Here is a 55,972-nt window from a genome sequence, read left to right on the forward strand (position 1 = left end):
TGCGACGTTGATTGACGTTGGAGGGGAGTCGACTCGCCCTGGTGCGCGCGTTGTTTCGCCAATCGAAGAGCTTGAGCGCGTTGCGCCTGTGGTTGAGGTGATTGCTCGCGAGCTCGACGTGATTATCTCCGTAGACACCTCGACACCTGCAGTTATTCGCGAGTCGGCGCGGCTCGGAGCCGGGTTGATCAATGACGTCCGTTCGCTGTCTCGCGATGGAGCGTTGGATGCGGCCGCAGACAGTGGGCTGCCGGTCTGCCTGATGCATATGCGGGGTGAACCTGGCGACATGCAGCGCGATCCTCACTACGAGGATGTCACCCGCGAAGTCGTGAGCTTCCTGCGAGAGCGCATGGAAATATGCGCTGCTGCGGGCATCACTGGTGATCGGATTGTCCTCGATCCGGGGTTTGGTTTCGCCAAGACCCTCTCTCATAACCTGACCCTGTTCAACAGGCTGGAACAGCTCCATGTGCTGGGGCGACCGCTGCTTGTTGGGGTTTCTCGCAAGAGTATGATCGGCCAAACTTTGCAGCGCGACGTGGCACACCGGCTATATGGCAGCCTCGCGCTTGCGGCGTTGGCGGTCGCCAAGGGTGCGTGCATTCTGCGTGTGCACGACGTCGCTGAAACGGTTGATGTGGTTCGAATGATTGCCGCAGTGCAGACGGCAGAATAGGGAATTTTTCATGGGTAGAAAGTATTTTGGAACCGACGGCATTCGTGGTCATGTCGGTCAATTTCCGATTACGCCGGACTTCATGCTCAAGCTTGGGTGGGCGGCTGGAATGGCGTTTCGCAAGCATGGCAAGTGCCGCATTCTGATCGGAAAGGACACTCGCATCTCTGGCTATATGTTTGAATCCGCTTTGCAGGCCGGGCTATCGGCCGCAGGCGCCGATGTGTTGCTGCTCGGCCCCATGCCAACGCCAGCCGTCGCTTACCTGACCCGTACCTTTCACGCGGATGCAGGCATCGTGATTAGCGCCTCGCACAATCCACATCATGACAACGGCATCAAGTTCTTCTCCGGGCGGGGCACGAAACTTCCGGATGAGGTAGAGCTGATGATCGAGGAGCTGCTCGATACCCCGATGACCGTCGTGGAATCGGCGCAACTCGGTAAGGCGTCGCGAATCAACGATGCGGCCGGCCGTTACATCGAGTTCTGTAAGAGCAGTGTGCCGACCAGTACCGATTTCTCCGGTATGAAGATCGTGCTCGATTGTGCTCATGGGGCCACTTACAAGGTGGCTCCCAGCGTTTTTCGCGAGCTTGGGGCGGAGGTGGTGGTGATCGCCGCTCAGCCTGACGGGCTGAATATCAATGCGGATGTCGGATCGACCCACGTGGGTCAGCTGCAGAGGGCGGTTGTCGAGAATGGCGCGGACCTCGGTATCGCCTTCGACGGTGACGGCGACCGTGTGATGATGGTCGACCACACTGGTGCTCAAGTCGACGGTGACGAGCTGCTCTACATCATCGCTACCGACCTGCAGGATCGTGATCGGCTGGCGGGAGGTGTGGTTGGTACACTGATGAGCAACCTCGGGCTCGAGCTGGCGCTGAAGGCGCGTGATATCCCCTTCGTTCGCGCTAAGGTGGGTGACCGCTACGTGATGGCGGAAATGCTCGATCGCGACTGGGTGCTCGGCGGAGAGAATTCGGGGCATATTGTCTGTGCGCAGCATGTCACGACGGGCGATGCAATCATTGCCGCGCTACAGGTCGTGCTCGCACTAAGGCGTCGCGGGCAGAACCTTGCGCAGGAGCGACTGGCCTGGAGCAAGTGCCCGCAGGTCCTGATCAATGTGCGTTTCGCTGGTGACCGAGATCCGATAGCTCACCCTCAGGTTCAGGCGGTCTGTGACAGCGTCACCGAGAGAATGGCGGGTCGCGGTCGGGTGCTGTTGCGCAAGTCGGGGACTGAGCCGTTGGTGCGTGTAATGGTTGAAGGCGACGATGAAACACAGGTTCGGCGTTACGCCGAGGAACTGGCAAATGCGGTTACCGAAGTTTGTGTGTGATTGCTGCTTGCCATGTGTGTTTTCGTTGAGTACCATCTGCGCCCACTTTGACCGACGAGGTAAAGCATGCGTCGCCCACTGGTAGCTGGTAACTGGAAGATGAACGGTACCCGCGCCAGCGTCGCAGAGCTGATCGAAGCGCTTCGGCAGCAGGAGATTCCGGCTGCTGTAGAGGTGGCGGTGTTTCCATCGAGCTTGCACCTGATGCAGGTGGTGAGCGGCCTTGACGGTAGTGTGATCGCCGTAGGTGCTCAGGACTGTGCTGTGGACGCCGGGTTCGGTGCCTTGACCGGTGAGGAGTCGGCTTCTCAGCTGGCTGATGCTGGGTCGAGTTGGGTGTTGGTTGGTCACTCGGAGCGGCGTCTGATTCTGGGCGAGAGCGACGAAGTGGTGAGTAAGAAATTTGTAGCGGCATTGGCGTGCGGAATGGCGCCTGTGCTGTGTCTGGGGGAGACGCTGGAACAGCGTCAAGCCGGCCAGACTCTTGAGATTGTTGAGCGTCAGCTGGCTTGTGTTTTGGCTGATGCCGGGGTTGAGGCTTTTGCTAGAGCGGTTGTGGCTTACGAGCCGGTCTGGGCGATAGGCACCGGGCTGACGGCGACGCCACAGCAGGCTCAAGAGGTGCATGCGGCTATTCGAGGGCAATTGTCTCGTCAGGATCAGCGTATCGCTGAAGGTGTGCGGATCTTGTACGGAGGCAGTGTAAAGGCGGAAAATTCTGCTGAGCTTTTTGGGATGCCGGATATCGATGGGGGGCTTATCGGTGGTGCCTCTCTGAAAGCGAATGATTTCGGTGCGATCTGTCGTGCCGCAGGGAACTGATCAGATGTTGCAAACTGTTGTGATTGTGGTGCATCTGCTGGTTGCTATTGGTGTGGTTGCGCTGGTTTTGTTGCAGCAAGGTAAAGGAGCTGATGCGGGTGCTTCCTTTGGTTCGGGTGCGTCGGCAACCGTGTTTGGAAGCCAAGGTTCTTCTACCTTTCTTAGTCGACTTACTGGTATACTCGCCGGCGTTTTTTTCGCGACAAGTCTCGGGTTGGCGTTCTTCGCTACCCGCCAGGCCGACCAGCTCTCTGGGGTGGGTCTGCCAGATCCGGCGGTGCTTGAAGTTCCAGTCAGCAAGCCCGTGGTAGATGATGTGCCTGTTCTGGAAAGTGCTCCATCCGCACCTGCTGCCGATGAAGTGCCTCAGATACAGGAGCAACAGTAAGGTTTTTGCCGAGGTGGTGGAATTGGTAGACACGCTACCTTGAGGTGGTAGTGGCCATAGGCTGTAGGGGTTCGAGTCCCCTCCTCGGTACCAAACAAGCAGGCCCGCAGATGCGGGCTTTCTTGTTTTCAGGGTTTAGGTTGACCTGTTTCTGGTGCGGTCGTATAATTCGTGCCCAGTTTGACGCGGGGTGGAGCAGTCTGGTAGCTCGTCGGGCTCATAACCCGAAGGTCGTTGGTTCAAATCCAGCCCCCGCAACCAGTTGATGAAAAGCCCCTGTCGAGGGGCTTTTTATTAGCTTCAAGCCAGGTCGCCGGCATTTACAGGCGATCATCAGGGATGGGCGTTTCGCCCATTTTTTATTTTTACGGCATGCACGAGGGACTTCGATGTCGAGCAAGCTAGAACAGTTGCAGGCCTTGTTGGCCCCGGTGGTCGAGGCGCTCGGCTATCAATGCTGGGGTATCGAATTCATTTCACAGGGTCGGCATTCCTTGTTGAGGGTCTATATCGATCATCCCAACGGGATTCTTGTCGATGACTGTGAAAAGGTCAGTCGTCAACTCAGCGGTATTCTCGACGTCGAAGATCCGATCAGCTCCGATTACACGCTTGAAGTGTCTTCGCCTGGTATGGATCGGCCGCTGTTCACGCTTGAACAGTACGCCGCGCACGTAGGTGAACAGGTCAAAATAAAGCTGCGCTCGCCCTTCGAGGGTCGGCGTAATTTTCAGGGTCTTCTCCGGGGGATCGAGGAGCAGGATGTAGTGGTGCTGGTTGATGATCACGAGTATCTGTTGCCGATCGATATGATCGACAAGACCAACATAATTCCCCGTTTTGAGTGAATCGCGGATCCCGCGGACCCCAATGGATTGCGAAAGGCGAGGCGTACGATGAGCAAAGAAGTACTGCTGGTTGTGGAGTCGGTATCCAACGAAAAAGGTGTACCGGCCGGTGTGATCTTTGAGGCATTGGAGCTGGCTCTGGCCACTGCTACCAAGAAACGCTTCGAAGACGAGGTGGACCTGCGGGTTGAGATCAATCGGCAGAACGGTAGCTACGAGACGTTCCGTCGCTGGACGGTAGTCGAGGAAGAAGACTTTGACGATCCGGCACACCAACTGACGGTCGACATGAAGCAGGCGAGCGAAGCTGACGCCAAGGTCGGTGACGTCTTGGAAGAAAAGATCGAGTCGATCGAGTTCGGCCGCATTGCCGCGCAAACCGCCAAGCAGGTCATCGTGCAGAAGGTCCGCGAGGCCGAGCGCGCGCAGGTCGTCGAGGCCTATCGCGATCGACTGGGAGAGATCATCTCCGGTACGGTCAAGAAGGTGACCCGGGACAGCGTCATCGTTGACTTAGGTAACAACGCCGAGGCACTGCTGGCTCGCGAAGACATCATCGCTCGTGAGACTTTCCGTGTCGGTGCGCGAGTACGTGCGCTGCTCAAGGAAATCCGTACCGAAAATCGCGGTCCGCAGCTGATTCTGTCGCGCACTGCGCCACAGATGCTGATCGAGCTGTTCCGCATCGAGGTGCCGGAGATCGCCGAAGGGCTGATCGAAGTAATGGGCGCTTCTCGTGATCCAGGCTCGCGCGCCAAGATCGCTGTTCGTTCTAAGGACAAGCGTATCGATCCGCAAGGTGCGTGCATCGGGATGCGTGGTTCTCGTGTCCAGGCCGTATCCGGTGAGATTGGCGGCGAGCGTGTCGATATCGTGCTTTGGGATGAAAACCCTGCGCAGTTCGTCATCAATGCAATGGCGCCGGCTGAAGTGGCCGCCATCATTGTCGATGAGGACGCCCATGCTATGGATATCGCGGTCGGCGAAGACAATCTGGCCCAGGCCATCGGCCGTGGCGGTCAGAATGTGAGGCTTGCCAGCCAGTTGAGCGGCTGGACGCTGAATGTAATGACTGAAGCGGATATCCAGAGCAAGCAGCAAGAAGAAACCGGCGACATCCTGCGTAGCTTCATCGAAGAGCTGGATGTTGATGAAGAGCTGGCACAGGTTCTGGTCGAGGAAGGTTTCACTTCACTCGAAGAGATCGCGTACGTCCCAATGGAGGAAATGCTCGGCATTGAAGGCTTCGACGAAGACATCGTCAATGAGCTGCGAACCCGCGCCAAGGATCGCCTGCTGACGAAAGCGATCGCAACGGAAGAGAAACTGGCAGACGCCCAGCCGGCCGAGGATTTGCTCGAGCTGGAAGGCATGAACAAGGAACTGGCGGTCGAGTTGGCAATGCGGGGAGTTATTACCCGCGAAGACCTGGCCGAGCAGTCGATTGACGACCTGCTCGACATAGACGGCATAGATCAAGAACGTGCCGGCAAGCTGATCATGGCCGCCCGAGCCCATTGGTTCGAGTAAGTAATTAGCGGCCTGAGGAGAGAGATGCATGACGCAAGTCACGGTGAAAGAACTGGCCCAGGTGGTCGACACACCGGTCGAGCGACTGCTGCAGCAGATGCGTGAGGCAGGACTGTCGCACACCAGCGCCGAGCAAGTAGTGACCGATAACGAGAAACAGGCCCTGTTGGCGCACCTCAAGAGCACTCACGGTGCCAAGGCGGACGAGCCGCGCAAGATTACCTTGCAGCGCAAGACCACAACGAAGCTGAAGGTCGGTGGCAGCAAGACCATCAGCGTGGAAGTGCGCAAGAAGAAGACGTTCGTCAAGCGTAGCCCTGACGAAATCGAGGCCGAGAAGCAGCGTGAGCTCGAAGAGCAGCGCGCGGCGGAAGAAGCTGCTCGGCAGAAAGCGGCCGAAGAAGCCCGGCTGCAAGCCGAGGAAGAGGCACGCCGTCAGGCTGAAGCAGCAAAGGCCGAAACGCCTGCGGCCGCTTCCCCTGAACCGGTTGCTGCTGTGGCTGCCGAACCCGTTCCGGCCACTGTTCCCGTTGCTCCTCCGGTCGATGAACGCAAGAAAGATGAGCCGCGTCGTCCCGATAAGGCGCGTAGCGATGATGATGAGCGTCGTGATCGCAAGCAGGCTCAGCATCGCCCGTCCTTGAAGGCGAAAGCTCCGCTGTCTCGCACTGCACGCAGCGGCGAAGACGACGCCGATGGATTCCGTCGTGGCGGGCGGGGCAAATCGAAGCTGAAAAAGCGCAACGCGCATGGCTTCCAGAGCCCAACCGGTCCGATCGTTCGTGAAGTTGCCATCGGTGAAACCATCACCGTGGGCGATCTTGCGCAGCAGATGTCGGTCAAGGCGGCGGAAGTCATCAAGTTCATGTTCAAGATGGGCACTCCGGTGACCATCAACCAGGTCCTGGATCAGGAAACTGCCCAGCTGATCGCTGAAGAGCTGGGCCACAAGGTCAAGCTGGTCAGCGACAATGCCTTGGAAGAGCAATTGGCCGAGCTGTTGAAGTTCGAAGGTGAAGCGATTACGCGTGCGCCGGTGGTGACCGTCATGGGTCACGTCGACCACGGTAAGACGTCGCTGCTCGACTATATCCGTCGCGCGAAAGTGGCTGCTGGCGAAGCGGGCGGTATCACCCAGCACATCGGCGCCTATCACGTCGAAACTGACCGCGGGATGGTTACCTTCCTCGACACGCCGGGCCACGCTGCGTTTACCGCCATGCGTGCCCGTGGTGCCCAGGCGACCGATATCGTCATCCTGGTGGTAGCGGCCGATGACGGCGTGATGCCGCAGACCGTCGAGGCGATCCAGCATGCCAAGGCTGCCGGTGTTCCGCTGGTGGTTGCGGTGAACAAGATCGACAAGCCTGGCGCTGATCTGGATCGGATTCGCAGCGAGTTGTCCGTTCACGAAGTGACATCGGAAGAGTGGGGTGGTGACACGCCATTCGTATCGGTATCCGCCAAAATGGGTACTGGTGTCGACGATCTGCTCGAAGCGGTACTGCTGCAGGCCGAGATCCTCGAACTGACGGCAACCCCGTCTGCTCCGGGGCGCGGCGTTGTGGTCGAGTCGCGACTGGACAAGGGTCGCGGGCCGGTTGCCACCGTGCTGGTTCAGGACGGCACACTCCGTCAGGGCGACATGGCGTTGGTTGGCTCCAACTATGGCCGCATCCGCGCCATGCTCGACGAGAACGGCAAGCCGATCAAGGAAGCCGGTCCGTCGATCCCGGTCGAGATTCTCGGTCTCGACGGCACGCCGGATGCTGGCGACGAGCTAAGCGTTCTGGCTGATGAGAAGAAGGCGCGTGAAGTCGCCTTGTTCCGTCAGGGCAAGTTCCGCGAAGTGAAGCTGGCCCGTGCGCATGCCGGCAAGCTGGAAAACATCTTCGAGAACATGGGGCAGGAAGAGAAGAAGACGCTCAATATCGTCCTCAAATCCGACGTCCGTGGCTCGTTGGAAGCACTGCAGGGTTCGCTCAGCGGGCTGGGTAACGATGAGGTGCAGGTGCGCGTGATCGGTGGCGGTGTCGGTGGTATCACCGAGAGCGACGCCAACCTGGCGCTGGCATCCAACGCTGTTCTGTTTGGCTTCAACGTGCGGGCCGACGCCGGTGCGCGCAAGATCGTCGAACAAGAAGGTCTGGATCTGCGCTACTACAACGTTATCTACGACATCATAGAAGACGTTAAAAAGGCCCTGACCGGCATGCTGGGCAGCGATGTTCGCGAGAACATTCTCGGTATTGCAGAGGTTCGGGACGTGTTCCGCTCACCGAAGTTTGGTGCGGTGGCTGGTTGCATGGTCACCGAAGGCATGGTGCACCGCAATCGTCCGATCCGTGTTCTGCGCGACGACGTGGTCATCTTCGAAGGCGAACTGGAATCGCTGCGTCGCTTCAAAGATGACGTTGCCGAAGTCCGCGCCGGTATGGAATGTGGTATCGCGGTGAAGAGTTACAACGACGTCAAGGCTGGCGACAAGATCGAAGTGTTCGAGAAAGTCGAAGTGGCGCGTTCGCTGTAACAACAGCTGTTAGGCAACAGACGGCAAGCATTCAGGGGCGACTCTGAGGCTTGCCGTTTGCCTTTGCAGCACAATGTTTTTTAGGCTAGCAGCTTGCTGCTCAAGGCAGATTTTATGGCCAAAGAATTCAGCCGTACCCAGCGTATCGGCGATCAGATGCAGCGTGAATTGGCACAGTTAATTCAACGTGAAGTGAAGGACCCACGCCTGGGTTTGATAACCATCACCGCAGTCGAAGTTAGCCGTGATCTGTCCCATGCCAAGATTTTCATCACGGTCATGGGCAAGGATGACGACGAAGATGCGGTCAAGGGCAATCTTCGTATCCTCAACGATGCCAGCGGTTTCCTGCGTATGCAGCTGGGCAAGGCAATGAAGCTACGTACCGTGCCACAACTGCATTTCAACTATGACGCCAGCGTGCGCCGTGGTGTCGAACTGACGTCGCTCATCGAGCGAGCGGTAGCTGAAGACCGCAAGCACAGCGACGATCTTGGAGAGTAAGGATTGGCCCAGGTAAAACGCGTACGCCGAGCTGTCAGCGGCATCATTCTTCTCGATAAACCCCGCGGTTTCACTTCCAACGCCGCCCTCCAGAAAGTCCGCTGGCTGCTCAATGCCGAGAAGGCCGGGCACACCGGCAGCCTCGACCCGCTGGCAACCGGCGTGCTGCCCTTGTGTTTTGGAGAAGCCACGAAGTTCTCCCAGTATCTGCTCGACGCCGACAAGGGTTACGAAACCGTTGCCCAGCTCGGTGTCACGACGACCACGGCCGATGCCGAGGGCGAGGTGATCGAGCGCAAGCCCGTAACGGCAACCCAAGCGGAGCTTGAGGCCCTATTGCCACAGTTTCGTGGCGACTTGCAGCAGGTTCCGCCAATGTACTCGGCACTCAAGCGTGACGGCCAGCCGCTATACAAGCTCGCTCGCGCTGGAGAGGTAGTGGAGCGTGAGCCGCGTTCTGTTACCATTGCCCGCTTGGATTTGCTGTCGTTCGAAGCGGACAGGGCACGTCTGGCTGTTGCCTGTACAAAAGGGACTTATATCCGGACCTTGGTCGAAGATATAGGTCACGCTTTAGGATGTGGCGCTCATGTGGCCGAACTGCGACGAACTCAGGCCGGACCGTTCGATTTGAGCCAGACGGTCAGTCTTGAAGAGCTTGAGCGGGTGCATGCAGAAGGTGGCGCTGAGGCCGTTGATGCCTTTCTGAAGCCGGTTGACAGCGGGCTTGAGCATTGGCCGCTACTGCAGCTCTCAGAGCACAGCGCATTTTATTGGCTGCATGGGCAGCCGGTACGCGCACCGGAAGCGCCGAAATTCGGCATGGTGCGGGTGCAGGATCACAATGGTCGCTTCATCGGAATCGGTGAAGTGAGCGAGGACGGGCGCATTGCGCCGCGTCGACTGATTCGGTCCGAGTGACCGATACGCAGCGCGCCCTGAAGGTGTGCCGCGTTACGAGGATGGCTGTTGGCAGGCACGGTCACACCTCTTTTAAAACACGGGATGCAATCCCGGCCTGTTCATAGAAGGAGCCCATCATGGCACTTAGCGTTGAAGAAAAAGCCCAGATCGTTGGCGAGTACAAGCAAGCTGAAGGCGATACCGGTTCCCCGGAAGTGCAGGTTGCCCTGCTCACCGCCAACATCAACAAGCTGCAAGGTCACTTCAAGGCCAACGGCAAAGACCACCACTCCCGTCGTGGTCTGATCCGTATGGTTAACCAGCGTCGTAAGTTGCTGGACTACCTGAAGGGCAAGGACACTACTCGTTACAGCACCCTGATCGGGCGTCTGGGTCTGCGTCGCTAAGCGATGCTGGTGCGAAGCTGAATGCAAAGCTGGAAGTGGGGTTTGCCCTGCTTCCAGCTTTTGCCTTTCAGAAGCGCACGTTTCGGACAGCGGTAGGGACGACTCCCACCCCTGCCCACAAATTTTGTGTGACATGTCCCGCGCGAGGCTGTGCCCGCGGGATGTGAGAACGATTCCCCCAAAGCAACAAAGAGAAGGAACCACCGTGAACCCGGTAATCAAGAAATTCCAATTCGGTCAATCGACCGTTACCCTCGAGACTGGCCGAATTGCTCGTCAGGCCACTGGTGCCGTATTGGTCACCGTTGATGACGATGTGACCGTGCTGGTCGCCGTCACCGGTGCCAAGACCGCCGACCCAAGCAAAGGCTTTTTCCCGCTTTCGGTCCACTACCAGGAAAAGACCTACGCAGCCGGCAAGATCCCGGGTGGCTTCTTCAAGCGTGAAGCCCGTCCATCCGAGAAGGAAACGCTGACCTCGCGTCTGATCGACCGTCCGATCCGTCCGTTGTTTCCCGAAGGCTTCCAGAACGAAGTCCAGGTGATCTGCACTGTCGTTTCGACCAGCAAGAAGACTGATCCGGACATCGCTGCCATGATCGGTACGTCGGCTGCGCTGGCGATTTCCGGCATTCCATTCAACGGTCCGATCGGCGCTGCCCGCGTCGCCTTCCATCCGGAAACCGGCTACCTGTTGAACCCGACTTACGAGCAGCTCAAGGCCTCCAGCCTGGACATGGTTGTTGCCGGTACCAAAGATGCCGTACTGATGGTCGAATCCGAAGCCAAAGAGCTGACAGAAGATCAGATGCTGGGCGCCGTACTCTTCGCTCACGACGAGTTCCAGGCCGTAGTCCAGGCCGTTACCGAGTTGGCTGCCGAAGCGGGCAAGCCGACCTGGGATTGGCAGCCGAAGGCTGAAAATACTCAGCTGCTCAGCGCTATTCGCAGCGAGTTCGGCGATGCCATTTCGCAGGCTTACACCATCACCATCAAGCAGGACCGCTATGCGCGCCTGGGTGAGCTGAAAGACCAGGTGGTTGCCAAGTTCTCCGGCGAAGAAGGCCAGCCTTCAGCCAGTGAAGTCAAAGAAGCCTTCGGCGAAATCGAATACCGCACCGTGCGCGAGAACATCGTCAACGGCAAGCCGCGTATCGATGGTCGCGACACTCGCACTGTCCGTGGCCTGAACATCGAAGTCGGTGTGCTGGACAAGACCCACGGCTCGGCACTGTTCACCCGTGGTGAAACCCAGGCCCTGGTAGTGGCTACCCTCGGCACCGCGCGTGACGCGCAGTTGCTCGATACCCTCGAAGGCGAGAAGAAAGATCCCTTCATGCTGCACTACAACTTCCCGCCGTACTCGGTGGGCGAATGTGGTCGCATGGGCGCCACTGGCCGCCGCGAAATCGGTCATGGCCGTCTGGCCCGTCGTTCCGTTTCGGCCATGCTGCCGAGCGCTGACGAGTTCCCGTACACCATTCGCGTGGTTTCCGAGATCACCGAGTCCAACGGTTCCAGCTCCATGGCTTCGGTTTGTGGTGCCTCCCTCGCACTGATGGACGCCGGTGTGCCGATGAAGGCGCCGGTTGCTGGTATCGCCATGGGTCTGGTCAAGGAGGGCGAGAAGTTCGCCGTACTGACCGACATCCTCGGTGACGAAGATCACTTGGGTGACATGGACTTCAAGGTCGCCGGTACCGCCAAGGGCGTCACTGCGCTACAGATGGATATCAAGATCCAGGGCATCACCGAAGAGATCATGGAAATCGCGCTGGGTCAGGCGCTGGAAGCACGCCTGAATATTCTCGGTCAGATGAACCAGGTCATCGGCCAATCGCGTACCGAGCTGTCGGCCAACGCACCGACCATGATTGCGATGAAGATCGATCAGGACAAGATCCGCGATGTCATCGGCAAGGGCGGCGCGACCATTCGCGGCATCTGTGAAGAGACCAAAGCCTCGATCGATATCGAGGACGATGGTTCGATCAAGATCTTCGGCGAAACCAAGGAAGCGGCCGAGGCGGCCAGGCAGCGCGTTCTGGGTATCACTGCCGAGGCTGAGATCGGCAAGATCTACGTCGGCAAGGTTGAGCGCATTGTCGACTTCGGTGCCTTCGTTAACATCCTGCCGGGTAAGGATGGTCTGGTGCACATCTCGATGCTGAGCGATCAGCGCGTCGAGAAGGTCACCGACGTACTCAAGGAAGGTCAGGAAGTGAAGGTACTGGTGTTGGACGTCGACAACCGCGGCCGTATCAAGCTGTCGATCAAGGATGTGGCTGCTGCCGAAGCATCTGGCGCATAAACGTCCCAGCGACATGAAGAGCCCTTCGGGGCTCTTTTTTTTGCGCGGCGAAATGCAGTCAGGTCTATGAGTACGTGAGATGTATTGCAGTCTGCACGCTTCGCTTGAGCAAAAACATGCAGAGTGCTAGTGGCAGAGCGGCACTACCTGTTTTTATGTCTTTGAATCTTAACGGAATTTATAAATCAGTCGCTTGGCATGCCGCTTGCCATCTATTAGTTGAACCTGCGGTAGGGCTATGCCGCAGCTACTATGAGAAACAGGAGTACCACTCATGAACAAGATCCAGACCTCTATTACTGCTGCTGCCGTTGCAACTGCCTTGAGCTTGCCGCTTGCAGGCGCTGCATTCGCCGAAACCACATCAGCGTTTGACGAGCCCCAATCAATGATGTTGGCTGCCAGCGACACCATGGACGCCGCTGAGCACACCGCAGACGAAGCGGGCGAGGCAATGTCCGACACCTGGATCACGACCAAGGTCAAATCTGCTCTGCTGGCTGGCGACTCGACTCCAGGCATGCAGATTGAAGTGGAAACCAAGAACGGTGTCGTCTCCCTGTCTGGAACTGTGGCCACTGAGGCGCAACGCGAGATGGCCATCGATAAGGCCAAAACCATCGAGGGCGTCAAGGACGTCTCTGCAGACGGCCTGAAAGCGGTGGATTAACCCGCTCGGGTAACACTGGAACCCGCTGCTTGCAGCGGGTTTTTATTGCCGGTCAGCCTCGTTCGCTATCTATGTTGCTGAGGCGATTACCCTCGAAGCGTAAAAAATGATACATGCCGTTGGTGGGGCCATACGTCCATTCTTCAATCTGGACCTCGTGGACAAAACCATATTCGTCTACCAGCTCCCTATAACCGGTCAGTGCACGGCTCGTTGGTTCACCGCATTTGGCCTGGACCTCGGCTGTCGAGTCTCGCAGGCTGACCAGCTTGCTTGCGCAACGGAATGTGGAGGACGCCTGTGCGTGAGGTACGCAGAGTGCGAAGGTAAGCACAGCCAGCACGGCTCTGTTTCGCATGGTGACTCCCAGAGGTCAGTTCGCGCGACTGGTTTCAATACGTACCAGTCGGTTTCCCTCGAAGATGAGGATGCTGAATATGCCATTGTTGGGGCCGTATACCCATTCCTCGCGCATCATTTCGCGGCGATGGTTTGGTCCCAAGGTGTAGCCCACCAACTCTCGCTGTACCGGTTCGCCACATTTGCGCTCCACTTCGAAGGCACGGTCGCCTGTGCTGATCAGATTGCTTCCACAGCGGAGGGTGTCTGCCCCGACTAGCGGGCTCAACAGGCCGACCGTTAGAACGCAGCCTATGTCTGAAAGGCGCCTGCCTGTCCGTTTCATTCCGCCTCCAGATGCAGGACCGTAGGGACTTCGGCGCCCTGGACAGTCTGGGCAATACCTGTATCGAGCAGGTACACCCTGTCTGCACTCAGCCCGGCGTTGTCGACCAGATAATCCTTGATGCTGGCGGCGCGCGCACGGCTGAGGCGTCGCAGAAGCGCCGTGCTGCTCTCACGGCTGCTGAGAATCGCCTGCCGCAGCTGGAGCGCTCGGGCTTCTTCGTCGAGACTTTGCCATTCGGTGGGTGGCTGCTGTTGCAGACGGCTGCGATAGATGCCTTCCAACATCGCGGTTTTTTCGTCTTCGCCGATTTCGAGCATTGATGGATCAGCGGGCACGGTGTCACCACGTCGCTGCAAGACCTTATACCAGGTCTGCTGATACTCACGCTCCAGCCATTGCTCGGCCAGTAGTGGGCCGTCCACGGCCGGCGCGCTCATGCCTTCGATCTCAAGCCTTAATACCGGGCGCTCCTTGAGTGCACCCGCGAGCGTGTCTAGGTTGCTGCGTGCAGCACTGTCCAATTCGCTGCTACCTGGCGAAAAAAGGATTTGGCTGAGGTCAGTCTGGTCTCCACCAACGAGCCCGCCGAGAAACTTGAACGGTGCCTTGGCTGCCCGGACTACCAGATTGCGCAGGGTTTGCCAGATGATGGGAACCACGTCGAACTGCGGATTCTTGAGATCGCCCTGAACCGGAATCTTCAGTGCGATGGTGCCGCTACTGTCCTTCAGCAGCGCCACTGCAAGGCGTACCGGCAGGTCGACGGCCTGTTCGCTGTCGACCCGTTCGCCGAGCTGCAACTGCTCCAGCACCACTTCGTTCTCGGCATTCAGCTGACCTTGCTGGATGCGGTAATGCAGATCCAGATTGAGGCGGCCCTTGCGGATGCGGTAGCCGGCAAACTTGGCGGAATAGGGCGAGAGCGTGGTCAGTTCGACCTGCTTGAAGCGGGTCGTGATATCGAGGCTCTGGAGCGGTTCGAAGGGTGTCAGGCTGCCTTCGATACTCACGGGTGCGTAGCGGTCAACCTTACCCTTTACGTCGACGCTGGCAGCGATGTGCTGGCGATTATCGAGGGTGCCGATGCTACCCGCGAGATCCTGAATGGCAGTGATGAACGGCGGGCGCAGACTCATGTCAGCGAAGTTGGCCGAACCGTCGGCTAGCTCAATCCCGCCGATCCGTAATGCGAAGGGCACGTCAGGCTCATCTGGCGATGCGGATGTTTGGGAAGGAGGCGCCTCTTGACCGGGCTTAGCGGCGGGCTTGTCCACCAGCAGGTCATTGATGTTGGTGGTCAGGTCCGGGTTGATGATGAAGCGTGCATAGGGTTGGCTCAGGTCGATCTTGCCGATCTGCAGCTCGTTGGGGTGGTTATAGTCCAGGCCGCTGATCTGTAGCGACTGCCATTTCAACAGGTCCCGATCCTGAATGGTGTCCAGTGTATGAAGCTGCGTGATTTCGGCGGAACCGCCGATATGAAATGCCAACGGCTCGACGCCCTTCAGTTCGACTGCAAGATCGCTCGCCAGCAGCCCGCTGCGTAACTCCAGGTGAACGAATGGCGACAGGTAGGGCTGCGCCAGGCGCAAGTCGATACCTGACAGCGTCACGTCGAAACGTCCCTGCATTGGCGTCAGCATCAGTTGGCCTTCGGCGAGCAGCGAGCCTTGTTTGCCGACCTCGGTCGTCAATTTGAGATCCACTGGAGACGTGCCGCGGCTGTCGAAGTTGCGCAGGTCCAGATCGAGCGGGCCAAGCTCCAGTTCGACGTTCGGCTCCGGAACCTTGTCCGCCAGGTGCAGCTGATAATCACGCAGTTCAGCGTCACGTAGGACGATCCGCCAAGGTTGCGTGGAGGTATCGCCTTTCTGCGCTGGCCGGGGCTCGCCTTGCGTCGGTTCTTTGCCGGTCTCGGTTGGCTGCGGCTGCGGCTGCGGCTGCGGTTCTGCTTTGCCTGCAACCAGGCGCTGCCAATTGAGCTGGCCGTCAGGCTCGCGGATCAGCCAGCTTTCCAGTGCGTGACTGCGCACCTGGCCAAGGGTCACCTGGCGTTTCTGCAAGTCCACCGAAGTCTGAGCAAGTTCTGCCTGCTTCAAACGAAGCAGCGGTTGGCCTGCGAGACTGTCGATACTCAGCGATGCCAGGGCGGCGCTGGCGTCGCTCAATTGCAGTGAAGTGCCGGTGCTGAGGTCGAGCTGGTACGCCGTCTTCAGGCTCAGCTTCCCGTCGTTGAGCGCGAGCGGCACCATATCGCGGACATAAGGCCAGAAGGTTTTCAGGGTCAGCCCATCGATCTCAAGCTGGCCGGTTGAAGTGATAGGCGAGAGGTTGAGCTGGCCTTTCCATTCGAGACGTGACCCGTCCGGGCCCTTGGCAACCAGAACGGCATCAGCCGCGTCGTCCGAGCGGGTCGCAAAATTAAGCAGCTCGAAATCCAGCGAGTCGAGCAAGAAGTCGATCGGTTCCTCGGTCCGCTGGTCGGCGAAGTGAATCCGTCCGCTGGCCAGTTTCAGGCGATCGATGCGCAGGGCGAGGGGCTCGGAATCCTCTTCGGCTACATTTTCTTTCGGAGGTAGCTCGAATAGCTCGGTCAGGTTCAGCTTGCCGTCGATGTCAAACAGGACTTCGGCATTCGGGCCGATGAGCTCGATATCCGAAAGGTGCAGGGCGCGACTCCACAGGCTGTCCCATTCGACATCGACAAATAACCGTTCGAACGCCAGTTGCTCGGCGTCCGGCTCGCCCATGTGCAGGTTGTAGAGCCGCCATTCCAGAGTGAACGGGTTGAGCTCAATCCGCTCAAGGCGAGCCGGTACCGTTGCGTAATGCGCGAGCTGCTGGTTGACGATGCGCTGCGCCACTCCGGGCAGGATCAGAAAACCGAGCAGGCAATAAACGATCAGGGCGGTCATCAAACCGATGAACACGCGCTTCAATCCGTTGGGCATGCGGACCTACCTTCCAGGCGATGAACTGCCTTGGAGTATGGCATGACACGCGGGTTCCTCCTGCGCGAGGGCGCGCGCGCTACCTCACAACTGGAGCATCAGCACCTTGAGCGGCGGCTTGCTGTCCATGGAGGGAAAATCCGCCGCCGGTGGCAGCACCTGACAGTCGCGAATTGGCCGCCCGGCCTTTGTTGCGCAGCGCAGGACCTGATCCCGCCAGTCGTCGAGGTCGACCTTCGCCAGGTTGTTGCAGCAGATCAGCACGCCGTCCTCAGCGGTTGCGAGCAGCGCCGGTTTGAGCAGGCTTTGATAGTCGCGCAACAGATCCACCGTTCCGAACGCGCTCTTCGACCAGGCGGGCGGGTCGAGCAACACCAGGTCGAACTGCTGCGGTGAAAGACGCGGATAATCCGGCAGAGAGCGGCCACGCCGCTGCGGGATCGGCATGTCGGCGAGCTGGCGGATTGCGGGAAAGTAGTCCGACTGGATGAACTGCATCGGTGCCAGTTCCGGATTGAGCATGCCGTTTTCGCGGCCAACTGCGAGGTTGCTTTCGGCGAAATCCAGATTAACGACCTCGCGCGCGCCGCCCGCGGCTGCGCAGAGACCCGCGCCGCAGGTGTAGGCGAAGAGATTGAGCACCGACCTGCCGGCGCTGTTGGCCTTGATCCAGCCGCGCACATTGCGCAGGTCCAGAAACAGCAGTGGGTCCTGGCCGCTATGGCGCGCCCGGACACGGTAGTTCAGGCCCCACTCCTGACCGATCAGGTCTTCCAGCGCTGCCGGGTCGGCGCAGTAGACCGGGTCGCTGCGGTCGATGCGCGAGTTGCCCTGGGAACGATCGTTATAGGCGAGTAACAGGCGAGTACCCAGGTTCGTGCTGGTCTGCTCATGCAGGGCCAGCAAGGCGTCACGTTCGAGCGCTTGATGGAAGCTCTGTACCAGTAGCAGCGGACCGTAACGGTCGACGGTGAGACCGGGTAAGCCCTCCTGGCTGCCGTGGAATAACCGGTAACAGTCGGTGGCCTGATGGTGCAGCTCGGAGATCAGTGCTTCGCGATTGAGGTAGGCGGCGCGCAGCGCCTTTTCGAGAGAGGGCATGCGCGGCGACTCGGGAAAGAGGGCCACGCAGTTTATCGGAAATTGCCGGTAATTGGCCGGCGGGCTGCCTGTCGGTCAGCGTTCGATTGCCAGCGCGACGCCCTGACCGCCACCGATGCATAGCGTCGCCAATCCTTTATGGACGTCGCGGCGGATCATCTCATACAGCAAGGTCACCAGGATGCGGCAACCCGATGCGCCGATTGGGTGGCCAATCGCGATGGCGCCGCCGTTGACGTTAACCTTATTCGCGTTCCAGCCCAGTTCCTGGCCAACCGCTAGCGCTTGTGCCGCAAAAGCTTCGTTGGCTTCGATCAGGTCGAGCTCATCAAGCGTCCAGCCGGCCTTATCCAGGCAGCGACGGGTAGCCGATACCGGGGCGATGCCCATGATTGCGGGGTCGACACCCGCGTTGGCGTAGCTGGCGATGCGAGCCATCACCGGTAAGCCAAGCGCCCTGGCTTTCTCGGCGCTCATCAGCAACACGGCGGCGGCACCGTCGTTAAGGCTGGAGGCGTTACCGGCCGTTACGCTGCCGTCTTTCTTGAAGGCTGGTTTGAGCTTGGCCAGGCTTTCTGCCGTGGTGCCGGCCCGCGGCTGCTCATCGGTGTCAAAAACCAGCGGCTCGCCCTTGCGCTGCGGAATCTCGACAGGCGTGATTTCGTCGCGTAGGCGTCCGGCTTCGATGGCGGCAATGGCCTTTTGCTGGGAGGACGCAGCGAACGCGTCCTGCGCTTCACGCGTGACACCGTACTTGTCCACCAGATTTTCGGCTGTGATGCCCATGTGGTAATCGTTGAACGCATCCCACAAGCCGTCCTGAATCATGCTGTCGACCAGCTTGCCGTGACCCATGCGCAAGCCGGTGCGGGCGGCGGGCATGACGTAGGGCGCCAGGCTCATGTTCTCCATGCCGCCGGCAATCACCACCTCGGCATCGCCACAGCGGATCGCCTGTGCGGCGAGGTGCAGCGCTTTCAGGCCGGAGCCGCAGACCTTGTTCAGGGTCATCGCCGGTACTGCATGGGGCAGCCCGGCGTTCATGGCCGCCTGTCTCGCCGGGTTCTGCCCGGCACCTGCGGTCAGAACCTGGCCGAGGATCACTTCGTCGACCTCCGCGGCATCGATCCCGCTCTGCTGGAGAAGCTGGCGAATCACCGCGGCGCCCAGTTCAACGGCAGGAATGTTGGCCAGTGCGCCCTGAAAGCTGCCAACAGCGGTGCGAGTGGCTGCGACGATGATGACGTCTTGCATGATCTTTAACCTCGAGAAAGGTGCGGGCTCCGCGGGGCGCTCATGGTGGCACAGGCCGAAAGGTGGCTCCAGGTGCGGAACCTGCCGGTCACGCTAGCGTAAGGGCAGGCCCATGCGGCGGCGCGCGCGGTGCACCGAACCGCTGCGCACGGCCCAGCGTAGCACCGGTGCGGTTCGCCGGACGGCCATTCGTATCAGCTGTTTTTCACGGTCGGTCTGGCTGAGATCGAGCATGCCGCTGGCCCAGTCTGGCAACAGATCGACGCCCGCGCGCATCATCAGCGCGCCAAACGGCTTGGCGAGGCGGCTCGGGGCTGGCGCTTCGAACAGGATGCGTACGATTTCCCGTGAGCGCTCGTCGTAGTGCAACTGAGGTCGGATCACCTCAAGGTAGTCGTCCACTTCCTGCCGCGAATGCGGCACATGCCGGGCACCGAGTGCTTCGGCGATGCGCGCCACTTCACCGTAGTAACGATCCTGCTCCGGGCCTGGCAACGCCGGGTTGAGGTAACGCAGGTGCGCCTTGAGAAAGCTGCTGACTTCGGCCACGTGCACCCAGGTCAAAAGGTCCGGGTCGTACGCGGCATAAGGGCGGCCGTCCGGCGCATGCCCGGTGACCTTGAGGTGAATGGCCCGGACCCGTTCGATCAGCCGCTGCGCATCGGCCTGACTGCCAAAGGTGGTGGCCGAGATGAACTGGCCGGTGCGGCGCAGACGGCCGAGCAGGTCGTCGCGAAAGTTCGAGTGGTCCCAGACGCCGGCCAAGGCGAGCGGATGCAGGGCCTGCAACAGCAGAGCAGAGATACCGCCCACCAGCATTGAGGTGAAGTCGCCGTGCACGCGCCAGCAGACCGACTCCGGGCCGAACAGGCCGGGGTCGCCCGGCGGGTTTTCGTAGTCGACACCGCCGATGGCCAGACCGGTAAGGCTGAGTACCTGCGATTCGATATGACGGCGGATGATTTCCAAAAGGCGTTGTCTGGCGTGACTGGAAACTCGGATGTTACCCGAAGCACAGGGGTTACCCGGACCTGGCCGATTAGTGAACTACCCAGACGCGTGAATCATCAGAAATGTTGCGGAAAAGGTGCGCCGGACAGCGACCAGGCACTGTCCGGCTCTGCACCTCGATCAGCCGCGGTGGCGACCGCGGAAAAAGTCGATCAGTCCCTGGGTCGAGGCGTCTTCGGCGGGTTGCCCGTCGAAGCTGGTCATCTGGCCGTAGACGGCTTTGCCGAGGTCTTTGCCAAGCTCCACGCCCCACTGGTCAAAGGAGTTGATGCCCCAGATCACGCCCTGAACAAAGACCTTGTGTTCGTACAAGGCGATCAGCGCGCCGAGACGGCCGGGGCTGATGGTTTCCATGACCACGGTGTTGCTTGGCCGGTTGCCGGGAATGACCTTATGCGGGGCCAGGCGCTGGACTTCGGCTTCGTTCATACCCTTTGCTCGCAGCTCGGCTTCGGCCTCTTCGCGCGTCTTGCCGCGCATCAACGCCTGGCTCTGTGACAGGCAGTTGGCGTAGAGCCACTCATGGTGATCGGCAACCGGATTGTGGCTGACCACCGGCACGATGAAATCCGCGGGGATCAGTGGGGTGCCCTGGTGCAGCAACTGATGGTAGGCGTGCTGACCGTTGGCACCGACGCCACCCCATATCACCGGGCCTGTGGTGCAGGAAACCGGCGTGCCGTCCTGGCGCACGCTCTTGCCATTGGACTCCATGTCCATCTGCTGCAGGTGTTTGACGAAATTGCGCAGGTAGTGGTCGTAGGGCAGGAAGGCGTAGCTCTGCGCGTCCCAGAAATTGTGATACCAGATGCCCAGCATCGCCAGCAGGACTGGCATGTTGCTTTCGAACGGCTCGTTGAGGAAGTGCTGGTCCATGCTGTAGGCGCCGGAGAGCAAATCCTTGAAATTGGACATGCCAATGGCTAGCGCAATCGGCAGGCCGATTGCTGACCACAGCGAATAGCGGCCGCCGACCCAGTCCCACATCGGGAAGATGTTCTTCTCGCGGATGCCGAATTCGACGGCTGCCTTTTTGTTACTGGTTACCGCAATGAAGTGACGATAAAGCTTCTCTTCGGTACCGCCCTTGCCCAGATACCAGCTGCGTGCGGCCTGAGCGTTCTTCAGCGTCTCGAGGGTGCCGAAGGTCTTGCTGGAAATGATGAACAGGGTCGTTTCGACATTCAGCTTGGCGGTGACTTCACGGAACTCGCTGCCGTCGATGTTCGCCAGATAATGGGTGCGCACGCCGTGCTGGGTGAACGGCAACAGCGCTTCGGAGACCAGTTGCGGGCCAAGGAACGAGCCGCCGATACCGATGTTCACCACGTCGGTGATGGTTTTGTCGCTGAAGCCGCGCCAGAGGTTGTTATGGATGCGGGTCACGATGTCGGTCATCTGAGCCAAAGCCGCATGCACATCACGTATGACATTCTGCCCATCGACCATGACTGACTCGCCCATGGGTCGGCGTAGCGCGGTATGCAGCACCGGGCGGTTTTCAGAGGCGTTGATCCGCTCGCCTTCGAACATGGCGCGGGCGGCCTGCTCAACGCCAGCCTCGCGGGCCAGGTTCACCAGGAGGGTGCGGGTCTCGGGAGTGATCAGGTTCTTCGAGTAATCGAGAAACAGGCCGCAGCAGGAAACCGACAGGTCATCGAAGCGCGTCGGGTCGGCCTTGAATGCCTCGCGCATACTGAAGTTCTGCATGGCCAGACGGTGTTCTTCCAAGGCCTTCCAGGATGGCAGGCCGGTGGCATCGAGAGGGTGCTGGTAGTAGCTCATGGTTGTGCGGCTTCCTTTGCTTTGGCGGACTGTCTGCGGCGCTGCGATTCGTTCGGACAGTCATTCGATCATGCGGGCACGCTGGCATTCGTCCTGAATGCGACAGGCGTGTTCCGCTGCGGCTGAACCGCAACGGCGACCGTGCATCCTGCACCGTCGAGACTGGTCTGACTGGCAAAAACCTGCGGCGTTCCGAAGCGTTGCGCTCGGAGTGCCGATAGCGACCAGAACACGGCGACCATTGCAGATTTATGTCGCCAGGGAAATCCATTGCGCACAAAAAAGCCCGCATCAGCTCGGTAATGCGGGCTTTCGAACACCAGTGCCGAATTCAGGCGACCTGAACCGGGATCGCGTTGCTGGTGTGACTAAGGTCGCCGTCGGCGCCCATATACAGAACGTGTGGTTTGAAACTGGCCAGTTCGGCTTCGCTGTAATGAGCGTAAGCGCAGATGATCACCCGATGACCCACACCGGCCTTGTGCGCTGCGGCACCGTTGACCGAAATGATCTTCGAACCTTCCTCACCGCGGATGGCGTAGGTAGTGAAGCGCTCACCGTTGTCGACGTTATAGATCTGGATCTGCTCGTATTCGCGAATGCCGGCGAGGTCCAGCCAGTCACCGTCGATGGCGCAGGAACCTTCGTAATCCAGAACCGAGTGGGTCACCTGGGCGCGGTGCAGTTTAGCCTTGAGCATGATGGCGTGCATGGCGGGGTCCTCCGGGGGGCGCAAGCGGCGCAGAGTGTGCCCGAACCCTCAAATGTGTTCAAGAGTGAGGGCCGGGCGGGTTAGGCCAATGGTCGGCGGTATCAGGCCGTCGTCCGCGAGATGTCTACCAGCAGGTTATCCAGCAACCGGGTCTTGCCGAGATAGGCCGCGGCGAGAATCACCAACTCGCGGCTGTCGGCTGTGACCGGGCTGAGATCCAGTGCGTTACGAACTTCCAGGTAGTCGGGGCGCAGGCCGGCGGTCTGCAGTTGCTGATGACCGGAAGCAAGCAGCGCCGGGTAGTCGCGCTCACCGTTGCGTATGGCATCGGCCAGTTGCTGCAGGGTGCGAAAGAGCACGGGTGCGGTGCTGCGCTGGTCGGCGGTGAGGTAACCGTTGCGTGAGGACAGCGCCAGACCATCTTCAGCCCGCACGATGGGTTCGCCGATGATCTGCACCGGCATATTCAAGTCGCGGACCATGGTGCGAATGACCGCCAGCTGTTGGAAATCCTTCTGACCGAAGACCGCGAGGTCGGGCAGTACCATGTTGAATAGCTTGCTCACAACGGTAGAGACGCCATCGAAATGGCCTGGACGGCTGCCGCCACAGAGCCCCTCGGATACGCCTGGTACACGAACGATGGTTTGCGACGCCTGACCGTGCGGGTACATCTCCTCGACGCTGGGTGCGAACAGCAGGTGGCAACCGGCCTCGAACAGCTTTTCCTGGTCGGCCGTCAGTGTTCGCGGGTAGCTGGCGAGGTCCTCATTGGGGCCGAACTGCAGCGGGTTGACGAAGATGCTGGCAACCACGAAGTCGGCGCGCTGGCCGGCCTTCTTGATCAGTGCAACGTGGCCGGCATGCAGGTTGCCCATGGTCGGCACGAAGCCGATGCGCTTGCCTTCGCCGCGTGCGCGGGTCACCGCAGCGCGCAGGTCAGCAATGGTCTTTACCACGTTCATGCAGAGAACCCATGTTCGGCAGCAGGAAATTCAGCCGACTTCACCGCCTGGACGTAGGCGGCGATGGCCGTGGGGATATCGCCATGTTCACGCATGAAATTCTTGACGAACTTCGGCGCTCGGCCAGTCAGCGACAGGCCAAGCATGTCGTGCAGAACCAGTACCTGACCATCGGTGGCGCTACCGGCGCCAATACCTATTACCGGCACCGTTACGGCCTGGGTAATACGTGCGGCCAACTCGCTCGGCACGCATTCGAGCAGCAGCATGGCCGCGCCTGCATCCTCAAGCGCCTTGGCATCGGCAATCATCTGTTGCGCCTGCGCTTCCTGGCGCCCCTGAACCTTGTACCCACCGAATATGTTGACAGCCTGCGGTGTGAGGCCCATGTGCGCACATACCGGGATGCCGCGCTCGGCCAGCACGCGAATGGATTCGGCCAGCCAAGCAGTGCCCTCGACCTTGATCATGTGGGCCCCGGCCTTCATCAAGATGGCGGAATTGTTCAGGGTCTGTTCTATGGTTGCGTTAGCCATGAACGGCAAATCAGCGACGATCATGGCGCCGCGGTTGCCGCGTTTGACGCATGCCGTGTGGTAGGCCATCTCTTCGACGGTCACCGGCAGGGTGCTGTCGTGACCTTGCAGGACCATGCCCAGGGAGTCGCCGATAAGCAGCATCTCGACCCCGGCTTCGCAGGCTGTCTTGGCGAAGGTGGCGTCATAGCAGGTCAGCATGACGATTTTCTCGCCTTTCTGCTTGAGGCCTTGCAGGGTGGTCAGGGTTACGTCTGGCATGAATGCCGTCCTCCTAAAGCCTCTCGGGGATCACGGTTGCAGGCGGAGCGTCAGGGTTACCCCGTTTCGATGCGTGCCGGCAGAGGGCGCTTATAGTCCAGATGGCGGCGAGCTAAGTCAATCTCGAGTGTTACCCGCACGTTACACCTGTTACCCGGCGGTTACAGCGGTTCGCTGAGCCGCTCCAGACCCTCATAAGGGCAGGCGGCAAGCAGCTCGGCAAGCGTGCGGCTATCGGCTAGCTGCAGATCTTCCGGGGCTATCTCCGCAAGCGGGTAGAGAACGAAGGCTCTGGCATGCATGTGGTAGTGCGGTACCGTCAGGCGCGAGTCGCTGATCAGACGATCGCCGAACAGTAAGATGTCCAGATCCAGCGTGCGCGGACCCCAGCGTTCGGCTTTGCGCTGACGGCCTTGGGCCAGCTCAATGGTGTGAAGTGCATCGAGCAGGGCCTGCGGCGGCAATGATGTGTCCAGCGCGGCAACGGCGTTGTGGTAGCGCGGCTGATCTGGCGGTCCAAGTGGGTCGCTGAGATAAAGCGAAGAAACAGCGGCGAGACGTGTGTCGGGAATCCTGGCCAGGGCGTCGAGTGCGCTGCGCAGCTGCTGGTGAGGTTCGGCCAGGTTGCTGCCCAGGCCGATGTAAACCCTTTCCATCTAGTCGGCAGACGCCGGTGCGTTTTCATTCGGGCCGCGCTTGCGGCGATTGCTACGACGACGTTTGCGAGGGGCGCCGCTGCCGTCGTCCTTATTGCTCAGGCCTCGAATCATGTTGCGCCGCTCGCTTTCGCTGGCTTCCTGGTAGTCGGTCCACCAGTCGCCCAGGCCGTCGGTTTTTTCGCCGGCACTCTCACGCAGCAGTAGGAAGTCGTAGCCGGCACGGAAGCGCGGATTCTCCAGTAGCTGATCCGCACGACGCCCCTGGCGGCGCGGCAGGCGTTCCTGCATGTCCCAGATTTCGCGCATGGGCATGGTGAAACGCTTGGGAATCGCGGTGCGCTGGCACTGCTCCCATATGAGGTCGTGTGCCGCTTCCTGCATGGCAGGGATTGGCGGCAGGCCACGGGCCTGAACCTCGGCAACGCGCGCTGGCAAGGCCGGCCAGAGCAAGGCTGCGAACAGGAATGCCGGGGTGACTGGCTTGCCTTGAGCGATGCGCAGATCAGTATTGGCCAGGGCGTTGCGGATCAGCGTGCCGGCGTACTCGGGGTTGTCTTCCAGTGCATCGGCACTGGCCGGGAAAAGCGGCGCGAACAGGTCGTACTCAAGCAGCAATTCGAAGGTGCGTTCGGCTTTGCCGCTCAGGAACAGCTTGATGATTTCGTCAAACAGGCGGGCAGACGGCACGTCGTTCAGCAGGTCGGCAAGGTCGGCAATCGGCTCGGCGCTGTGCTTTTCGATCTCGAAACCAAGCTTGGCAACGAAGCGGATCGCGCGGAGCATGCGCACCGGATCTTCCTGATAGCGCTGCTCCGGGTCGCCAATCAGGCGGATCAGCCGGTTGCGGATGTCGTGCACGCCGTGGGTGTGGTCGAGAATTCGCTCGCTAGACGGGTCGTAGTACAGCGCATTGATGGTGAAGTCGCGGCGCTGCGCATCGTCTTCCAGCGTGCCATAGATGTTGTCGCGCAGGATTCGTCCGCTTTCGTTGCGCGCCGCAAGATGACTGTCTTCCTCGTCGTCCGCCTCGGGATGGTTGGCGCGGAAGGTCGCAACTTCGATGATCTCGCGACCGAAATGCACATGGACCAGCTTGAAGCGGCGCCCGATGACACGGGCATTGCGAAACTCGGCGCGTACCTGTTCGGGCGTGGCGCTGGTGGCCACATCGTAGTCCTTGGGTTCCAGATCCAGCAGCAGATCGCGGACGCATCCGCCTACGACATAAGCCTCGTATCCGGCATGCTGGAGTCGCTCGACGACGCTGACCGCGTGTCGGCTGAGATCGTTGCGGTGTAGCGAATGCTGCCGGCTGGACAGTATTTCGGGGGTGCGACGAGGATGCGGGAGTCGGCGCAGGGGAAGACGAAAAGACTGGAACAGCTTTTTCAGCATGAGAGGCACTGTGTGGCGAAATGACAGGGTGGCGAGGCGAATAGCCACGAAACTGGCGTGGATTCTAGCACCGGGAGCAGGGATGGTGAACGAAGCGCGGAGAGGTGTCAAAGCGCGGCCGGGGCCAGAAAGCACTAGGGGGAGCCGAAGCTCCCCCTTTAAATGATGTCGCGTGCTTTGTTGTTATTAGTATTTCGGGCGTGTTGTTTTTGTTTGATCACCCGTTCCCTTCAGCTATCGCGTCCGGGAGTCGCTCCTACGTTGGGAGCAAAGAGCAAACGGATTTCTTTGGTCGCTGATTTACCATCGATCATTCGATCCAACCAGTTCAGGCGCTGCTAATGCAGTTTTTGTTATTCTCAGCCTGGTCGTGGGGCAAAACCCCATCTGGCACTTCCTCTCCAAAAGAATCAGTTAGCTACGTCTCTGCCTTATTGTCTTTATTTTGCTAGAGCCGGTACGTCTTGTTCTTATTGTGGGTCTGCTTGTTATTGTTGTTGTGCCAGATATAAAGCATTCGCCGTGCCAGTTTTTGAAATCTGTTTAAAATCAACCACTTACAATTTTATGCCGTAGATTTTTCTGGAAGATCTGTCGAGTCCGTTACCGATGAACCCGCATTTTGTTACGTGTCGGTAGTGGCGGTAACAGCCCGCTACCCAGCCGTGGCCGATTTGCGCCGTGGTATCCCGAGCCGTTGACGACGCTCCCACAGGCACTTGCGGCTGATGCCCAATTTGCGTGCGAGCTCGGTCTCGGTCATGTGATCCTGATGCTCAAGCACGAAGTGCTGAAAGTAGTCCTCCAGAGAAAGATCCTCGGTCGGCTCATTGCTGACAGCGGAACCTAGCGGAACACCGGGTTCATCGAAATCCTCATCAAGGGGGTCGAGCTCAATATCGATACCCAGCAGCTCAGCGCTGATCTCCTCGCTCTCACTGAGGATCGCGGCCCGCTCGATGGCATTTTCCAGTTCGCGTACGTTGCCGGGCCAGCTGTACTGCCGCACGGCCTGCTCAGCCTCGCGGGAGAAGTGCAAGCCATCGTTGCCTATGCGTTCGTTCTGGCGTGCCAGGAACGCCTTGGCGATCTCCAGCACGTCAGCGCCACGCTCGCGCAGCGGCGGCAGCTTCAAGGCGATCACATGCAGCCGGTAATAGAGGTCTTCACGAAATTGCCCGTTCTTGGCCAGCGTCTTCAGGTCACGGTGGGTCGCGGCGACCAGGCGCACATCGACTTTTTGCGACTGGGTAGAGCCTACTCGCCGGATTTCGCCTTCCTGCAAAACGCGTAACAGCCGTGCCTGTGCCTCCAGCGGTAGCTCACCGATTTCATCGAGGAACAGGGTGCCGCCATCCGCGGCTTCGACCAGACCGGCGCGGCCGGCACTGGCGCCGGTAAAGGCACCCTTCTCGTGACCGAAGAGTTCGGATTCGATCAGGGTTTCCGGGATGGCGGCGCAGTTGACCGAAATCATCGGCGCCTTGGCACGCCGCGAAAGGTTATGCAGCGCACGGGCGACAAGCTCTTTACCAGTACCCGATTCGCCTTGGATCAGCACATTGGAATCGGTCGGGGCGACCTTGCGGATCTTGCCGAACAAATCCTGCATCGGGCCACAGCGACCGATAATGCCAAGCTCTCCGTTGACCGAGTCGTCGCTCGTTGCGCCCGCAGCGGGCGCGGCGCTGCGTGACGGCTCGGCCGGCGCTGAAGCAACCTGCTGCCGATCATGAAGAATGCGCGCTACGGTCTGCAGCATCTCGTCGTGGTCAAAAGGCTTGGCGATGTAATCCACTGCGCCCATTTTCATCGAGTCGACCGCCGAGCGCAGGCTGGCGTAGCTGGTCATGATCAGCACGGGCGTGCCTTCGGCCAGCTTGATCAGCTCGGTGCCGGGCGTCCCCGGGAGGCGCAAGTCGCTGACGATGAGGTCGAAGGACGGAATGCTGAAGCGCTCCTGTGCCTCCTGCACCGAGCCGGCTTCGCTGACTTCGTACTGGTTGCGCTCGAGCAGTCGGCGCAGGGCGGAGCGGATAATGGTTTCGTCTTCGACGATCAGAATATGGGACATCAGTACTCTCTCGACGGTCTGAAGGCGGCTGCACATGGCTGGGAAACGGCGCTGAAGAAGGCGCGGTCCCTGTCCTGTGCAAGCCGCCGCGGTGCGGCTTGGTGCGGGTGCGGAGCGCCAATCTGATCTTCATCTAGGTCGCGGCGGGGCCCGCTGTATGCTGGGTCGCTCATGGTCGAGACCTGGCGAGAAATTGCCGTCGCCTCGTCAATCACCGGAATCTATTGCCTCGACATGACGCGGTAGGGTGATGCGGAAACGCGTACCGCGTTGAGTTTCCGGGTCGGCCGGGCTATCGATATTGATTTGCCCATAATGCTCTTCCACGATCGAATAGACCAGCGCGAGGCCCAGCCCGGTCCCTTCGCCTGGATCCTTGGTGGTGAAGAAAGGCTCGAACAGCCGATCCTGAATCGCTTGTGGAATGCCGCTGCCTTCGTCCTCGACTATGAGGTAGACGGTCTGTTCGGATACCTCGCTGCGTACTCGGATCGAACCGCCGGGTTCGGATGCATCGCGGGCATTGGACAGCAGGTTGATCAGCACTTGAGCGAGGCGCTGCGGGTCGCCTTCCGCCTGGTGATCGGGATCGCACAGGTTGAAAAAGTGCACCTCGGTGCCGCGACGATTGAGCGAGAGCAGGGCGATCGCATCCCGCGCCACCTCGGCCAGGCTCACCGGGTACAGGTCATGTTGTCTGCTGCCGGCATGAGCAAAGCTCATCAGTGACTGGACGATGCGCGAAACGCGTTTGGTCTGTTCGACAATCTGGTTGCTGATCTCGATGATTTCGGCGTCTGCCTCGCGCTCCTCGCGCAGGTTTTGCGCCAGGCAGGCGATGCCGGTGATCGGGTTGCCAATTTCGTGGGCCACCCCGGCCGCCAGCCGGCCGATACTGGCCAGGCGTTCGGAGTGAACCAGGCGGTCTTCAAGCTGCTGGGTCTCGGTGAGGTCTTCGATCAGCAGGACCAACCCGCTACTGCCCGGCGCCAGCGGCTCGGCAATCGCGGCCTTGTGCAGGTTCAGGCAGCGGCTGTGACCGTCCAGCTGCAGCCGTTGTTTATGCAGGTGCTCTTCGCGCTGTTGAGTGAAGTCGCTCAACAGGCTCTGCCAGGGCTCGGCGATAGTCGACAGGCGCGAGCCCACCACCTGCAGCGCGGGAATCTCGGTGAGCTCTTCCAGCGCTCTGTTCCACATCAGGATTTCCTGATCCTTGGCCAGCGAGCAGACGCCCATTGGCAACTCTTGCAGGGTCTGTCGGTGATAGCGGCGCAGGGCATCGAGTTCGGCTGCCAGGCCGGTAAGCCGCGAGTGGTAATCCTCCAGGCGACTCTCTATGAAGTGGATGTCTTCGGTTACGTAGCTGTCCGCACCGTTCTTGTATGAGAGGAAATTCTCGACGATGTCCTGGGCGACGCTCGGGCCCATCAGGCCTGACAGGTTTGCCTCGATGCGGTCGCGCAGCCGGCGCAAGGCATAGGGGCGGTGTTCATCGAAGGGCAATTGCAGATCCCGCAGTGCCTGTTCCACCTCCCGCTGCGCAGTCTTGGCGCCCAGCGGCTTGGCCAGCTGGGTAGCGAACTCCTGCGGCGAGGCGGCTGCCAGTTCACGTCGCTGAGGACGGCGGACGTTTTCCACCGCGCAGGCTTCGGCAGCGGCCTGCTCCTCGGGGCTGGTTTCGGTGAACAGCGAGAACAGCGAGAAAGCCAGCACGTTCACCGCCAGCGAGGCGATCGCTGCAAGATGCCAGCTGGTGTCGTCGAGCACGTAGACCACGTTGAAAAGCGGAATATAGAAACCATCAAGATTGCCTGCCAGCGGCAGCAGCATGGTCACAACCCAGACGGCGATACCGGCGAGCAGCCCAACGATATAGCCGCGCCGATTGGCGGTCGGCCAATACAGCACGGAAAGCACGCCAGGCAGGAACTGCAAGGTCGCGACAAAGGCGACGATGCCCAGGTTGGACAAATCCTGCTCGGCGCCCAGCATCAGATAGAAGCCGTAGCCGGCCATGATGATGGCGAGGATCAGGCTGCGACGCGTCCACTTCAACCAGCGGTAGATGTTGCCTTCTGTAGGCGGTTGATAGAGCGGTAACACGAGATGGTTCAGCGCCATACCCGACAGGGCCAGGGTGCTGACAATGATCAGACCACTGGAGGCTGAAAGTCCGCCGATGAAGGCCAGCAGTGTCAGTGTCTCGCTCTGCGCCGTAATACCGAGGCCGAGGGTGAAATATTCCGGGTTGGTGCTGACGCCAAGTTTGAGCCCGGCCCAGAGAATCAGCGGCACGGCCAGGCTCATCAGCAGCAGATACAGCGGCAGGCCCCAGCTGGCGCTGACCAGCGCGCGCGGGTTGAGATTTTCAGTAAAGGTCATGTGATACATGTGCGGCATCACGATCGCTGACGCGAAGAACACCAGCAACAGGGTGCGCCACGGTCCTTCCTGCAGCGGTGTGTGTAACGCCTGTAGCGCCGACTGGTTCTGCAGCAGCCAGGTTTCCAGCTGATGCGGTCCGCCAAACACGACAAACAGCGCATACAAACCGATGGCGCCGAAGGTCAGCAACTTGACCACCGATTCGAACGCGATGGCGAACACCAGCCCTTCGTGCTTCTCCCGCGTGGCGATATGCCGGGCACCGAACAGAATGGTGAACAGCATGATCATCACGCAGTAACCCAGCGCGACCCGTTCCTGCAGGGGCTCGAGGGTGAGGATGCCGATGGCATCGGCGACTGCCTGAATCTGCAGGGCGAGCAGCGGCAGCATGCCAATCAGCATGACCACCGTGGTCAGTGCGCCGCTCCAGGTGCTACGGAAGCGGAAGGCGAACAGGTCCGCCAGCGACGCCAGCTGATAGGTCCGGGTAACGCGCAGTATTGGGTAGAGCAGTACCGGCGCCAGCAGAAACGCACCGCACACGCCCAGGTAGGTCGCGAGGAATCCGTAGCCGTACTGATAGGCAAGACCCACCGTGCCGTAGAACGCCCAGGCGCTTGCATAGACGCCGAGCGACAGGGTGTAGGTGAGTGGATGGCGAATGATCCACCGCGGGATCAGCCCGCGCTCGCTGACCCAGGCGACGCCGAACAGCATCAACAGGTAGGCGACGCTGATCAGGATCAGGTGGCTGAGGCTAAAGCTCGTCTGCATCGCGTTGACTCTGAAGAATGAAGGTCACCACGATGAGGATCAGCCACAACAGATAGGGCCGGTACCACGCGCCGTTGGGGTCAATCCACCAGTCCATGATTGCAGGGGAAAACAGATAGATCCCCACCACCAGGAGCAGCACCAGTCGGTAGATGTACATGCTGGAACTCGTGTCGAAAGTAGGCGGATGGTAAAGGAAGCAGCTTGAAGCACAAAGCCGGAGTCCATGTCGATGAGCTGCGACGGGGCGGCTAACGAGCGGAGCGATCGTGGCTTCGGCGAAAATCATGTGGCTTCGTCGAGTGCCTGAGCCGACATCGAGTCGCTTCCTGCTCTAGCGCAGCTGCGACTCGGCGAGCGTCCGACAACGCGGGATGCACTCGGCATTCCAGTGGGCGGTTGCCCACGTCAGTACCTCACCGGGCAGGGCATCGCTCAGCTCGCTTGGCGTAGGTTGGCCGAGCGCGCGCAATGCACGCAGCAATAGCGGTGTGGCTTCGGCCGGCTGCAGCGGTGGCGAGCGGTAGCGTTTACCCAGCTTATGACCATCGGGCTGAATGATCAGCGGCACGTGCAGGTATCGCGGTTGCGGAAGACCGAGCAGCTCCTGCAGGTAGAGCTGTCGCGGCGTGGAGTCGAGCAGATCGGCGCCGCGAACGATGTCGGTCACGCCTTGCCAGGCATCGTCGAGCACCACTGCAAGCTGGTAGGCGATCAGCCCGTCTCTGCGGCGGATAACGAAATCGCCAACTTCCCGGGCCAGGTCCTGGCTGTAGTGACCCTGAACGCGATCGCTGAAGCTGTAGGTGCGATCCGGCACGCGCAGACGGATGGCGGCGTCGTGGGTGTCGCGGCCGGCTTCACGGCAGAAACCCGGGTAGAGTCCGGCGAACGCCTGCAATTGCTTGCGCGAGCAGGTGCATGCATAGGCATGGCCGTCCTGCCTGAGGCGACCGATCACTTCGTTATAGACGTCAAGCCGTTCGCTCTGGCGGACCATCTGGCCATCCCACTGAAAGCCGTAGGCTTCCAATGCCTGCAGAATCGAGGTCTGCGCTCCCGGCATTTCGCGCGGCGGATCGAGGTCTTCCATGCGCAGCAGCCAACGGCCACCGACGGCACGGGCATCGAGATAGGAGGCGAGGGCGGCGATCAACGAGCCGAAGTGCAGATAGCCACTGGGGGTCGGCGCGAAGCGGCCTATATAGGAAGAGGATGCGGACATGGGCCGGCTCGGATTAGGCGTGTCGAGGCGGGGGTGAAGCAACATCGAGGGGAGGCCGGAAATGAAGCGGGGCGCAGTAGCGCCCCGTTCAGGATCAGGAACCGATCTGCTTTTCCTTGATCTCCGCCAGCGTCTTGCAGTCGATGCACAACGTTGCGGTGGGACGGGCTTCCAGACGGCGAATGCCGATCTCGACGCCACAGGAATCACACCAGCCGTATTCGTTGTCTTCGATCAGTTGCAGCGTCTCGTCGATCTTCTTGATCAACTTGCGCTCGCGATCACGGGCGCGTAGTTCCAGGCTGAATTCTTCTTCCTGGCTGGCGCGGTCGGCCGGGTCGGGGAAGTTAGCCGCTTCGTCCTGCATGTGATGCACGGTACGGTCGACTTCCTCCATCAGCTCCAGCTTCCACTTATTGAGGATGCCGGTGAAATGAGCGCGCATGTTGTCGCTCATGTACTCCTCGCCTTTGGACTCCTTATAAGGAACGAAGGCGCGGATCAATTGATTGCTGGGTGTCGTTTTAGTAATGGGCATGGATGAACGCCTCTCGCTATGTCCATTGCGCAGGATAGTGAAATCCCTCTGCCGGCCCGTGCCGGCCCTGCGGCTGCAAGCGGGCGAACTTACCAGATCGTATCGGGGTGCGCTACTCCCGAATATCACGGTGGCTGCGGTGTCAGAGGGACCTTCGGTAGAATTCACGTTTTGTACTCATCAGGAAGGTCAGATGACCTCGTCATATAGCGCGCGTAGTCGTGCAATCGAACCCTTTCACGTCATGGCATTGCTGGCCCGGGCCAACGAATTGCAGGCATCGGGACGTGACGTCATCCACCTGGAAATCGGCGAGCCGGACTTCACAACCGCCGAGCCCATAGTCGCGGCCGGTCAGGCTGCCCTCGCTGCTGGTCATACCCGCTACACCGCTGCCCGTGGGCTGCCGCAGCTGCGCGAGGCGATTGCCGGTTTCTACAAGCAGCGCTATCAACTGTCTATTGACCCCGAACGCGTGCTGATTACTCCCGGCGGATCCGGTGCGCTTCTTCTGGCCAGCAGTTTGCTGGTCGATCCAGGTAAGCATTGGCTGTTGGCCGATCCCGGCTACCCATGCAACCGGCATTTCCTGCGCCTGATCGAAGGTGCCGCGCAGCTGGTGCCGGTGGGGCCGGACGTGCGTTATCAACTGACGGCCGATCTGGTTGAGCGCTATTGGGACAGGGACAGCGTTGGTGCCCTGGTCGCCTCGCCGGCCAATCCCACCGGCACCCTGCTGACCCGTGACGAGCTGGCGGGTCTGTCCGCTGCGTTGAAGAGCCGCGGCGGGCATCTGGTGGTGGACGAGATTTACCACGGCCTCACCTATGGCACCGATGCGGCCAGTGTGCTGGAAGTCGACGACTCGGCGTTCGTGCTAAACAGCTTTTCCAAGTACTTCGGAATGACCGGCTGGCGTCTCGGTTGGCTGGTCGCGCCACCTGGAGCTGTCAGCGAGCTGGAAAAGCTTGCGCAGAACCTCTACATCAGTGCCCCGACCATGGCCCAGCATGCGGCCCTGGCCTGCTTCGAACCGGCCACGCTGGAAATCCTCGAAGCGCGCCGTGACGAGTTCGCCAAGCGCCGAGATTTTCTGCTGCCCGCACTGCGCGAGTTGGGCTTCGGTATTGCGGTAGAGCCGGAAGGGGCGTTCTATCTCTACGCCGATATCAGTGCCATCGGCGGTGATGCTTACACGTTCTGCCAGCACATGCTGGAAACCGAATTCGTCGCCATCACGCCAGGGCTTGATTTCGGTCGGCACCAGGCCGGTCATCATGTACGTTTCGCCTACACCCAGGCTCTGCCTCGGCTGGAACAGGCTGTCGAACGCATTGCCCGTGGCCTGCAGAGCTGGAAAGGCTGATGCGATTCTCGACCCCTCTTGAGCAGGGACGCCTGGTTCGGCGCTACAAGCGCTTTCTTGCCGATGTGGTCACCGAAACGGGTGACGAGCTGTGCATCCATTGCCCGAACACCGGCTCGATGCTTAATTGCATGGGTGAGGGCGCACGCGTCTGGTTCCAACGCAACAGCGATCCCAAGCGCAAGCTGCCGGGGACATGGGAGTTGGTGGAAACGCCGCAGGGGCGCCTGGCCTGTGTCAACACGGCACGCGCCAATCGGCTGGTCGAAGAAGCCCTGCTGGCAGGCGTGATTGGGGAATTGAACGGCTTCACCGCGCTCAAGCGGGAGGTGGCCTACGGGCTCGAAAACAGCCGTGTGGATTTCCGCCTGGACTATCCCACCGGGCCGGCGTTCGTTGAAGTCAAAAGCGTGACCCTGGGGTTCGCTGATACGGCTGTTGCAGCCTTTCCCGATGCGGTTACGGACCGCGGCGCTCGCCATTTGCGCGAACTGGCAGTGCTGGCCCGTCAGGGCATGCGGGCGGTACAGCTGTATTGCGTCAACCTCACTGGTATCGAGGCCGTGCGCCCTGCTGGGGAGATCGACCCGCGCTACGCCGCGGCGCTGCGGGACGCGGTGGCGGCGGGCGTCGAAGTGCTGGCGTATGGCGTCGAGCTGTCGCCGGAAGAGATCCGGCTGGTGCGCCCCTTGCCGGTCATTCTTTAGCCAGGCTCGTCGCGACCCGCGGTTCGCATCATTCAGTGTCCGCGGGTGTTACCCGCCAGATCACGTTACCGACGTCATCGGCCACCAACAGCGCGCCGGCGTTGTCCACTGCGACGCCTGCCGGGCGTCCCATGGCTTGCTCATCCTCGTTGAGAAAGCCGGCCAGCACGTCTTCGGCTGTGCCGTCCGGCTTGCCATCCTTGAAGGGTACGAAAACCACTTTGTAGCCACTGCGCGGTTTGCGGTTCCATGAGCCATGCTGGCCGATGAAAGCGCCGTGTCGGTAGCGCTCGGGCAGCAGCGAACCTTCATAAAAGGCCAGCCCGAGGGAGGCTGTGTGTGCGCCAAGCGCGTAGTCGGGCACGATGGCGTTGGCCACCAGGTCCGGCCGTTGCGGCTTGACCCGCTCGTCGAGGTGCTGACCGTAATAGCTGTAGGGCCAGCCGTAGAAGCCTCCGTCCTGGACAGAGGTCATGTAGTCCGGCACCAAGTCGCTGCCAATTTCGTCGCGCTCATTCACCGTAGTCCACAGCTCGCCGCTGTCGGGTTGCCACGCCAGGCCGTTGGGGTTGCGCAGGCCGGAGGCGAACAGCCGCAGCGTTTCGCTCTGCAGGTCAACTTCGAGAATGGCTGCGCGGTTTTCCTCCGCTTCCATGCCGTTCTCGGCAACGTTGCTGTTGGAGCCGCTGGTGACGTACAACCGTGATCCGTCCGGGCTGGCGATGACGTTCTTGGTCCAATGATGATTGATCGGCCCGGCGGGCAGGTTGACGACTTTCTCACCCGCCGCGTCGATGCGGTTAACGCCTTGTTTATAGGGGAAGCGCACCAGTGCATCAGTATTGGCGACATAGAGCTGATCGCCTATGAGCGCCATGCCGAACGGTGAGTGCAACCCCTCGAGAAATACCGAGCGGTGTTCAAGCGTGCCGTCACCATCGCGGTCACGCAGCAGCGTAATGCGGTCGGCGCTCTCGCCGCCGGAGCCCGCCCGCGCCATGACCTTTTTCATAATCCAGCCACGAATGCCCTGGCCGTTCTCCGGCTTCGCGGGCGCATTGCTTTCGGCCACAAGCACGTCACCATTGGGCAGCACGTAGAGCCAGCGCGGGTGGTCGAGGTTGTCGGCGAATGCTTGAACCTGCAGTCCGGCGGCCGCTTGCGGAGTCCGGCCCTCGGGCCAGCCGGTGGCTTCGGCGATGTTGACGGTCGGGATCAGCGTCTCGTTCGGTTCGGGCAGCGCAGGGTCCGGCCCGTAGCCGGCCTCGACTGGCAGTGTGGCGGTATCGCCGCAGCCGACCAGGCCAAGCATAAGCGCCCCGGTGGTCAGGTAAGCGTAACGGTTATGCATGATCTACTCCTGGCTCAAGGCTGCAGGCGGTTGTCATGGGGCGTCATCCTGATCACGCCCTTTCTTTTCGGCACCGGCCGACCTATGCGCCGCATGCTGCTCCAGGCGAGGCATCAGCAAAAAGATCACCAGTGCGAAGGCCGTGGTCAGCACGGCGGTGGATTCGTGACCCAGCCCCGTGGCAACCCCGATGGCGGCGGTCAGCCAGATGCCGGCGGCGGTGGTGAGGCCCTTGACGTCCTGAACCGAGCTTCCCTTGAGGATAGTGCCGGCGCCAAGAAAACCAATGCCGGTGACAATGCCCTGCATGACGCGAGAGAGGTCCTCGATGGGCATTCCTGCTTCGAGGGGCACCAGCACGAAGAGGGCAGCGCCGAGCGACACCAGCATGTGGGTTCGCAGGCCGGCGGCCTTGCCCTTGTATTCCCGTTCGTAGCCGAGCACGCCCCCCAGAAACGCCGCCAGGACCAGCCGTACGGTGACGCGAATCGCATGTTCGAAGTCAGGGATGTCGGAAAATTCCGAGGCAACGGTGCGGCTTAATATGTCCCACCACTCCATGCATTCCTCCCGTGCCAGTAGCGGACGCCCTTTGCCGTTCGAGTTCCGCCTGGGTTCGGCGGTTCATTCGACGACCTCGAAACGCAGCATGCCGATCATTTGTCCGGCCTCGGTCATCACCCGTACGCGCCATTTGCCTTTGGCCTGCTTTGGGAAGTTGCGTTTGTGAGTCCATGCGCGATAGCCGGCATCCCGCCCGCCACTGATCTCCAGGGGAATGCGATCGACGCGTCGTCCGTTGTGTGTCCATTCATGATAGATGCGTTCTTTCAGACCGCGCGGCGCGTTGATCGCGGTAAAGGCATAGAGGCCATTGCTGTGCAGCTGTTGGCTGGATATTTCACGCAAACGATTGCCAGGCTTGCGCGAGGCATCATCAAGGGTCGTGGTCACCGCGACGTCTGTCAGCCAGAGCGTCGCTGGTGGTACCCAGGTGCGTCCCATCCAGCCGGCCAGGCCGACCACGGCGGCGAGCGCCAGCATCCCGAGCACGCTTTTCCAATTCCATGACGCAAACAGTCCGCTGAGGCTCGGCAATGCCAGCGCTACTGCGATGCCCAATGCCCACAGGTAGCTCTGCGGCGTCGACAGGTGAAAGATGATCGGCAAAGCGGTGAGCAGAACGGCGAACAATGTCAGCGCGTGAAATGCCAAATACACCCAGCGCCGCGGCGCCAGCCACTTGTAATAGAGCGGATCGACCAGCGAGACCAGCGCTGCCAAGCCCAGCATCACAGTGAACGCGGCCTGGCCACTGTTCCAGGTGGTGGTAATAAAGAAGAAAGGAATGATGAAGAACAGGCTTTCCTGGTGGACCATCTGCGTCACGTAGCGCAGCAGGGGCGGCGGTACTTTCCAGCCGAAGCGACGTTCCAGGCCGATGCGCAGGCTTTTTTCCAGCATCAGCCAGAACCAGCTGAACAGCATCAGCGCGGCGATGAACTTGGCTAGCCCAGCCTGGCGTTCGACCAGCACGAAACTGGCCAGGCCCGAACAAAAACCAAACAGCGCAACGGTACCGGGGTAGCGGCGAATCAGCCGCGAGGCCAGCTCGAACAGGCTCGAGAAACGGGACTTCAGCGACATACAGGGTTCACGGTAAGAGGTCTCCCCAGTCGGCGCGGACGTTGGAAGCGAATGGTGGTGCGCATCTCGTGCGGAGCTCTTGAGCCTGACCCGGTGACAACGCTGCCAGCAGATGGCCATTGTGCGCAGCTTGATGCGGCATGCCGTCCTAGGGTCTCCTCACGACAACTCAGGTCGGCCCGCCTCGCTGCTTTTTCCGGCTGCAGATTATGCAGGGATCGGCGTCGAGGTGATTGCGCTTTCGATGGCTGCACACAGCTGATCATAGGCGCGAGCGGTTTCCGGCGTCAGGCGGACCAGTGGCAGATCAACCGTCTGGCAGAGTTCATCGACGAAGGCATTGGCCGGGTCGGGTTGCTCCATTTCGATGGCGCAGCAGGGCGCCAGCGTCTGCAGGTCGCACAATAGAAAATCGAACCGTGCCGCAGAGATGCGATTGACCGCCCGATACCAGGGCGCGCGCCGCGGAACGGCTGTGACTTCAACCACATCAGCGACCCGCACCTTGCACAAGATCTGGAAGCGTTCGCCCACGGCCTGCTGCAACAGGGCGAGCAGTTCCCTTTCACTCGGTTGAAACAAGGGCTGCCTCAACGCGTACGGCATGCGCAATGCAGGGTGGTTGTACTGGCGCTGCTTGATTAAGAAGACCAGCCCAAAACAGACAAATGCGACCAGTACCAAAGCCAGGAAATTCATCATTGTGGGCGCTCTTGCCCCGCGGAGCAGGTCAGGACGATGCGCCTGGCAAGGGTGGGCTGGCGCGACATGAGGAGGTCCAATGGCGTGAATGCAACATTGGAGGCGTCGGGCTGGATGAAGTTCGCTTTCCCTCGGTTCACGGGTGGATGGATAACGTTGAACAGTTATCCCAGTTAACTGTGGGGCGTTCTGTGGATAACCTTTGGGCCGACTGCTGAAGTCCCCGCCAGCTGTGCGCTGTAGCTGCCTGTTTATGTTTTGATCAGGGCGATTTTTGGCGCCTGATACGCACAAGCTGGCTGGTCGCAAGCAGATACGCCCCTTTATGCTTCGGGATGGACGTTGCTGTGAGGCGAGGTTATCCCCATTTGCTGTGGAAGGTGCTGTGGATAAACAGGGGTTAATCCGATGCAGCCCGCCAACGGCGGAGCCTGCACCGATGCGTTCGTTTTTTGTACAGCTATTTCACGAGCCCTTTTGCTCTGCCCATCTGGCCTTGTCGATGGGATTCCAGTCGGTCATTAATTTCAGCAATGCCTGGGGTGACTCGCTGCGCTGAAGCATGTCGCGATACGGGGCCCGGACGAAGCCCTCGTCCACCAAGTGGTCGAGAAAGCCGCTGAGTTTGCTGTAGAAACGATCGACGTCGAGTAGACCAAGCGGCTTTTGGTGATAGCCCAGCTGAGCCCAGGTCCAGACCTCGAAAAGCTCTTCGAGCGTACCGAGCCCCCCTGGCAGCGCGATAAAGGCATCGGATAGCTCGGCCATTCGGGCTTTGCGTGCGTGCATGCCATCGACGACTTCCAACTGCGTCAGCCCCTGATGGCCTACCTCGGCGTCTTTCAGACTCTGCGGGATGATGCCGATGACCTCACCGCCAGCCTCCATCGCTGCATCGGCCACCACGCCCATCAGGCCTACCGCACCGCCCCCGTAGATCAGGCGAATGCCATTCGCAGCCAGCAACTGGCCCAGCTCAATGGCAGCGTCGCGGTAGATTGGGGATTTACCTGTGCTGGCGCCACAGAACACGCATATTGAACGCAGGGACATCGTCTACTCCATCAGTCGGACGGCAGGCAGAGTAACGCCGGCGCCAGGAGCTACCAAGTGTCTATATTCCTCTGCACAGGTTCCGCTGATGCCCAGAGCGTAGTTGGCAAGAAGCGTTTGAATAAATTCGAGGCTGGGCATGGCGTCTTCCTGATCGGTGATGCTGCAAGGCTATGCGTTGCCGACGCGCTTGCCTTGTGGGTTTTGCGCATCGTCCCGATAGTTTTCTTCGCTTTAAGTTATCCCCGTTTGCTGTGCGCGTTTCTGTGGATAAGCCGCTGACAGTTCTTTCCAGGCCGCGTCATGGGCGGCGCTGCGGACGGCGCTCGAATAATGATCAATCGGTTTGTTAGTGCTCTAAATAGCTGTTATGGCGGTCTATTTTGGGATGTCATGGCTTCGCTAATAGCTGATTGCACTTTTCCAAAATAGCTGTGGGGCTCTCTGTGGATAACGTGGGGAAACGGCCCGCGAGGCCGCTGCCGATGTGGCTTTCAGCGCAGCGGACAAAAAATGATCGGTCTGATTTGCTTTGTTGTGGTCAGGGGTGCGCTCACTGATCGATGTTCGATGATCTTGGCCATGTACCCAAAGGGGATGACCTGTCGCGAATCGCCGGGGTGATCCGAGCGTTCCTCGCTCAGCCCTGGCGCTGCCACATCATCCTGCAGCCTTATGCTCGGGCATTCATTCGTGGCCGTTTGATTGTCGACGGCTGCGGTGTCACCGACACTCGCCGCAGACTTTACGATGCATCCAACAATAATCGGCTGGAGGAGTTTCCATGAGTGACGCCATTCGCTTCGAAGACAAGGTGGTCATCGTGACCGGTGCTGGCGGCGGCCTTGGCCGTGCCCATGCGTTATTGTTCGCCCGTCATGGCGCCAAGGTAGTGGTCAATGATCTGGGCGGCAGTGCCCAAGGCGAAGGGGCCAACGCCTCGGCTGCTGATCTTGTCGTCGAGGAAATCCGCCAGGCCGGCGGTACTGCCGTGGCCAATCATGACTCGGTGACCGACGGTGAAAAGATCGTCCAGCACGCGTTGGACAGCTTCGGCCGCATCGATGTGGTGGTGAACAACGCCGGCATCCTGCGCGACAAGACCTTCCACAAGATGGAAGACGCCGACTGGGATCTGGTCTATCGCGTGCATGTCGAGGGCGCCTACAAGGTGACCCGCGCCGCCTGGCCGCACATGCGCGAGCAGGGCTACGGACGGGTGATCTTTACTGCGTCTACCTCCGGCATCTACGGCAACTTCGGTCAATCCAACTACGGCATGGCCAAGTTGGGCTTGTACGGCCTGACCCGCACGCTGGCCCTGGAAGGGCGTAAGAACAACATCCTGGTCAATGCCATCGCGCCGACCGGCGGCACGCGCATGACCGAGGGGCTGATCCCACCGCAGGTGTTTGAGCAGCTCAAGCCTGAGTTGGTCAGCCCGCTGGTGGTCTTTCTCGCCAGTGAGCAGTGCCAGGAAACCTCCGGCCTGTTCGAAGTCGGTGGCGGCTGGATGGGCAAGGTGCGCTGGGAACGCAGCCTGGGTGCCGGTTTCGATCCGAAGGCAGGCTTCGATGCCGAAGATGTTGCCGCCCACTGGAAGCAGATCTGCGATTTCGAAAACGCGGCGCATCCGGCCGACAACATGGAAGCGTTGAAGGAAATGATGGCCAACCTGCAAAAGCACGCCGGTTAAACCACCGCTCTGCGCGGTCGCTTGAGCGGAAAAGCGTGCATGCCTTCAGCTCAGCGACCTTTTCGTTCAGATAGCGGGCTCGACTGCTGTCGGCTCGGGCAGCAGACGCAAGGCCTTTGCCCGAGCCTGTGCCAGATTGCGCACGTGGTACAGCTGACCTTCGAGTGGCTGAATACCGGCGCGGCGCAGCTTGAGGCGCAGTCGGGCATTACTGCCGGACAGAATCAGAGCGATGCCTTGCTTGCGGTAGTCCAGCAGGACGTTTCCCAGTGCTGCCAGGGCGGTCATGTCCATCATCGGCACGTCGCTGATATCGACGATGACAATCTTCACCTCTGGGTTGAAGCGTCGCAGCACACTCAATGCCTTCTCTGCGGCACCGAAGAACAGCGGGCCACGGATCGCATAGCCCGCGACGTGGTCGGGCAGCTCCTTGAGCATTGGATTCTGCCCGAGGTTCAGGCGGATGGTGTCGGTCAGCTCACTCATGCGTTTGATGAACAGCCCGGCCGCGAGCAACAGGCCAACGCCCACTGCCAGCACCATGTCGAACAGGACGGTCAGGCTCAGGCAGGTCAGCAGTACCAGCACATCGCTGCGCGGCGCTATTCGCAGTGTTTTGATGACATGCGGTGCTTCGCTCATGTTCCAGGCCACTATCAGTAGCAGTGCTGCCAGGGCGGCCATCGGCAAATAGCTGAACAGTGGCGCCAGCCAGAGGATCGCTACCAGCACTACGCCTGCATGAATGATCGCCGCCAGGGGTGAGGTCGCGCCAGCGCGCACGTTGGTGGCGGTGCGCGCAATGGCAGCGGTCGCCGTGATGCCGCCAAACAGCGGGGCGACCAGGTTGCCAAGGCCTTGACCCAGAAGCTCGGCGTTCGGATCGTGGTTGCCACCGCCCATGCCATCGGCCACCACCGCGCAGAGCAAGGACTCGATGGCGCCGAGCATGGCGATGGCGAAGGCTGGCGCCAACAGTTGGTGAAACAGCTCGAAGCTCAGCACCAGCGGTTGGCCGTCAGGGCCTGGCAACAGCCACGGCCATGCAAAATCCGGAAGAAACGGTGGAATGCCAGGGTGCAGCACATCGTCAACCGCGTAACTGAAGCGCTCGCCAAGCGTGGCGACGGTCAGCCCGAGCGCTTCCAGCGCGAGTGCGGCCAGCGCGCCAACGACGAGGGCGACCAGATGGCCCGGCACTTTGGGTACCAGGCGCGGCCAGACGATGAGCACCGCCAGGCAAATCAGACCGACAAGCGCATCTCCCAACCGGGCGCTGGGTAGCGCGCGCACCAGCAGGTTGAGCTGTTCGACGTAATGTTGCGGCTGTTCGGTCAGCGTCAGCCCGAGCATGTCCTTGAGCTGAAGGGTCGCGATGACGATGCCGATGCCAGCGGTGAAGCCAAGCGTGACCGGGTAGGGCACAAAGGCGATCAGCCTGCCGGCACGCAACAGCCCGAGCAAGATCAGAATCAGCCCGGCAAGCATGGTGCAGAGCAGCAGCCCGCCGAGACCGAATTGCTGCGTGATTGGCAACAGAATGACCACGAAGGCTGCCGTCGGGCCGGAGACATTGAACCGGGACCCGCCTGTCAGCGCGATCAAGGGTGCAGCAACCAGCACCGTGTACAGGCCGTGCTGTGGCGCAGCACCTACCGCTATAGCCAGCGCCATGGCCAGGGGAATTGCAATGATGCCGACCGTCAAACCGGCCGTGATGTCACCGCGCAGTGCCGGGAGTCCGTATCCCGACCGGAGGGTGTGACGCCAGGCAACGAACAACGGCGGAAGCTTCATTCCAAACACTCCATATGTTCAAAGCGCCAGTATAAGCGCTGGCAATACAGCCGGCCCTGCGGGAACGCAACATCGCGGTTAAATCGCGGATTTTCCTGTACGACCTTGGTCTTATCGGGCTCGGGCGCGTTGAGTGCGTCCGTCGTGCAGAGTAAACTGCCGCCCCCGAAAGGCCCTCGTACCGGAGAAACCATGCGTAAAGACAAGAAGAAGGTGATCGGCGAGGAGGTCAGCGATGAGTCGATCAAGTTGTTTCTCGAGCTGGAACCGACTGACGGCACGCCGTCTTCCTTACACATGCTGATCAAGGCTTATCGTGGGTTGCGGGTCGATGATTTCGAGCGGTTTCTCGGATTCTTTGTCGAAGCCGGATACGACCTGAATGTGAAGGATGCCAAGGGGCAAGACTTCGTTTCCCTGATCGCGGATCAGCGTCAGGCCGAGCCCTATATCGAGCTGATCGAGGCTGCGCGCGGCTGAGTTTGTCCAACAGTCGAGACTCATGCAGTACGCGTCCCGCATGACCTGGCTGAGCAATCGGCAGCCGCAATAGATTTTCTCGCTGCACGCGTCCCGTAGAGCCCAGGCTTGTAGCCCCGCTCCGGGAGGTAGAGGCGCGAGAGGGAGGAGGCCAAAAGCCGTTCTCCCGACAGCGGGTGGGTGCTCTCGGGTACCTGCCTTCGGGCACAAGCCCGAGCAGCGGTATAGAAGCCTCCTCCGTTTCTAGCCGCCAGGCTGGTGGTTCTACATGATCGCGTACTGCGGTCGTGACAGTTTAATGCTGTGATTCTGGAGAACGCGTTAATGACGCAACACGATAGCGAAGCCGTGGATTTGGTGCTGGTGGGAGCCGGCATCATGAGTGCGACTCTGGCAGTACTGCTCAAGGAACTCGATCCCGACATCAGGCTGGAGATTGTCGAACTGCAGGAATCCGGGGCCGTCGAGAGTTCGAATCCCTGGAACAATGCCGGCACCGGCCATGCCGGTCTCTGTGAATTGAACTACACCCCGGACAGCAAAGACGGTTCGATCGACATCAAGAAAGCCGTCACCATCAATACCCAATTTGAAGTGTCGAAGCAGTTCTGGGCCTACCTGACGGGCCGTGAAGGTTTCGGCAGCCCGCGCGACTTCCTCAATGCGGTGCCGCATCTGAGCTTTGTGCGGGGCACCAAGAACATCGACTTTCTCAAGCGCCGTTTCGACGCGCTGAAAACCCATCACGCCTTCGAAGATATGGTCTACAGCGAAGACCGCGCGACCATGGAAGAGTGGATGCCGCTGATGATGCCGGGCCGTCCGCTGGACGAGCCGATCGCCGCGACCCGCGCGATGAATGGCACCGACGTCAACTTCGGTGAGCTGACCCGGCAGATGCTGCAGTATTTGGCAGTCAAGCCCGGCGTAAAGATGTCGTACTTCCAGAAGGTCACCGGCCTGGCGCGCGACGGCAAGGGCTGGCGTGTAGAGATCAAGAACACCCGTGATGGTAGCAGCCGTGCACTCAAAGCCGGCTTCGTCTTCCTCGGTGCCGGCGGCGCAGCGCTGCCGTTGCTGCAGATGTCCGATATCGAAGAAGGCAAGGGTTACGGTGGTTTTCCGGTCAGCGGCCAGTGGCTGCGTTGCGACAACCCGGAAATCGTTAAACAGCATCAGGCCAAGGTCTACAGCCTGGCAGCGGTTGGCGCACCGCCCATGTCGGTTCCGCATCTGGATACGCGCGTCGTGGACGGCAAGACCTCGCTGCTGTTCGGCCCCTACGCCGGCTTTACCACCAAGTTCCTCAAGCATGGTTCGCCGCTCGATCTGCCGATGTCGATCCGTCCGGGTAACCTCAAGCCGATGCTCGCTGTGGCGCGCGACAACATGGACCTGACCCGCTACCTGATCAAGGAAGTCCGGCAGTCGATGAACGACCGCCTGGACACACTGCGCGGCTTCTATCCTGAGGCCAAGCCTGAAGATTGGCGCTTGGAAGTGGCGGGCCAGCGCGTGCAGATCATCAAGAAAGACGCGAAAAAGGGCGGCATCCTGCAGTTCGGTACCGAGTTGGTGTCGTCCAGCGATGGTTCGATTGCCGCACTGCTGGGCGCCTCGCCAGGCGCCTCGGTTACCGTGTCGATCATGCTCGACCTGATCGAACGCTGCTTCCCCGAGCAGGCCAAGAGCGAAGCCTGGAGCAGCAAGCTCGCCGAGATATTCCCGGCGCGTGAGAAGGTTCTCGAAACCGATGCGGCGGTCTACCGCGATGTGGTCTCGAAAGTCGACAAGCATCTGGGACTGGCCGGCTAGCCACACCGATACCTGTAGAAAAGCCGCGCCGCCTCAGGGCCGCGCGGCTTTTTTATGCCTGCCGAATGGCTGCGGAGCGTTGCACAGGATCCGCTTGAGGCAGCGGCTTGCCGGTCCAGCCAAGACGAATCTCTGCGATTTCGATCCAGCGCTCGCCCTCAGGGCGCTGCCGGGTGGTCAGCAGCCTGCAGCAGCGTTGCTGCTCGTTGAGCCGGGCGTAGTGGCGCGATGCGTGTTCGGAACAGGGCTCTCAACAGCGGCATTGCCGAGCTTCCGTAAGGTTTCGCGCTATTGCCGCAGCCTGGGGTTACGGTTGCGTGAATGGAACACAGCCGGCCCGAATACGGTCTGTAGCGCATCACTGTCAGGCGGTTGCGGTGCTGGTTATACTGCGCGCCATCCATCCCTAACCTGGAGTAAGCAGCATGCTGAAACGCCTGTTGTTCAGCCTCGCCGCCGCGTCAGCACTGGCGCTTGCCGGCTGCGCCCATAGTCCTCAACAACTTGACCCGAGCCCGAAGCTCACCGATACCATCAACCCGGTCGGCCAAGGGCAACCGGTGGTGGTGCGTGTGGTAGATGGACGTCCCTCGTCTACCCTGGGCACCCGCGGTGGCCTGTATCCGGAAACCAGTGCGGTGATCGTGCCGAAAGAAAAAGTCGTTCCAAAGCTGCAGGCTCAAGCTGAAGCAGCGGTCCGCCTGCTGGGCTTCACGCCATCGGCCAACGCCTACAACGCACCGCAGCTGACCTTGACCCTGGCCGAGCTGAAATATCAGTCGCCGAAGGAAGGGCTGTATGTCACCGAGGCCACCATTGGCGCTACCTTCCGCGTGGAAGTCCAGAACGGTGGCCGTCGCTACACCGGTCGCTATGGCGCTTCTCTGAATCAGCGTTTCGGCATGGCGCCCAATGAGCAGACCAACACCAAGCTGGTATCCGACGTGTTGAGCGATGCGTTGACCCGCACTTTCCGCGATCAGAACATCGGTCAGGTGCTGGCGCAGTGACTTGCAAATAGCCCAGTCGGTTGCGAGCGACAGATCAGAGCCCCGCCTTTTGGCGGGGCTTTTGTTATAGGCGTCGTTGGGCTCGTCAGTGATGCGCTTACAGCGTGTCGGCTCGTGTGCCGTAAGAGGCAGCAAGGAGCGCTGCCCAGTGAGGTCCCGATTCAGCTAACCCATACCAGCCATTGCGCTTATGGAAGTGCAAAAAAAACGCCCCGAACATGTCGGGGCGTTTCTCTTGACGATGTAATTTAGCGGTGTGGCTTAGCGTACGCCGGAGTTACGCAGTGCGGCCGGGGTGTACTGGTTGGAGTTGGCCTTGTAGTCGTAGACGTAGGGGTTCTTTTCCTCGTTCTTCATGCCCATCACCAGGTAACGACCGGAGACCAGGTCATACAGCGTCTCCATTGCATACAGCGGTACCTGGGCGTTGTAGATGTACTCGGCATGCGCCTCGGCAACACGCCAGAGCGTATCGCGTCCGTCGTAATGATCGATCACAGCGGCCTGCCAGGTGTCTTCGTCGATGAAGAACGTGCGCTTGGCATAGATGTGGCGCTCGCCAGGCTTCAGTGTCGCCTCGACTTCCCATACACGGTGCAGCTCATAGCGGGTCAGATCCTGATTGATGTGACCGGGCTTGATGATGTCGTCGTACTTGAGCTGCGGTGAGTCCAGACGGTAGGCGTTGTAGGGGATGTACATCTCCTTCTTGCCGACCAACTTCCAGTCGTAGCGATCCGGTGCACCGTTGAACATGTCCAGGTTGTCGGAGGTGCGCAGCCCGTCGGCAGCGGTGCCCGGACCGTCGTAGGCGACCTGCGGGGCGCGGCGCACACGGCGCTGACCGGCGTTGTAGATCCACGCCATGCGCGGCTCTTTGACCTGATCCAGGGTCTCGTGCACCAACAGTACGTTGCCGGCCAGTCGCGACGGCTCGGTTACCTGTTGTTTGAAGTAGAACAATACGTTGCCGTGTTTCTCGGCGTTGTAGTCGGTCAGGGTATCGGTGTAGACAACTTCGTCGACGAACTTGACCAGGCTGTAGCTGCCATTCACCTGCGGAGTGGCCTGCGCCACAGTGCGGCGGGCAGAGCCTCCGCGATAGCGAGTGATGTGGTTCCAGATCACTTCCAGGCCATCCTGAGGAATCGGAAAGGCGACCGCAGTGTCAAAGTTTTCCAGCCCGTTGCCGCCGCGGACCAGCTTGGTCTGGGTCACGTTCTTCTGGGCAGCGTCATAGATCCGCTGAGGTACGGCAGCACTGCGGCGGGTTTCGAAGACCGGCAGGCGATAGGTGTCTGGGTAGCGCTTGAGCATGGCGATCTGGCCAGGGCTCAGGTTGTCCTTGTACTGCTCGAAGTTCTGCGCAGTGATGGTGAACTTCGGCTTGTCGTTCGGGTAAGGATCGCTGACGAAGCCATTCTCACCGACTGCCGCAGCGTCGATTGCCAGGCCGCCGGTCCAGGCGGGAATGGTTCCGGCGGCGTTAGCTGCTTTCTCGGCGCCCATCGGCGTCAGGCTGTTACCCAGCTTGGCCGCTTCGGACTCGGATACTGCAGCCATGGCTCCGCTTGCCAGCACAGCGCTTGCCAGCAGAGAGAGTGTAAGGGCCCCCGTCTTAAACCTGTTCTTATTCATTGTCTGGTCCTGTTGATTCTTGGTAGCTGATGCGCTGCAAGCGATGCCGTAAGCGCGGCGCTTGCAGGTGGCGACTTCCACCAAAGGAGGTGGCGGGTCCAAAACCCGGTACTCGCGTCAGAGACGCAGCGTTACAAGTTGCCATTTGCCCGACCCGCGGCAGTCCCGTCTGGTTGCTCAAGCCAGGCGCACGCTCTATTTCGGTTGTTCGAGGCGAGATGAGGGTGAAGCTGAAAGGGACTATAAGTCAACAATCGAGACGGGGCATATCTGCATAAATGGCGCAAATACCCGGCAAATTGCCATCGCTTGGTTGTGTTCCGTTCTGTCGGAATCTGGCTGAGCCGGTAACGCCGTTTCGGTAGACTCGGCTGCCGCAGCTTGGGCCGTCCCGGCCTGCAGCTTATCGGCCTAACGGAGATGACGGTTGTCGTTCGATTTCGATGTTTTGACGCTGACTCGGGTTGCGCCTCTGCTCAACTCACTGGCGTTGCTGATCGCGCTCAGCGGTGCCTGGCTGCTGTTGGCGACACGCTGGCGCCGCCAGCTGTCGAACGCCGCAGCCTCCCATGCAGGGTCAAGCACCTGTGCTGTTGAGCGAGGTGCTGTGGCGGCAACCCGGCGTCTTGACCGGTTTTTCTATCGCTTTGGCTTCGGCAGTCTGGGGCTGGCCTGCCTGCTTTCTTGGCTTACCCGACTGAGCTGACGACCAGTCGGGCTTGTGCTGTGTCCTACAGATTCAAACCAGCTTTCAAACGGTACTGGTTACGCACCGGCATGGCGTATTGCTGGATGAGGTAGGGCTGTTGCACGCTTGGGCATGCCGCGAGGCGCTTGCCCCATTCGGCCTCGGCTCGTTCTATTTCCGCGCGGCTGAACAGCTCGCTGAGTTCAGGTATCGCCAGCGCCGGGTCGCGATGCTCCCACATTCGATGCGCCAGGAAATTCACCGGAAACAGACGGTAGTCCGTCAGGATCTGTTGGTCGATATCGGCCGCCAGCTGCTTGGCATCTTCCGGCACCTCGCTGATGGGTGTACCGAAACTGACGTGCACCCGACCTTTGTAGCCGGTGATGCCGAGGGCAATACTGGTGTCATCCTCGCCAGGCGCCTTGGTGTAGCTACCGGTGGTGGCTCGGATATAGAGCTCGCGCGCCTTGGCCTGATCGCAGGGGTCGTACTCATAGCTGATCGACACCGGTGTCGGTCGCAGGCTCGCCAATGCGTCGGAAAAGGGCTCGTCCTTGCGGCTCATGTGGAGCATTTTCAGAATCGCCGAATCGGTACGGTCGTCACCGTCCTTTGCCCGTCCTTCGGCCTGAGCAATCCAGATTGACTCACCGTCGTTGCGGATCGAGTGGTTGATGTAGGCGGAAAGCAGCTGGTAAGCCGCGAGCTTTTCGCGTCGCCCGGTGACCGAGCGGCGCACGATGAAGCTCTTGTTGAGCCGCATCAGATCGCTGACAAAAGGTCGTTGCAGCAGGTTGTCGCCGATGGCGATGCGCGGCGTGCGCATCTTTGCCTGGAACACCGCATAGTTGACGAAAGCGGGGTCCATCACGATGTCGCGGTGATTGGCGATGAACAGATAGGCGCAGCCCGGTCGCAACTTTTCCAGGCCGGAATAGGTAATGCCGTCTGTGGCGCGCTCGATGGTGCGGTCGAGGTACATCTCGATCCGCGCCTGCAGCGTGTCGATCGAATGAATGGTGGCGAACTCACGCCGCAGTCGTTGCGCTATAAGTGGTTTGAGCATCCAGCCCATGGGGCCGGCCAGCCGCGGAAAGCGGAAGTGCGCCAGTATGTCGAGAAATTCCCGGTCGGCGAACAGCCGTGCCATGACAGCGGGGACTTCAGCATCGGCGTAGGGTCGGATGGCTTCGAATTCGTCCATCATGTTCTCTGTAAGGGTAACAACTGAATAACCCAATCGCTCAAGGGTCAAAGTTAGGTCTGTGGGTGCCTGGGCGCGATCACTGCGCAGCCTCGGTTGATGCCGCGTTGCACCGGTTGGGTCTGCGACAGGTGCAAACCGGGCATCTCTACAGACTCTGGACGGCGATTATAGCGGCAAGTCACGCAGGAGACGCTGATGCTGGAATCACAGGATTATCAATGCCCCTATTGCGGCGAAGAGGTGCAGGCGCTACTCGATCTGAGCGGTGGCGATCAGCAGTACATCGAAGACTGCTCGGTCTGTTGTCGGCCGATCGTGTTCGATTTGCGGACAGATGGCAGTGACTGGCAGCTCGATGTACGGCGGGAGGATGAATAGATGCAGCGGGTATACGAGCCGCGCGATCTGCTCGAGGCGGAGATGCTGCGTGGCATGCTGGTTGCCGAAGGCATCGAGGTTTATCTCAATGGCAGGCATTTGATCGGTGCGGTAGGTGAGCTGCCGGTTGCCGGTCTGCTCGGCTTGATGGTCGCCGATGAGGAGGTCGAGCGCGCGCGGCAGTTGATCGCTGAGTACAATGGCGCCGAACCGCTGCCCGGCGACGAGCCGGAAAGTTATCCGGGTGAGCTCATCTGCTGATGCCTCTGAGTGAAGGCGTTGCCCCTGGCCGCTGGCCCCTTTTCCTTTGAGTTTTTGTACATGTGTGGCCGCTATGCCCTGTTTCGCTGGAGTCCCGCCTTCGCTGCGCTGCCCGGTTTCCCGCCTGATCAGCAGCCGCACTGGAGTCTGGCGCCTGGCGCTTCGGTGCTTCTGCTGCGACAGGTGGACGAAGCGCTGCAATTGAGTCGCGTGCGCTGGGGATTGACCCCAGCATGGCTGAGCGACTTCACTCGCACGCCGGCCCAGGCGCGGGCGGAAACGCTGGCGGAACAGCCAATGTTTCGCGACGCCTTTCGGCAGCGTCGAGGCGTCCTGCCGGCGAATGGTTTCTATGAGTGGCGAGGCACGGCACGCAAGCGACCCTACTGGATGACGGCGGAAGACTCGCTGATGTATTTCGCCGCGGTCTGGGAAGCCTATCCGGTAGAAGGTCACAGTTACCTCAGTGCGGCCGTCGTGACGCGGCCAGCCTCGAATCAACGGCGACCACTGTTGCTGGATCAGGCTGGCATGACCGCCTGGCTCGACCCGCAGACCTCGCTGGAAACGCTGCAGCGGCTGTTGGCTGCACCGCAGCCGGCGTTACGCGAGCGACCTTTGGCGACCTTCGTCAATGATCCCAAGCTGGACGCGCCAGAATGTCTGACGCCAGTGAACTAGGCATTGGCAGTAACCCTCGAAAGGGAAGTCAAGGCGCTATCAGGCCGGTGCCGAACCGATGGGCAGCTGGTCGGTTGCCCGGTGCGCTGGCACGCTCTAGCATACGGCGCAGAATTCTCGGGAGACGCGACATGTTCAAGCCGCATTCACTCAGCCTCTTTCTGGCGGCAGCGACGCTTGCCGGTTGTCAGGTGGTCAACACCACCAGCAGCGGTGCCGTTGGCGTCGACCGCAAGCAATACATGTTCAGCATGTTGTCGACCGAGCAGGTCAATCAGATGTATGCGCAGTCGTATCAGCAGACGGTGTCTCAAGCGAAGAGCAAAGGTGTGCTCGAAAACAACTCACCGGTCGCTCAGCGGGTCAACCGGATCGCCAGCAGGCTGATCGCCGAGGTCGGGGCTTTCCGGCCTGATGCGGCGGAGTGGGACTGGGACGTGAACGTCATCGACAGTCCCGAGCTGAACGCCAATGCCGGCCCGGGCGGCAAGATCATCTTCTACACCGGGCTGATCGAGAAGCTCAACCTGACCGATGACGAGATTGCCGCTGTCATGGGGCATGAGATAGCCCATGCGTTGCGTGAACACGGTCGCGAAGCCATGTCCAAGGCGTACGGTGTGCAGATGGCCACGCAGATTGGCTCGGCGGTCGGGATTGGTGATGGCAGCCTGCAGCTGGCCAACATGGGGGTGCAGTATCTGATGACGCTGCCCAACAGCCGTAGCAATGAAAACGAGGCTGACCTGATCGGTCTGGAACTGGCGGCGCGGGCTGGCTACAACCCGAACGCAGCGGTCACTCTGTGGCAAAAGATGGCGGCGGCGGGCGGCTCCGCTCCGCCAGAATTCCTCAGCACGCATCCGTCATCAGGCAGCCGTACGCAGGCGCTGCAGGAAAACATTCCGAAGGTGATGCCACTGTATAAACAGGGCCGCTGATGCAGATGCCGCGGACGCTCTCAGGTCGGCGGCAGCTTGATTGGAAGAGGGCTTTCCAGGCCTAGCTGGCTTCGGGCGCTTTCCAAGTCAAAGAGGGTACTGATCTCCTCGATATCGCCGCTCGGATTGAGCGTCCAGATCGACACCGCGGCGACGGTGAGGATCTTGCCGCTCGGGGCGAGGCCGAACACGGGTTTCTCCAGGGTGCCGAACAGCGTGCTGGAGGTCACCACGCGATTGCCTTCGCTGAGGCATTCATCGATCGCGACTTCCAGGTCCGGAATGGCTTGGCGGATCTCACGCACTATCAGACCGAAGCCGGCACTGTTGACCGGCTGCGAGATGAACGAGCTTTTGTAGCTGAAGTAACGGCTTTGCAGCTGTTCAGCCAATGCCAGTCGACCCTTGATCCAGCTCAGATCGATATGCTGCCGAACCCGCCGTTTTCGTTCCTCCGGTGACATGCCGCCTGCTCCCCTCAAGTGCCGCCAGAATGCGGTGAACACGCACTCTAACAGCACGCGTGGCGAGGCGATTTGCGCTGGGTATCAGACTGAAAGCATGCCGCTCAAGCTCAGAGCCTGATAGACGGCGTACAGCGCTAAACCAGCAAAGCCGACGGCGGCAATTCGGCGAATCAGCATGAGAGGCATGCGGTCGGCCGCAAAATTGCCGGCCAGCACCACCGGCACATTGGCGATCAGCATGCCCAGGGTCGTGCCGATGATCACCAGGATGAAATCGGGATACTGAGCGGCAAGCATGACGGTCGCGATCTGCGTCTTGTCGCCCATTTCGGCAAGGAAGAACGCGATCAATGTCGCCACGAAGGGGCCGAAGCGTCGACCGCGCGAAGCTTCCTCTTCCTCCAACTTGTCTGGCACCAGTGTCCACAGGGCAACGGCGGCGAAGGACGCCGCCAGAATCCAGCTGAGAATGGCTGGCGAGACCAGCGACGAAACCCAGTTGCCGATGGCGCCTGCAGCAGCATGGTTGGCCAGCGTGGCGACCACGATGCCCCAGATGATGGGCATTGGACGTCGATAGCGGGCGGCCAGCAAGAGGGCGAGCAATTGCGTTTTGTCGCCTATCTCAGCGAGAGCGACGATCAAGGTGGGGATGTAGAACGATTCCAACGGACTTCCTTGCGGGGGCGGGTCGACAGATCACCATGACACGCACCGCCTGCCCGCCCCGGGTCAGGTGTACGTGTCATGGGTCTTGTCAAACCGAGCGCTGGCTGCCGAGACAGGCCGCGCGGGTCGCATGCACCATGGTCTGTGGACCAAGTATGTTGACGCATGCCAGGCAAGCAGGGCGCTTGCCGGAGACTACTCCCCCAGGACGGGCGCGAGTTTGCCCAAGCGTGGCGCGTTGCGCAAGTCGGGACGTTACCGGATCAGGTGCGTTGTGCACGGTAGATGCGGAAGCCGTCCGCGCTGATCAGCGTTTCGCAGCGACCCAGATGGGTTTCGATCAGGGGCGGGTACTTGAGAAAGGCATTGGCTACCAGTCGTAGCTCGCCACCCGGCCGGAGATGACTGGCCGCGCGTTGCAGTAACGTTTCGCTGGCCTCGTAGTGCGTGTGGACGCTCTGATGGAACGGTGGGTTGCTGATAATAGCGGAGCAGTCTCGCGGGGCGGCATCGATGCCGTCGCCGGCCATCACCTGAGCCTGCAAACCATTGGCAGCGAGGGTCATGCGGCTGCTTTCGACGGCAAACGCGTCGACATCCAGCAGCACCACTTCACTGTCCGGATACCGTCTTTTCAGCGAGGCCCCGATAATGCCCGCGCCGCAGCCGAAATCCAGCAGCGGGCCAGCTGGCAATTCATCGAGTTGCTCCAGCAGCAGTGCGGTACCGCGATCGAGGCGGCCATGGCTGAACACGCCAGGCAGACTGACGATCTGCAGTGGGCCGTCCGCGAGTAGCAGCTCGAAGTGCTGAGCCAAGGTCTGTAATTCTGGAGCCGGTGGGCTATTTGTGACCCTGACCTGCCAGAGCTGGCAATGCCGGGCGCTGTCGAGTTTTTTCGCTTCGCCGAAAGGAGCCAGTTGTTTCGCGGCTCGCTCCACGCCGGCACGTTTCTCACCCACCAGATACAGCAGACGGCCCGACAACCTGGCGGCAAGCGCGCTCAGCAGGTAATCAGTCAGTTCTCGAGACTTGGGTAGAAACAGAACGGCGCTGTCGAACGAGGCTGTGGGCGGCTCGATACCGAATGCACAACGCTCAGCGAAACGTGCCTGCAGTCGTTGCTGCGTCCCGGCGTGCCAGCTCCAGCCGATGGCTCCAGGCAGTTGGCCGAGCAGGTCGTCTGCGGGCAGCCCGGCAAGCAGCAGGTCACCGCTGAACAGTTCGGTCTGGCGCAGCAGTACTTCGCTTCGCGGATCCATCTTGCCTCCGGACAAAAGCTGGCGAGCTTACCAGCCTTGTCCCCGGCTGTAGAAGCGTCAGCCGACCTGACGCTTGGGGCTGCCGGCGAAGAACGCCTCCGCGTTCTCACACAGCTGGCCGACGATGCGTTGTCTGGCTTCGCGGCTGCCCCAGGCGCTGTGGGGTGTCACGATCAGGCGTGGCACGTCTGCAGCCAGCAGTGGGTTGTCGTTGCTCGGTGGTTCGCTGATCAGCACATCTGTGGCAGCGCCGCCCAGGTGGCCGCTTCGCAGGGTGTCGGCCAGCGCCTGCTCGTCGATCAGGCCGCCGCGAGCGGTATTGATGACGAACGCGGCGGGTTTCATCAACTGCAGTTCGCGCGCACCGATGAGGTTGCGGGTTTGCTCGGTGAGCGGGCAGTGCAAGGTCAGGGCATCGATCTGCGGCAGCAGCTCGTCCAGTTCCAGTCGGTCTGGCCGAGGCGGGCGCCCGGGCAGGTTGCCGGTCAGCACACGCATGCCCAGCGCCTCGGCGAGCTTGGCTACCGCGCCGCCCAGCTCACCGTGGCCGAGCACGCCGAGCGTCTTGCCGGCCAACTCCACGATGGGAAAATCCAGTAGGCAGAACTGTCCGCTTTCCTGCCAGCGGCCGCGGGCCACGGCGGCCTGATAATCGGGTAGTCGCGTGGCCAGTGCGAGCAGTAGCATCAGCGTGTGTTGGGCCACGGTAGCCGTGCCGTAAGCCTGGCAGTTGCACACCGCAATGCCGCGCTGTTTGGCTGCGGCCAGGTCGATGTTGTTAACGCCGGTGGCGGCTACCAGAATCAATTTCAGATCCGGACAGGCGGCCAGCGCGGCATCGCTCAAGGTGACCTTGTTGACGATGGCAACTTCCGCGCCTTGCAGTCGGTCGA

Annotated in this window: 54 protein-coding genes, 2 tRNA genes and 1 riboswitch (1 of these 57 cut by a window edge); of the genes, 27 read left to right on the forward strand and 29 right to left on the reverse strand. The window is 60.5% G+C overall.

Annotated elements, in window-relative coordinates; translation table 11 throughout:
- From folP to PSTU_RS0116340, 14 genes are all read left to right on the forward strand, one after another.
- The coding region (gene folP / locus PSTU_RS0116275) for a dihydropteroate synthase (protein ID WP_019342074.1) at positions 1 to 679 on the forward strand (679 nt) is incomplete at its 5' end.
- A 10-nt stretch (positions 680 to 689) separates the two neighbouring features.
- The gene (glmM, locus tag PSTU_RS0116280; protein ID WP_019342075.1) at positions 690 to 2,027 is read left to right on the forward strand and encodes a phosphoglucosamine mutase; all 1,338 of its coding nucleotides are present in this window, start codon (positions 690 to 692) and stop codon (positions 2,025 to 2,027) included.
- 66 nt (positions 2,028 to 2,093) lie between these two features.
- A complete protein-coding gene (tpiA, locus tag PSTU_RS0116285) occupies positions 2,094 to 2,849 on the forward strand; it encodes a triose-phosphate isomerase (RefSeq protein WP_019342076.1) in 756 nt (251 codons plus the stop codon).
- A 4-nt stretch (positions 2,850 to 2,853) separates the two neighbouring features.
- Positions 2,854 to 3,237: a preprotein translocase subunit SecG gene (secG, locus tag PSTU_RS0116290; RefSeq protein WP_019342077.1), complete on the forward strand. Its 384-nt coding sequence runs from the start codon at positions 2,854 to 2,856 to the stop codon at positions 3,235 to 3,237.
- A gap of 7 nt (positions 3,238 to 3,244) precedes the next feature.
- Positions 3,245 to 3,330: transfer RNA gene (locus tag PSTU_RS0116295), tRNA-Leu, on the forward strand.
- 91 nt (positions 3,331 to 3,421) lie between these two features.
- Positions 3,422 to 3,498: transfer RNA gene (locus PSTU_RS0116300), tRNA-Met, on the forward strand.
- Positions 3,499 to 3,626: 128 nt separating this feature from the next.
- Positions 3,627 to 4,085 carry a ribosome maturation factor RimP gene (rimP, locus tag PSTU_RS0116305; RefSeq protein WP_019342078.1) on the forward strand — a complete coding sequence of 153 codons (459 nt, stop codon included), beginning with the start codon at positions 3,627 to 3,629 and terminating at the stop codon, positions 4,083 to 4,085.
- Positions 4,086 to 4,133: 48 nt separating this feature from the next.
- Positions 4,134 to 5,615 carry a transcription termination factor NusA gene (gene nusA, locus PSTU_RS0116310; protein WP_019342079.1) on the forward strand — a complete coding sequence of 494 codons (1,482 nt, stop codon included), beginning with the start codon at positions 4,134 to 4,136 and terminating at the stop codon, positions 5,613 to 5,615.
- A 28-nt stretch (positions 5,616 to 5,643) separates the two neighbouring features.
- Positions 5,644 to 8,145 (forward strand): translation initiation factor IF-2, encoded by a 2,502-nt coding sequence (gene infB / locus PSTU_RS0116315; RefSeq protein WP_019342080.1) that lies wholly within the window; start codon positions 5,644 to 5,646, stop codon positions 8,143 to 8,145.
- 114 nt (positions 8,146 to 8,259) lie between these two features.
- Positions 8,260 to 8,649 (forward strand): 30S ribosome-binding factor RbfA, encoded by a 390-nt coding sequence (rbfA, locus tag PSTU_RS0116320; protein WP_019342081.1) that lies wholly within the window; start codon positions 8,260 to 8,262, stop codon positions 8,647 to 8,649.
- A gap of 3 nt (positions 8,650 to 8,652) precedes the next feature.
- Positions 8,653 to 9,570 carry a tRNA pseudouridine(55) synthase TruB gene (gene truB, locus PSTU_RS0116325; protein ID WP_019342082.1) on the forward strand — a complete coding sequence of 306 codons (918 nt, stop codon included), beginning with the start codon at positions 8,653 to 8,655 and terminating at the stop codon, positions 9,568 to 9,570.
- Between the two features lie 119 nt (positions 9,571 to 9,689).
- Complete coding sequence (rpsO, locus tag PSTU_RS0116330; RefSeq protein WP_019342083.1) at positions 9,690 to 9,959, forward strand: 30S ribosomal protein S15; 270 nt, start codon at positions 9,690 to 9,692, stop codon at positions 9,957 to 9,959.
- Between the two features lie 205 nt (positions 9,960 to 10,164).
- On the forward strand, positions 10,165 to 12,270 hold the full coding sequence (pnp, locus tag PSTU_RS0116335; protein WP_019342084.1) for a polyribonucleotide nucleotidyltransferase: 2,106 nt from the start codon (positions 10,165 to 10,167) through the stop codon (positions 12,268 to 12,270).
- A 274-nt stretch (positions 12,271 to 12,544) separates the two neighbouring features.
- The gene (locus PSTU_RS0116340; protein WP_019342085.1) at positions 12,545 to 12,940 is read left to right on the forward strand and encodes a BON domain-containing protein; all 396 of its coding nucleotides are present in this window, start codon (positions 12,545 to 12,547) and stop codon (positions 12,938 to 12,940) included.
- Positions 12,941 to 12,992: 52 nt separating this feature from the next.
- Here the strand turns inward: PSTU_RS0116340 and PSTU_RS0116345 are convergent, their stop codons facing one another.
- The 17 genes from PSTU_RS0116345 to dksA all read right to left on the reverse strand — a co-directional run bounded on the left by PSTU_RS0116345 (position 12,993) and on the right by dksA (position 33,257).
- Entirely contained in the window at positions 12,993 to 13,298 is a 306-nt protein-coding gene (locus PSTU_RS0116345) for a DUF2845 domain-containing protein (protein ID WP_019342086.1), read from the reverse strand.
- Positions 13,299 to 13,313: 15 nt separating this feature from the next.
- Positions 13,314 to 13,625, reverse strand: a complete 312-nt coding sequence (locus PSTU_RS0116350; RefSeq protein WP_019342087.1) for a DUF2845 domain-containing protein — start codon at positions 13,623 to 13,625, stop codon at positions 13,314 to 13,316.
- A complete protein-coding gene (locus tag PSTU_RS0116355; protein WP_019342088.1) occupies positions 13,622 to 16,579 on the reverse strand; it encodes a DUF748 domain-containing protein in 2,958 nt (985 codons plus the stop codon). The genes PSTU_RS0116350 and PSTU_RS0116355 overlap by 4 nt, the downstream gene beginning before the upstream one ends.
- 84 nt (positions 16,580 to 16,663) lie before the next feature.
- On the reverse strand, positions 16,664 to 17,680 hold the full coding sequence (locus PSTU_RS0116360; protein WP_019342089.1) for a class I SAM-dependent rRNA methyltransferase: 1,017 nt from the start codon (positions 17,678 to 17,680) through the stop codon (positions 16,664 to 16,666).
- A 75-nt stretch (positions 17,681 to 17,755) separates the two neighbouring features.
- Positions 17,756 to 18,934, reverse strand: coding sequence for an acetyl-CoA C-acetyltransferase (locus PSTU_RS0116365; RefSeq protein WP_019342090.1), 1,179 nt, complete (start codon positions 18,932 to 18,934; stop codon positions 17,756 to 17,758).
- Positions 18,935 to 19,027: 93 nt separating this feature from the next.
- Positions 19,028 to 19,903: an oxygenase MpaB family protein gene (locus PSTU_RS0116370; protein ID WP_019342091.1), complete on the reverse strand. Its 876-nt coding sequence runs from the start codon at positions 19,901 to 19,903 to the stop codon at positions 19,028 to 19,030.
- A 162-nt stretch (positions 19,904 to 20,065) separates the two neighbouring features.
- A complete protein-coding gene (gene pgi, locus PSTU_RS0116375) occupies positions 20,066 to 21,730 on the reverse strand; it encodes a glucose-6-phosphate isomerase (protein ID WP_019342092.1) in 1,665 nt (554 codons plus the stop codon).
- A gap of 331 nt (positions 21,731 to 22,061) precedes the next feature.
- The gene (gene panD, locus PSTU_RS0116380; protein ID WP_019342093.1) at positions 22,062 to 22,442 is read right to left on the reverse strand and encodes an aspartate 1-decarboxylase; all 381 of its coding nucleotides are present in this window, start codon (positions 22,440 to 22,442) and stop codon (positions 22,062 to 22,064) included.
- A 101-nt stretch (positions 22,443 to 22,543) separates the two neighbouring features.
- On the reverse strand, positions 22,544 to 23,407 hold the full coding sequence (gene panC, locus PSTU_RS0116385; RefSeq protein WP_019342094.1) for a pantoate--beta-alanine ligase: 864 nt from the start codon (positions 23,405 to 23,407) through the stop codon (positions 22,544 to 22,546).
- Positions 23,404 to 24,204, reverse strand: a complete 801-nt coding sequence (gene panB, locus PSTU_RS0116390; protein ID WP_019342095.1) for a 3-methyl-2-oxobutanoate hydroxymethyltransferase — start codon at positions 24,202 to 24,204, stop codon at positions 23,404 to 23,406. The genes panC and panB overlap by 4 nt, the downstream gene beginning before the upstream one ends.
- 161 nt (positions 24,205 to 24,365) lie before the next feature.
- On the reverse strand, positions 24,366 to 24,860 hold the full coding sequence (folK, locus tag PSTU_RS0116395; RefSeq protein WP_019342096.1) for a 2-amino-4-hydroxy-6-hydroxymethyldihydropteridine diphosphokinase: 495 nt from the start codon (positions 24,858 to 24,860) through the stop codon (positions 24,366 to 24,368).
- On the reverse strand, positions 24,861 to 26,258 hold the full coding sequence (locus PSTU_RS0116400; protein ID WP_019342097.1) for a polynucleotide adenylyltransferase PcnB: 1,398 nt from the start codon (positions 26,256 to 26,258) through the stop codon (positions 24,861 to 24,863).
- A 655-nt stretch (positions 26,259 to 26,913) separates the two neighbouring features.
- Positions 26,914 to 28,332, reverse strand: a complete 1,419-nt coding sequence (locus tag PSTU_RS0116405) for a sigma-54-dependent transcriptional regulator (RefSeq protein ID WP_019342098.1) — start codon at positions 28,330 to 28,332, stop codon at positions 26,914 to 26,916.
- 207 nt (positions 28,333 to 28,539) lie between these two features.
- A complete protein-coding gene (locus PSTU_RS0116410; RefSeq protein ID WP_019342099.1) occupies positions 28,540 to 31,494 on the reverse strand; it encodes a sensor histidine kinase in 2,955 nt (984 codons plus the stop codon).
- Positions 31,478 to 31,654 (reverse strand): hypothetical protein, encoded by a 177-nt coding sequence (locus PSTU_RS21500; RefSeq protein ID WP_003095129.1) that lies wholly within the window; start codon positions 31,652 to 31,654, stop codon positions 31,478 to 31,480. The genes PSTU_RS0116410 and PSTU_RS21500 overlap by 17 nt, the downstream gene beginning before the upstream one ends.
- Before the next feature lie 174 nt (positions 31,655 to 31,828).
- Positions 31,829 to 32,719 (reverse strand): tRNA glutamyl-Q(34) synthetase GluQRS, encoded by an 891-nt coding sequence (gene gluQRS, locus PSTU_RS0116420; protein WP_019342100.1) that lies wholly within the window; start codon positions 32,717 to 32,719, stop codon positions 31,829 to 31,831.
- 94 nt (positions 32,720 to 32,813) lie between these two features.
- Positions 32,814 to 33,257, reverse strand: coding sequence for an RNA polymerase-binding protein DksA (gene dksA, locus PSTU_RS0116425; protein ID WP_019342101.1), 444 nt, complete (start codon positions 33,255 to 33,257; stop codon positions 32,814 to 32,816).
- Positions 33,258 to 33,450: 193 nt separating this feature from the next.
- Here dksA and PSTU_RS0116430 point away from each other — a divergent pair, with 193 nt between their 5' ends.
- Both PSTU_RS0116430 and sfsA read left to right on the forward strand, forming a co-directional pair.
- Positions 33,451 to 34,623, forward strand: a complete 1,173-nt coding sequence (locus PSTU_RS0116430; RefSeq protein ID WP_019342102.1) for a pyridoxal phosphate-dependent aminotransferase — start codon at positions 33,451 to 33,453, stop codon at positions 34,621 to 34,623.
- Complete coding sequence (gene sfsA, locus PSTU_RS0116435) at positions 34,623 to 35,330, forward strand: DNA/RNA nuclease SfsA (protein ID WP_019342103.1); 708 nt, start codon at positions 34,623 to 34,625, stop codon at positions 35,328 to 35,330. The genes PSTU_RS0116430 and sfsA overlap by 1 nt, the downstream gene beginning before the upstream one ends.
- A gap of 28 nt (positions 35,331 to 35,358) precedes the next feature.
- Here sfsA and PSTU_RS0116440 read toward each other — a convergent pair whose 3' ends face one another.
- The 5 genes from PSTU_RS0116440 to PSTU_RS0116460 all read right to left on the reverse strand — a co-directional run bounded on the left by PSTU_RS0116440 (position 35,359) and on the right by PSTU_RS0116460 (position 40,083).
- Entirely contained in the window at positions 35,359 to 36,681 is a 1,323-nt protein-coding gene (locus PSTU_RS0116440; RefSeq protein WP_019342104.1) for a PQQ-dependent sugar dehydrogenase, read from the reverse strand.
- 33 nt (positions 36,682 to 36,714) lie between these two features.
- Complete coding sequence (locus PSTU_RS0116445; RefSeq protein ID WP_019342105.1) at positions 36,715 to 37,242, reverse strand: MgtC/SapB family protein; 528 nt, start codon at positions 37,240 to 37,242, stop codon at positions 36,715 to 36,717.
- A 63-nt stretch (positions 37,243 to 37,305) separates the two neighbouring features.
- The gene (locus PSTU_RS0116450) at positions 37,306 to 38,328 is read right to left on the reverse strand and encodes a DUF5924 family protein (protein WP_019342106.1); all 1,023 of its coding nucleotides are present in this window, start codon (positions 38,326 to 38,328) and stop codon (positions 37,306 to 37,308) included.
- 207 nt (positions 38,329 to 38,535) lie between these two features.
- Positions 38,536 to 39,027, reverse strand: coding sequence for a DUF2726 domain-containing protein (locus PSTU_RS0116455; RefSeq protein WP_029404835.1), 492 nt, complete (start codon positions 39,025 to 39,027; stop codon positions 38,536 to 38,538).
- A gap of 468 nt (positions 39,028 to 39,495) precedes the next feature.
- On the reverse strand, positions 39,496 to 40,083 hold the full coding sequence (locus tag PSTU_RS0116460; RefSeq protein WP_019342108.1) for a TIGR00730 family Rossman fold protein: 588 nt from the start codon (positions 40,081 to 40,083) through the stop codon (positions 39,496 to 39,498).
- Between the two features lie 57 nt (positions 40,084 to 40,140).
- On the opposite strand from PSTU_RS0116460, the gene PSTU_RS0116465 reads away from it, so the two are divergent.
- The 3 genes from PSTU_RS0116465 (at position 40,141) to PSTU_RS0116475 (ending at position 41,779) form a co-directional block, all read left to right on the forward strand.
- Entirely contained in the window at positions 40,141 to 40,365 is a 225-nt protein-coding gene (locus tag PSTU_RS0116465; RefSeq protein WP_019342109.1) for a hypothetical protein, read from the forward strand.
- Between the two features lie 281 nt (positions 40,366 to 40,646).
- Positions 40,647 to 40,871: a hypothetical protein gene (locus PSTU_RS0116470; protein ID WP_019342110.1), complete on the forward strand. Its 225-nt coding sequence runs from the start codon at positions 40,647 to 40,649 to the stop codon at positions 40,869 to 40,871.
- Entirely contained in the window at positions 40,868 to 41,779 is a 912-nt protein-coding gene (locus tag PSTU_RS0116475) for an SDR family oxidoreductase (RefSeq protein WP_019342111.1), read from the forward strand. The genes PSTU_RS0116470 and PSTU_RS0116475 overlap by 4 nt, the downstream gene beginning before the upstream one ends.
- A gap of 66 nt (positions 41,780 to 41,845) precedes the next feature.
- Here the strand turns inward: PSTU_RS0116475 and dauA are convergent, their stop codons facing one another.
- Positions 41,846 to 43,579 (reverse strand): C4-dicarboxylic acid transporter DauA, encoded by a 1,734-nt coding sequence (gene dauA / locus PSTU_RS0116480; protein ID WP_019342112.1) that lies wholly within the window; start codon positions 43,577 to 43,579, stop codon positions 41,846 to 41,848.
- Positions 43,580 to 43,771: 192 nt separating this feature from the next.
- Between dauA and PSTU_RS0116485 the strand changes: the two genes are divergently transcribed.
- From PSTU_RS0116485 to PSTU_RS0116500, 3 genes are all read left to right on the forward strand, one after another.
- Positions 43,772 to 44,059 (forward strand): PA4642 family protein, encoded by a 288-nt coding sequence (locus PSTU_RS0116485; protein ID WP_019342113.1) that lies wholly within the window; start codon positions 43,772 to 43,774, stop codon positions 44,057 to 44,059.
- Between the two features lie 303 nt (positions 44,060 to 44,362).
- Positions 44,363 to 45,874 carry a malate dehydrogenase (quinone) gene (gene mqo, locus PSTU_RS0116490; protein ID WP_080571217.1) on the forward strand — a complete coding sequence of 504 codons (1,512 nt, stop codon included), beginning with the start codon at positions 44,363 to 44,365 and terminating at the stop codon, positions 45,872 to 45,874.
- 425 nt (positions 45,875 to 46,299) lie between these two features.
- The gene (locus tag PSTU_RS0116500; RefSeq protein ID WP_019342115.1) at positions 46,300 to 46,884 is read left to right on the forward strand and encodes a YajG family lipoprotein; all 585 of its coding nucleotides are present in this window, start codon (positions 46,300 to 46,302) and stop codon (positions 46,882 to 46,884) included.
- A gap of 261 nt (positions 46,885 to 47,145) precedes the next feature.
- Here PSTU_RS0116500 and PSTU_RS0116505 read toward each other — a convergent pair whose 3' ends face one another.
- The gene (locus PSTU_RS0116505) at positions 47,146 to 48,522 is read right to left on the reverse strand and encodes a DUF1329 domain-containing protein (protein ID WP_019342116.1); all 1,377 of its coding nucleotides are present in this window, start codon (positions 48,520 to 48,522) and stop codon (positions 47,146 to 47,148) included.
- Positions 48,523 to 48,949: 427 nt separating this feature from the next.
- On the opposite strand from PSTU_RS0116505, the gene PSTU_RS0116510 reads away from it, so the two are divergent.
- Positions 48,950 to 49,228: a hypothetical protein gene (locus tag PSTU_RS0116510; protein WP_019342117.1), complete on the forward strand. Its 279-nt coding sequence runs from the start codon at positions 48,950 to 48,952 to the stop codon at positions 49,226 to 49,228.
- 25 nt (positions 49,229 to 49,253) lie between these two features.
- Here the strand turns inward: PSTU_RS0116510 and PSTU_RS0116515 are convergent, their stop codons facing one another.
- Positions 49,254 to 50,417, reverse strand: a complete 1,164-nt coding sequence (locus PSTU_RS0116515; RefSeq protein WP_029404837.1) for a 1-acyl-sn-glycerol-3-phosphate acyltransferase — start codon at positions 50,415 to 50,417, stop codon at positions 49,254 to 49,256.
- Positions 50,418 to 50,615: 198 nt separating this feature from the next.
- Here PSTU_RS0116515 and PSTU_RS0116520 point away from each other — a divergent pair, with 198 nt between their 5' ends.
- The 4 genes from PSTU_RS0116520 to PSTU_RS0116535 all read left to right on the forward strand — a co-directional run bounded on the left by PSTU_RS0116520 (position 50,616) and on the right by PSTU_RS0116535 (position 52,681).
- On the forward strand, positions 50,616 to 50,798 hold the full coding sequence (locus PSTU_RS0116520) for a CPXCG motif-containing cysteine-rich protein (RefSeq protein WP_019342119.1): 183 nt from the start codon (positions 50,616 to 50,618) through the stop codon (positions 50,796 to 50,798).
- The gene (locus PSTU_RS0116525) at positions 50,799 to 51,059 is read left to right on the forward strand and encodes a DUF2007 domain-containing protein (RefSeq protein ID WP_019342120.1); all 261 of its coding nucleotides are present in this window, start codon (positions 50,799 to 50,801) and stop codon (positions 51,057 to 51,059) included.
- Between the two features lie 60 nt (positions 51,060 to 51,119).
- Positions 51,120 to 51,740, forward strand: a complete 621-nt coding sequence (locus PSTU_RS0116530; protein ID WP_019342121.1) for an SOS response-associated peptidase — start codon at positions 51,120 to 51,122, stop codon at positions 51,738 to 51,740.
- Between the two features lie 131 nt (positions 51,741 to 51,871).
- Positions 51,872 to 52,681 (forward strand): M48 family metallopeptidase, encoded by an 810-nt coding sequence (locus PSTU_RS0116535; protein ID WP_019342122.1) that lies wholly within the window; start codon positions 51,872 to 51,874, stop codon positions 52,679 to 52,681.
- Between the two features lie 20 nt (positions 52,682 to 52,701).
- On the opposite strand, the gene PSTU_RS0116540 is transcribed toward PSTU_RS0116535, so the two are convergent.
- From PSTU_RS0116540 to PSTU_RS0116555, 4 genes are all read right to left on the reverse strand, one after another.
- Positions 52,702 to 53,145, reverse strand: coding sequence for an ester cyclase (locus tag PSTU_RS0116540; protein WP_019342123.1), 444 nt, complete (start codon positions 53,143 to 53,145; stop codon positions 52,702 to 52,704).
- A gap of 84 nt (positions 53,146 to 53,229) precedes the next feature.
- Entirely contained in the window at positions 53,230 to 53,817 is a 588-nt protein-coding gene (locus PSTU_RS0116545; RefSeq protein ID WP_019342124.1) for a TMEM165/GDT1 family protein, read from the reverse strand.
- 90 nt (positions 53,818 to 53,907) lie between these two features.
- A riboswitch (yybP-ykoY riboswitch) is annotated at positions 53,908 to 54,033 on the reverse strand.
- A gap of 47 nt (positions 54,034 to 54,080) precedes the next feature.
- Positions 54,081 to 55,079, reverse strand: coding sequence for a class I SAM-dependent methyltransferase (locus PSTU_RS0116550; protein WP_019342125.1), 999 nt, complete (start codon positions 55,077 to 55,079; stop codon positions 54,081 to 54,083).
- Positions 55,080 to 55,136: 57 nt separating this feature from the next.
- A protein-coding gene (locus PSTU_RS0116555; protein WP_019342126.1) for a 2-hydroxyacid dehydrogenase crosses the window boundary here: on the reverse strand, positions 55,137 to 55,972 show its 3' portion. The gene runs 127 nt beyond the window's last position; the window shows 836 of its 963 coding nt (coding positions 128-963); the start codon falls outside the window, past its right edge — the gene reads right to left on this strand; it ends in the stop codon at positions 55,137 to 55,139.

This window comes from Stutzerimonas stutzeri SDM-LAC, assembly GCF_000235745.1.
GTDB classification, from domain to species: Bacteria; Pseudomonadota; Gammaproteobacteria; order Pseudomonadales; family Pseudomonadaceae; genus Stutzerimonas; species Stutzerimonas stutzeri_H.

Coding starts and splice junctions, on each gene's coding strand:
- glmM (WP_019342075.1), top strand. CDS start 690: ATGGGTAGAAAGTATTTTGGAACCGACGGCATTCGTGGTCATGTCGGT.
- tpiA (WP_019342076.1), top strand. CDS start 2,094: ATGCGTCGCCCACTGGTAGCTGGTAACTGGAAGATGAACGGTACCCGC.
- secG (WP_019342077.1), top strand. CDS start 2,854: ATGTTGCAAACTGTTGTGATTGTGGTGCATCTGCTGGTTGCTATTGGT.
- rimP (WP_019342078.1), top strand. CDS start 3,627: ATGTCGAGCAAGCTAGAACAGTTGCAGGCCTTGTTGGCCCCGGTGGTC.
- nusA (WP_019342079.1), top strand. CDS start 4,134: ATGAGCAAAGAAGTACTGCTGGTTGTGGAGTCGGTATCCAACGAAAAA.
- infB (WP_019342080.1), top strand. CDS start 5,644: ATGACGCAAGTCACGGTGAAAGAACTGGCCCAGGTGGTCGACACACCG.
- rbfA (WP_019342081.1), top strand. CDS start 8,260: ATGGCCAAAGAATTCAGCCGTACCCAGCGTATCGGCGATCAGATGCAG.
- rpsO (WP_019342083.1), top strand. CDS start 9,690: ATGGCACTTAGCGTTGAAGAAAAAGCCCAGATCGTTGGCGAGTACAAG.
- PSTU_RS0116340 (WP_019342085.1), top strand. CDS start 12,545: ATGAACAAGATCCAGACCTCTATTACTGCTGCTGCCGTTGCAACTGCC.
- PSTU_RS0116345 (WP_019342086.1), bottom strand. CDS start 13,298: ATGCGAAACAGAGCCGTGCTGGCTGTGCTTACCTTCGCACTCTGCGTA.
- PSTU_RS0116350 (WP_019342087.1), bottom strand. CDS start 13,625: ATGAAACGGACAGGCAGGCGCCTTTCAGACATAGGCTGCGTTCTAACG.
- PSTU_RS0116355 (WP_019342088.1), bottom strand. CDS start 16,579: ATGCCCAACGGATTGAAGCGCGTGTTCATCGGTTTGATGACCGCCCTG.
- PSTU_RS0116360 (WP_019342089.1), bottom strand. CDS start 17,680: ATGCCCTCTCTCGAAAAGGCGCTGCGCGCCGCCTACCTCAATCGCGAA.
- PSTU_RS0116365 (WP_019342090.1), bottom strand. CDS start 18,934: ATGCAAGACGTCATCATCGTCGCAGCCACTCGCACCGCTGTTGGCAGC.
- pgi (WP_019342092.1), bottom strand. CDS start 21,730: ATGAGCTACTACCAGCACCCTCTCGATGCCACCGGCCTGCCATCCTGG.
- panD (WP_019342093.1), bottom strand. CDS start 22,442: ATGCACGCCATCATGCTCAAGGCTAAACTGCACCGCGCCCAGGTGACC.
- panC (WP_019342094.1), bottom strand. CDS start 23,407: ATGAACGTGGTAAAGACCATTGCTGACCTGCGCGCTGCGGTGACCCGC.
- panB (WP_019342095.1), bottom strand. CDS start 24,204: ATGCCAGACGTAACCCTGACCACCCTGCAAGGCCTCAAGCAGAAAGGC.
- folK (WP_019342096.1), bottom strand. CDS start 24,860: ATGGAAAGGGTTTACATCGGCCTGGGCAGCAACCTGGCCGAACCTCAC.
- PSTU_RS0116400 (WP_019342097.1), bottom strand. CDS start 26,258: ATGCTGAAAAAGCTGTTCCAGTCTTTTCGTCTTCCCCTGCGCCGACTC.
- PSTU_RS0116405 (WP_019342098.1), bottom strand. CDS start 28,332: ATGTCCCATATTCTGATCGTCGAAGACGAAACCATTATCCGCTCCGCC.
- PSTU_RS0116410 (WP_019342099.1), bottom strand. CDS start 31,494: ATGCAGACGAGCTTTAGCCTCAGCCACCTGATCCTGATCAGCGTCGCC.
- PSTU_RS21500 (WP_003095129.1), bottom strand. CDS start 31,654: ATGTACATCTACCGACTGGTGCTGCTCCTGGTGGTGGGGATCTATCTG.
- gluQRS (WP_019342100.1), bottom strand. CDS start 32,719: ATGTCCGCATCCTCTTCCTATATAGGCCGCTTCGCGCCGACCCCCAGT.
- dksA (WP_019342101.1), bottom strand. CDS start 33,257: ATGCCCATTACTAAAACGACACCCAGCAATCAATTGATCCGCGCCTTC.
- PSTU_RS0116430 (WP_019342102.1), top strand. CDS start 33,451: ATGACCTCGTCATATAGCGCGCGTAGTCGTGCAATCGAACCCTTTCAC.
- sfsA (WP_019342103.1), top strand. CDS start 34,623: ATGCGATTCTCGACCCCTCTTGAGCAGGGACGCCTGGTTCGGCGCTAC.
- PSTU_RS0116440 (WP_019342104.1), bottom strand. CDS start 36,681: ATGCATAACCGTTACGCTTACCTGACCACCGGGGCGCTTATGCTTGGC.
- PSTU_RS0116445 (WP_019342105.1), bottom strand. CDS start 37,242: ATGGAGTGGTGGGACATATTAAGCCGCACCGTTGCCTCGGAATTTTCC.
- PSTU_RS0116450 (WP_019342106.1), bottom strand. CDS start 38,328: ATGTCGCTGAAGTCCCGTTTCTCGAGCCTGTTCGAGCTGGCCTCGCGG.
- PSTU_RS0116455 (WP_029404835.1), bottom strand. CDS start 39,027: ATGAATTTCCTGGCTTTGGTACTGGTCGCATTTGTCTGTTTTGGGCTG.
- PSTU_RS0116460 (WP_019342108.1), bottom strand. CDS start 40,083: ATGTCCCTGCGTTCAATATGCGTGTTCTGTGGCGCCAGCACAGGTAAA.
- PSTU_RS0116470 (WP_019342110.1), top strand. CDS start 40,647: ATGTTCGATGATCTTGGCCATGTACCCAAAGGGGATGACCTGTCGCGA.
- PSTU_RS0116475 (WP_019342111.1), top strand. CDS start 40,868: ATGAGTGACGCCATTCGCTTCGAAGACAAGGTGGTCATCGTGACCGGT.
- dauA (WP_019342112.1), bottom strand. CDS start 43,579: ATGAAGCTTCCGCCGTTGTTCGTTGCCTGGCGTCACACCCTCCGGTCG.
- PSTU_RS0116485 (WP_019342113.1), top strand. CDS start 43,772: ATGCGTAAAGACAAGAAGAAGGTGATCGGCGAGGAGGTCAGCGATGAG.
- PSTU_RS0116500 (WP_019342115.1), top strand. CDS start 46,300: ATGCTGAAACGCCTGTTGTTCAGCCTCGCCGCCGCGTCAGCACTGGCG.
- PSTU_RS0116505 (WP_019342116.1), bottom strand. CDS start 48,522: ATGAATAAGAACAGGTTTAAGACGGGGGCCCTTACACTCTCTCTGCTG.
- PSTU_RS0116515 (WP_029404837.1), bottom strand. CDS start 50,417: ATGGACGAATTCGAAGCCATCCGACCCTACGCCGATGCTGAAGTCCCC.
- PSTU_RS0116520 (WP_019342119.1), top strand. CDS start 50,616: ATGCTGGAATCACAGGATTATCAATGCCCCTATTGCGGCGAAGAGGTG.
- PSTU_RS0116525 (WP_019342120.1), top strand. CDS start 50,799: ATGCAGCGGGTATACGAGCCGCGCGATCTGCTCGAGGCGGAGATGCTG.
- PSTU_RS0116530 (WP_019342121.1), top strand. CDS start 51,120: ATGTGTGGCCGCTATGCCCTGTTTCGCTGGAGTCCCGCCTTCGCTGCG.
- PSTU_RS0116535 (WP_019342122.1), top strand. CDS start 51,872: ATGTTCAAGCCGCATTCACTCAGCCTCTTTCTGGCGGCAGCGACGCTT.
- PSTU_RS0116540 (WP_019342123.1), bottom strand. CDS start 53,145: ATGTCACCGGAGGAACGAAAACGGCGGGTTCGGCAGCATATCGATCTG.
- PSTU_RS0116550 (WP_019342125.1), bottom strand. CDS start 55,079: ATGGATCCGCGAAGCGAAGTACTGCTGCGCCAGACCGAACTGTTCAGC.